General features: G+C 57.7%; 52 protein-coding genes, 1 other RNA gene and 2 pseudogenes (2 of these 55 only partly in view). 30 read left to right on the forward strand and 25 right to left on the reverse strand.

Going from position 1 to position 57335, the window contains the following annotated elements; translation table 11 throughout:
* The 6 genes from lepB to rpoE form a co-directional block, all read right to left on the reverse strand.
* Window positions 1–121, reverse strand: the 5' end (the start) of a protein-coding gene (gene lepB / locus BS626_RS06310; RefSeq protein ID WP_075181534.1) for a signal peptidase I. The gene continues 854 nt to the left of window position 1, outside the view; only the first 121 of its 975 coding nucleotides appear in the window; the start codon lies at window positions 119–121; its stop codon lies off the left edge, out of view.
* A gap of 14 nt (window positions 122–135) precedes the next feature.
* Window positions 136–1935, reverse strand: coding sequence for a translation elongation factor 4 (gene lepA, locus BS626_RS06315; RefSeq protein ID WP_075181535.1), 1800 nt, complete (start codon window positions 1933–1935; stop codon window positions 136–138).
* A gap of 205 nt (window positions 1936–2140) precedes the next feature.
* Complete coding sequence (gene rseC / locus BS626_RS06320) at window positions 2141–2602, reverse strand: SoxR-reducing system protein RseC (protein WP_075181536.1); 462 nt, start codon at window positions 2600–2602, stop codon at window positions 2141–2143.
* Window positions 2599–3552 carry a sigma-E factor regulatory protein RseB gene (gene rseB, locus BS626_RS06325; RefSeq protein WP_075181537.1) on the reverse strand — a complete coding sequence of 318 codons (954 nt, stop codon included), beginning with the start codon at window positions 3550–3552 and terminating at the stop codon, window positions 2599–2601. The genes rseC and rseB overlap by 4 nt, the downstream gene beginning before the upstream one ends.
* Window positions 3552–4202: an anti-sigma-E factor RseA gene (gene rseA, locus BS626_RS06330; RefSeq protein ID WP_075181538.1), complete on the reverse strand. Its 651-nt coding sequence runs from the start codon at window positions 4200–4202 to the stop codon at window positions 3552–3554. Before rseA ends, rseB begins: the two co-directional genes overlap by 1 nt.
* A gap of 30 nt (window positions 4203–4232) precedes the next feature.
* Window positions 4233–4808, reverse strand: coding sequence for an RNA polymerase sigma factor RpoE (gene rpoE, locus BS626_RS06335; RefSeq protein WP_075181539.1), 576 nt, complete (start codon window positions 4806–4808; stop codon window positions 4233–4235).
* A 459-nt stretch (window positions 4809–5267) separates the two neighbouring features.
* Between rpoE and nadB the strand changes: the two genes are divergently transcribed.
* Window positions 5268–6890, forward strand: coding sequence for an L-aspartate oxidase (nadB, locus tag BS626_RS06340; protein WP_075181540.1), 1623 nt, complete (start codon window positions 5268–5270; stop codon window positions 6888–6890).
* Here nadB and BS626_RS06345 read toward each other — a convergent pair.
* Window positions 6883–7623, reverse strand: coding sequence for a methyltransferase (locus BS626_RS06345; RefSeq protein WP_139308777.1), 741 nt, complete (start codon window positions 7621–7623; stop codon window positions 6883–6885). The genes nadB and BS626_RS06345 overlap by 8 nt on opposite strands.
* A 231-nt stretch (window positions 7624–7854) precedes the next feature.
* Here BS626_RS06345 and srmB point away from each other — a divergent pair, with 231 nt between their 5' ends.
* The gene (gene srmB / locus BS626_RS06350) at window positions 7855–9186 is read left to right on the forward strand and encodes an ATP-dependent RNA helicase SrmB (protein ID WP_075181542.1); all 1332 of its coding nucleotides are present in this window, start codon (window positions 7855–7857) and stop codon (window positions 9184–9186) included.
* A 221-nt stretch (window positions 9187–9407) separates the two neighbouring features.
* Here srmB and grcA read toward each other — a convergent pair whose 3' ends face one another.
* Complete coding sequence (grcA, locus tag BS626_RS06355) at window positions 9408–9791, reverse strand: autonomous glycyl radical cofactor GrcA (RefSeq protein WP_075181543.1); 384 nt, start codon at window positions 9789–9791, stop codon at window positions 9408–9410.
* A 172-nt stretch (window positions 9792–9963) separates the two neighbouring features.
* On the opposite strand from grcA, the gene ung reads away from it, so the two are divergent.
* Complete coding sequence (gene ung, locus BS626_RS06360) at window positions 9964–10644, forward strand: uracil-DNA glycosylase (protein ID WP_075181544.1); 681 nt, start codon at window positions 9964–9966, stop codon at window positions 10642–10644.
* A 47-nt stretch (window positions 10645–10691) separates the two neighbouring features.
* On the opposite strand, the gene grpE is transcribed toward ung, so the two are convergent.
* Window positions 10692–11276 carry a nucleotide exchange factor GrpE gene (gene grpE / locus BS626_RS06365; RefSeq protein ID WP_075181545.1) on the reverse strand — a complete coding sequence of 195 codons (585 nt, stop codon included), beginning with the start codon at window positions 11274–11276 and terminating at the stop codon, window positions 10692–10694.
* Window positions 11277–11397: 121 nt separating this feature from the next.
* Between grpE and nadK the strand changes: the two genes are divergently transcribed.
* The 3 genes from nadK to bamE all read left to right on the forward strand — a co-directional run bounded on the left by nadK (window position 11398) and on the right by bamE (window position 14617).
* Window positions 11398–12276, forward strand: coding sequence for an NAD(+) kinase (nadK, locus tag BS626_RS06370; RefSeq protein ID WP_075181546.1), 879 nt, complete (start codon window positions 11398–11400; stop codon window positions 12274–12276).
* Between the two features lie 85 nt (window positions 12277–12361).
* The gene (recN, locus tag BS626_RS06375; RefSeq protein ID WP_075181547.1) at window positions 12362–14023 is read left to right on the forward strand and encodes a DNA repair protein RecN; all 1662 of its coding nucleotides are present in this window, start codon (window positions 12362–12364) and stop codon (window positions 14021–14023) included.
* 246 nt (window positions 14024–14269) lie between these two features.
* On the forward strand, window positions 14270–14617 hold the full coding sequence (gene bamE / locus BS626_RS06380) for an outer membrane protein assembly factor BamE (protein WP_075181548.1): 348 nt from the start codon (window positions 14270–14272) through the stop codon (window positions 14615–14617).
* 66 nt (window positions 14618–14683) lie between these two features.
* Here the strand turns inward: bamE and BS626_RS06385 are convergent, their stop codons facing one another.
* Complete coding sequence (locus tag BS626_RS06385) at window positions 14684–14971, reverse strand: RnfH family protein (RefSeq protein ID WP_075181549.1); 288 nt, start codon at window positions 14969–14971, stop codon at window positions 14684–14686.
* Window positions 14964–15398, reverse strand: a complete 435-nt coding sequence (locus BS626_RS06390; RefSeq protein WP_075181550.1) for a type II toxin-antitoxin system RatA family toxin — start codon at window positions 15396–15398, stop codon at window positions 14964–14966. The genes BS626_RS06385 and BS626_RS06390 overlap by 8 nt, the downstream gene beginning before the upstream one ends.
* Before the next feature lie 172 nt (window positions 15399–15570).
* Here BS626_RS06390 and smpB point away from each other — a divergent pair, with 172 nt between their 5' ends.
* The 3 genes from smpB to BS626_RS06405 all read left to right on the forward strand — a co-directional run bounded on the left by smpB (window position 15571) and on the right by BS626_RS06405 (window position 17910).
* Window positions 15571–16053: an SsrA-binding protein SmpB gene (gene smpB / locus BS626_RS06395; RefSeq protein ID WP_075181551.1), complete on the forward strand. Its 483-nt coding sequence runs from the start codon at window positions 15571–15573 to the stop codon at window positions 16051–16053.
* Between the two features lie 47 nt (window positions 16054–16100).
* Window positions 16101–16464, forward strand: a transfer-messenger RNA (tmRNA) gene (ssrA, locus tag BS626_RS06400).
* Window positions 16465–16668: 204 nt separating this feature from the next.
* Window positions 16669–17910, forward strand: coding sequence for an integrase (locus BS626_RS06405; protein ID WP_075181552.1), 1242 nt, complete (start codon window positions 16669–16671; stop codon window positions 17908–17910).
* A gap of 305 nt (window positions 17911–18215) precedes the next feature.
* Here BS626_RS06405 and BS626_RS06410 read toward each other — a convergent pair whose 3' ends face one another.
* Complete coding sequence (locus BS626_RS06410) at window positions 18216–20555, reverse strand: P-loop NTPase fold protein (protein ID WP_075181553.1); 2340 nt, start codon at window positions 20553–20555, stop codon at window positions 18216–18218.
* Window positions 20556–21173: 618 nt separating this feature from the next.
* Here BS626_RS06410 and BS626_RS06415 point away from each other — a divergent pair.
* From BS626_RS06415 to BS626_RS06450, 6 genes and pseudogenes are all read left to right on the forward strand, one after another.
* Window positions 21174–21413 carry a hypothetical protein gene (locus BS626_RS06415; protein ID WP_075181554.1) on the forward strand — a complete coding sequence of 80 codons (240 nt, stop codon included), beginning with the start codon at window positions 21174–21176 and terminating at the stop codon, window positions 21411–21413.
* Between the two features lie 51 nt (window positions 21414–21464).
* The gene (locus BS626_RS06420; protein WP_004104673.1) at window positions 21465–21755 is read left to right on the forward strand and encodes a helix-turn-helix domain-containing protein; all 291 of its coding nucleotides are present in this window, start codon (window positions 21465–21467) and stop codon (window positions 21753–21755) included.
* A 34-nt stretch (window positions 21756–21789) separates the two neighbouring features.
* The gene (locus BS626_RS06425; RefSeq protein ID WP_240494267.1) at window positions 21790–22707 is read left to right on the forward strand and encodes a reverse transcriptase family protein; all 918 of its coding nucleotides are present in this window, start codon (window positions 21790–21792) and stop codon (window positions 22705–22707) included.
* Between the two features lie 39 nt (window positions 22708–22746).
* Complete coding sequence (locus BS626_RS06430; RefSeq protein ID WP_075181556.1) at window positions 22747–26598, forward strand: hypothetical protein; 3852 nt, start codon at window positions 22747–22749, stop codon at window positions 26596–26598.
* 49 nt (window positions 26599–26647) lie between these two features.
* Entirely contained in the window at window positions 26648–27268 is a 621-nt protein-coding gene (locus tag BS626_RS06435) for a hypothetical protein (protein WP_240494268.1), read from the forward strand.
* A gap of 22 nt (window positions 27269–27290) precedes the next feature.
* A pseudogene (locus BS626_RS06450) lies at window positions 27291–28438 on the forward strand (IS3 family transposase).
* A gap of 196 nt (window positions 28439–28634) precedes the next feature.
* On the opposite strand, the pseudogene BS626_RS06455 reads toward BS626_RS06450, so the two are convergent.
* The 8 genes and pseudogenes from BS626_RS06455 to BS626_RS06495 all read right to left on the reverse strand — a co-directional run.
* Window positions 28635–29222 (reverse strand): annotated as a pseudogene (locus tag BS626_RS06455) (IS3 family transposase); the annotation flags it as partial.
* A 241-nt stretch (window positions 29223–29463) separates the two neighbouring features.
* Window positions 29464–30159, reverse strand: coding sequence for a fimbria/pilus periplasmic chaperone (locus BS626_RS06460; RefSeq protein ID WP_075181558.1), 696 nt, complete (start codon window positions 30157–30159; stop codon window positions 29464–29466).
* Window positions 30128–31771, reverse strand: a complete 1644-nt coding sequence (locus BS626_RS06465) for a hypothetical protein (protein ID WP_075181559.1) — start codon at window positions 31769–31771, stop codon at window positions 30128–30130. The genes BS626_RS06460 and BS626_RS06465 overlap by 32 nt, the downstream gene beginning before the upstream one ends.
* Window positions 31761–34283, reverse strand: coding sequence for a fimbrial biogenesis outer membrane usher protein (locus tag BS626_RS06470; protein WP_075181560.1), 2523 nt, complete (start codon window positions 34281–34283; stop codon window positions 31761–31763). The genes BS626_RS06465 and BS626_RS06470 overlap by 11 nt, the downstream gene beginning before the upstream one ends.
* Window positions 34284–34308: 25 nt before the next feature.
* Window positions 34309–34977, reverse strand: a complete 669-nt coding sequence (locus BS626_RS06475) for a hypothetical protein (RefSeq protein WP_075181561.1) — start codon at window positions 34975–34977, stop codon at window positions 34309–34311.
* A 60-nt stretch (window positions 34978–35037) separates the two neighbouring features.
* Window positions 35038–35625 (reverse strand): common pilus major fimbrillin subunit EcpA, encoded by a 588-nt coding sequence (locus tag BS626_RS06480; protein WP_075181562.1) that lies wholly within the window; start codon window positions 35623–35625, stop codon window positions 35038–35040.
* Between the two features lie 59 nt (window positions 35626–35684).
* Window positions 35685–36227: a LuxR C-terminal-related transcriptional regulator gene (locus BS626_RS06485; protein ID WP_075181563.1), complete on the reverse strand. Its 543-nt coding sequence runs from the start codon at window positions 36225–36227 to the stop codon at window positions 35685–35687.
* 1678 nt (window positions 36228–37905) lie between these two features.
* Window positions 37906–38196 carry a hypothetical protein gene (locus BS626_RS06495; RefSeq protein WP_075181565.1) on the reverse strand — a complete coding sequence of 97 codons (291 nt, stop codon included), beginning with the start codon at window positions 38194–38196 and terminating at the stop codon, window positions 37906–37908.
* Between the two features lie 800 nt (window positions 38197–38996).
* Between BS626_RS06495 and aphA the strand changes: the two genes are divergently transcribed.
* The gene (aphA, locus tag BS626_RS06500) at window positions 38997–39707 is read left to right on the forward strand and encodes an acid phosphatase AphA (protein WP_075181566.1); all 711 of its coding nucleotides are present in this window, start codon (window positions 38997–38999) and stop codon (window positions 39705–39707) included.
* Window positions 39708–40346: 639 nt separating this feature from the next.
* Here aphA and BS626_RS06510 read toward each other — a convergent pair.
* Window positions 40347–40529 carry a hypothetical protein gene (locus BS626_RS06510; RefSeq protein ID WP_075181568.1) on the reverse strand — a complete coding sequence of 61 codons (183 nt, stop codon included), beginning with the start codon at window positions 40527–40529 and terminating at the stop codon, window positions 40347–40349.
* 277 nt (window positions 40530–40806) lie between these two features.
* Window positions 40807–41640, reverse strand: a complete 834-nt coding sequence (locus BS626_RS06515) for an alpha/beta hydrolase (protein WP_075181569.1) — start codon at window positions 41638–41640, stop codon at window positions 40807–40809.
* A gap of 247 nt (window positions 41641–41887) precedes the next feature.
* Between BS626_RS06515 and BS626_RS06520 the strand changes: the two genes are divergently transcribed.
* From BS626_RS06520 to speG, 4 genes are all read left to right on the forward strand, one after another.
* Window positions 41888–42862, forward strand: coding sequence for a hypothetical protein (locus tag BS626_RS06520; protein ID WP_075181570.1), 975 nt, complete (start codon window positions 41888–41890; stop codon window positions 42860–42862).
* Complete coding sequence (locus BS626_RS06525; RefSeq protein ID WP_240494269.1) at window positions 42816–43961, forward strand: DUF4056 domain-containing protein; 1146 nt, start codon at window positions 42816–42818, stop codon at window positions 43959–43961. The genes BS626_RS06520 and BS626_RS06525 overlap by 47 nt, the downstream gene beginning before the upstream one ends.
* Window positions 43962–44258: 297 nt before the next feature.
* Entirely contained in the window at window positions 44259–45116 is an 858-nt protein-coding gene (locus BS626_RS06530; RefSeq protein WP_075181572.1) for a nucleoside-specific channel-forming protein Tsx, read from the forward strand.
* 117 nt (window positions 45117–45233) lie between these two features.
* The gene (gene speG / locus BS626_RS06535) at window positions 45234–45791 is read left to right on the forward strand and encodes a spermidine N1-acetyltransferase (RefSeq protein ID WP_075181573.1); all 558 of its coding nucleotides are present in this window, start codon (window positions 45234–45236) and stop codon (window positions 45789–45791) included.
* Between the two features lie 7 nt (window positions 45792–45798).
* Here speG and BS626_RS06540 read toward each other — a convergent pair whose 3' ends face one another.
* Window positions 45799–46224 (reverse strand): hypothetical protein, encoded by a 426-nt coding sequence (locus tag BS626_RS06540; RefSeq protein ID WP_075181574.1) that lies wholly within the window; start codon window positions 46222–46224, stop codon window positions 45799–45801.
* Window positions 46225–46338: 114 nt separating this feature from the next.
* A complete protein-coding gene (locus BS626_RS06545) occupies window positions 46339–46674 on the reverse strand; it encodes a DUF2002 family protein (RefSeq protein ID WP_075181575.1) in 336 nt (111 codons plus the stop codon).
* Between the two features lie 156 nt (window positions 46675–46830).
* Between BS626_RS06545 and BS626_RS06550 the strand changes: the two genes are divergently transcribed.
* From BS626_RS06550 to emrB, 7 genes are all read left to right on the forward strand, one after another.
* Window positions 46831–47052 carry a hypothetical protein gene (locus BS626_RS06550; protein ID WP_075181576.1) on the forward strand — a complete coding sequence of 74 codons (222 nt, stop codon included), beginning with the start codon at window positions 46831–46833 and terminating at the stop codon, window positions 47050–47052.
* Between the two features lie 322 nt (window positions 47053–47374).
* Window positions 47375–48574 carry a glycine betaine/L-proline ABC transporter ATP-binding protein ProV gene (proV, locus tag BS626_RS06555; protein ID WP_075181577.1) on the forward strand — a complete coding sequence of 400 codons (1200 nt, stop codon included), beginning with the start codon at window positions 47375–47377 and terminating at the stop codon, window positions 48572–48574.
* Complete coding sequence (gene proW, locus BS626_RS06560) at window positions 48571–49689, forward strand: glycine betaine/L-proline ABC transporter permease ProW (RefSeq protein ID WP_075181578.1); 1119 nt, start codon at window positions 48571–48573, stop codon at window positions 49687–49689. Before proV ends, proW begins: the two co-directional genes overlap by 4 nt.
* Before the next feature lie 59 nt (window positions 49690–49748).
* Window positions 49749–50744: a glycine betaine/L-proline ABC transporter substrate-binding protein ProX gene (gene proX, locus BS626_RS06565; RefSeq protein ID WP_075181579.1), complete on the forward strand. Its 996-nt coding sequence runs from the start codon at window positions 49749–49751 to the stop codon at window positions 50742–50744.
* Between the two features lie 598 nt (window positions 50745–51342).
* Entirely contained in the window at window positions 51343–51873 is a 531-nt protein-coding gene (gene mprA, locus BS626_RS06570) for a transcriptional repressor MprA (RefSeq protein ID WP_075181580.1), read from the forward strand.
* Between the two features lie 164 nt (window positions 51874–52037).
* Window positions 52038–53213, forward strand: coding sequence for a multidrug efflux MFS transporter periplasmic adaptor subunit EmrA (gene emrA / locus BS626_RS06575; RefSeq protein ID WP_075181581.1), 1176 nt, complete (start codon window positions 52038–52040; stop codon window positions 53211–53213).
* A gap of 14 nt (window positions 53214–53227) precedes the next feature.
* Entirely contained in the window at window positions 53228–54763 is a 1536-nt protein-coding gene (emrB, locus tag BS626_RS06580) for a multidrug efflux MFS transporter permease subunit EmrB (RefSeq protein ID WP_075181582.1), read from the forward strand.
* A 65-nt stretch (window positions 54764–54828) separates the two neighbouring features.
* Here the strand turns inward: emrB and BS626_RS06585 are convergent, their stop codons facing one another.
* Window positions 54829–55866, reverse strand: coding sequence for a tRNA/rRNA methyltransferase (locus tag BS626_RS06585; RefSeq protein WP_075181583.1), 1038 nt, complete (start codon window positions 55864–55866; stop codon window positions 54829–54831).
* Window positions 55867–56055: 189 nt separating this feature from the next.
* On the opposite strand from BS626_RS06585, the gene trxC reads away from it, so the two are divergent.
* The 3 genes in view from trxC to BS626_RS06600 are tightly spaced (at most 51 nt apart) and all read left to right on the forward strand, a layout consistent with a single transcriptional unit that may run on beyond the window.
* The gene (gene trxC, locus BS626_RS06590) at window positions 56056–56478 is read left to right on the forward strand and encodes a thioredoxin TrxC (RefSeq protein ID WP_075181584.1); all 423 of its coding nucleotides are present in this window, start codon (window positions 56056–56058) and stop codon (window positions 56476–56478) included.
* A 46-nt stretch (window positions 56479–56524) separates the two neighbouring features.
* Window positions 56525–57250: a tRNA-uridine aminocarboxypropyltransferase gene (locus BS626_RS06595; RefSeq protein ID WP_075181585.1), complete on the forward strand. Its 726-nt coding sequence runs from the start codon at window positions 56525–56527 to the stop codon at window positions 57248–57250.
* A 51-nt stretch (window positions 57251–57301) separates the two neighbouring features.
* Window positions 57302–57335, forward strand: the 5' portion of a protein-coding gene (locus tag BS626_RS06600; RefSeq protein WP_075181586.1) for a bifunctional acetate--CoA ligase family protein/GNAT family N-acetyltransferase. 2633 nt of this gene lie beyond the right edge of the window; only the first 34 of its 2667 coding nucleotides appear in the window; it begins with the start codon at window positions 57302–57304; the stop codon falls past the right edge of the window.

Here is a 57335-nt window from a genome sequence, read left to right on the forward strand (position 1 = left end):
GTGCCTTAACCTCGGCCAGTTTCGCCCGGCGCGCCGGCGCCCATTTCAACTTATCAATACACCAGATAATCCCGGTTACCAGCGTAGCCAGCGCGAGGATCAGCGCAAACGTGTTAGCCATTCTCTGTCCTTAATTTATTTGCTCTCTTTACCCACGTGCAGAATGGCCAGGAAGGCTTCCTGCGGCAGCTCTACGTTGCCAACCTGCTTCATGCGCTTCTTCCCGTCTTTCTGCTTCTGCAGCAGCTTTTTCTTACGGCTGACGTCACCGCCGTAGCACTTCGCCAGGACGTTTTTACGCAGCTGCTTCACGGTGGAACGCGCAATGATATGGTTGCCAATCGCCGCCTGAATGGCGATATCAAACTGCTGACGAGGGATCAGATCTTTCATCTTCTCCACCAGCTCACGGCCGCGGTACTGCGAATTGTCGCGGTGAGTGATCAGCGCCAGCGCATCAACGCGCTCGCTGTTGATCAGCACGTCCACGCGCACCATGTCCGACGCCTGGAAGCGTTTGAAGTTGTAATCCAGCGAGGCGTAGCCGCGCGAGGTGGACTTCAGGCGGTCGAAGAAGTCGAGCACCACTTCGGCCATTGGAATGTCATAGGTCAGCGCCACCTGGTTACCGTGGTACACCATGTTGGTCTGCACGCCGCGCTTCTCGATGCACAGGGTGATCACGTTGCCGAGAAACTCCTGCGGCAGCAGCATATGACACTCGGCAATCGGCTCACGCAGCTCTTCAATGTTATTCAGCGCCGGCAGCTTGGACGGGCTGTCAACGTAGACCACGCTGCCGTCGGTGGTTTGCACTTCATAGACCACCGTCGGCGCGGTGGTGATCAGATCGAGATCGTATTCGCGCTCCAGGCGCTCCTGAATAATCTCCATGTGCAGCAGACCGAGAAAGCCGCAGCGGAAGCCAAAGCCCAGCGCGGTAGAGCTCTCCGGCTCGTAGAACAGGGAGGCGTCGTTCAGGCTGAGTTTACCCAGCGCATCGCGGAACGCTTCATAGTCATCGGAGCTGACCGGGAACAGGCCGGCATACACCTGCGGCTTGACCTTTTTGAAGCCGGGCAGCGCCTTCTCGGCCGGCTGACGCGCCAGCGTCAGGGTATCGCCCACCGGGGCACCGAGAATATCTTTGATGGCGCACACCAGCCAGCCCACTTCGCCGCAGTGCAGCTCGGTGCGGTCCACGCGCTTCGGCGTAAAGATGCCAAGGCGATCGGCGTTGTACACCTGGCCGGTGCTCATCACCTTGACTTTATCGCCCTTGCGCAGCGTGCCGTTTTTAATTCGAATCAGTGACACCACGCCCAGGTAGTTATCGAACCAGGAGTCGATAATCAGCGCCTGCAGCGGCGCCTCGGGATCGCCCTCCGGCGGCGGGATGTCGCGCACCAGGCGCTCCAGCACATCGGGGACGCCGATGCCGGTTTTGGCCGAGCAGCGCACCGCATCGGCGGCGTCAATGCCGACAATGTCTTCAATCTCTTCGGCCACGCGATCCGGGTCGGCCGCAGGCAAATCGATCTTATTCAGCACCGGTACCACTTCCAGATCCATTTCCATCGCGGTGTAGCAGTTGGCCAGCGTTTGCGCTTCAACCCCCTGGCCGGCATCCACCACCAGCAGCGCCCCTTCGCAGGCCGCTAGCGAACGGGACACCTCGTAGGAGAAGTCCACGTGTCCCGGGGTATCGATAAAATTGAGCTGGTAAGTTTCACCGGCCGGTGAGGTGTAATCGAGCGTTACGCTCTGCGCTTTGATGGTAATACCGCGCTCGCGCTCCAAATCCATGGAGTCCAGCACCTGCGCGGCCATCTCGCGATCGGTTAATCCGCCGCAAATCTGAATCAGGCGATCCGACAGGGTCGATTTGCCGTGGTCAATGTGAGCGATGATGGAGAAGTTGCGTATGTGTTTCATTTATATGAATAATTTCGCATGTAGATTCGGGTTAATTGGCAGGGTGATCGGCATGCAGTTGAGTTGACGCCCTCCCCCCCGTTAATGAGCACGCAGTTTACACTGTTAGCGCCCGTCACGAAACAATTCGCGGGCGTTGCGGGCAACAATTTAGCGCGCCAGCAAAGCGGGCGATTGCCGCGCGCCGCGGCAGGCGACAGCGGATTTAGCGATCGGAGAGATCGACGCGCAGCGCGTCAGGCGGCAGGGTGACGCTGAGGATAACGGGCGCGAGGCGCTGACCAAAATGACCGGCGACGCCGCGGGCGAGAATAAATCCGGCCACGCCGCCGAGCAGCGCGCCCGTGGCCGCCGCCAGATCGGAATGAAACAGCGCCTGAAACAGGCCGGCCACCAGAAACAGGCCTACCAGCGGCGCCAGATAGACCAGCATCGCTGATCCCAGCAGGCTGCTCTCGCGGATCCCCAACTCAACCCGCTGGCCCGGCTGCAGCGGCTGTTCGCTGCGCAGGGTCATCACGTGGGCATTTTTGGGGCCAAGCTTATTCAGCATCGCGCTGCCGCAGCCGCCCTTTGCCGAGCAGCTGTTGCAGGAGGTTTTACTCTCGGCGTGCACGGTCGCGACGCCATTGTGCCACGCCACGACCGTCGCCCATTCTTTGATCATCGGGATGCTCCCAGATTCACCGCATCGGCAATGCGCCGGGCGGTCACCGGCGGCACTTCGCCGACCACGGTAATTTCGACATTATTGCGTACCACAGTTTGCACCGTGCGGCGTCCGGTACGCAACACCTGCGTCCGGCTGTTGCGGTCGGCAGCGCTGATGTTGATTGATACGCTAAACAGACCATCGGAAAACAGACGCGATTCCACCGGCTTATCCAGCGACGGGATCGTGCGGCGGCTTTGCGACACTTCGCTCATGCCGGCGGGTAGCCAGCCGGCTTTCCAGCTAAAGTTCACCGGCTTGCTGGCCGGCACCGACAGCGACGGCGGCAGTTTTGCCTTGCGTAATCCCTCCAGCAGGTTGCGCACCCCTTCGTCAACGGCAAAACTGACGACGCGGTACTGCTCCAGCGTCTCACCGTCGCGGTCCAGCAGGTCGACCCGCAGTGGCAGGCGCGTTTCGCTGTCGAGCCAGACGACGTAGCTGTAGCGGGTGCCGTCGCGCGCGACAATGCGAATCACTTCGCACAGCTGATCGGCAACCCGGGTGCGGCCAACCGGTACGAAGTCATAGCTGGCCGACAGGCGCTGAAAATCGGCATACACCAGCGACGGCAGCGAATCGACAATGTGACCACCGTTGAGGGTGAAGGGCTCCAGGCCCGGCTCAAAATAGCTGATGTCATCGCCGCGCTGCAGCACTTCGCGACGCGGGCCGTCCATCTGCAGCAGCTGGGCATACACGGTATTGTCGATTACCGCGTGGCGGTAGCGCAGCGATTCGATGCCGAGGCGGCTGACGTTGATATAGGCGAGTTCATAATTGAGGGACTGGCTGGCCTGTTCCATCTGCTGCAGCAGCGCCCCGGAAGCAGTTTGCGCCGGGGCGGTAGAGGCAAAAAACAGGCCGCCAGCCAGCAGGCTGACGGCATACCAGGGTGATTTCATTACGGCTGCTGCGCGCCCAGTGACTGGGTGCCCGGCACCTGAACGGCCGCCTGCTGCGCAGGGGCATTATTAAGCTGCAGCTGGTCGGCGTGCAGCCGGCGCTGCAGCTCATAGTCCTGCAGCATCGCGTTCACGCGGCGACGCTGTTCCTGAACCTGCTGAGGCGCATTATTCCAGGATTCGGCCGGTACGCCGAGGCTGACCGGTGACGCTTTGCCGTTAATCGGCAGCGTATTCAGCACCGGCATTTCGCTCTGCTGCGTCCCCGCTTCAGCACCGCTGGCATTATACTGCTGCACGCCGACGATCACCGCCAGGGAGACGCAGGCGGCAACGCCGACCTGCGTCATTTGCGCCGCCCACGGCCGCACTTTTTGCCAGAACGGCATCTGCTGCCGGCGCGACGGCGCGGGCTGCGATTCCGCCATCAGCGGCGTCACGGACGGTGTTGGCTCGCGCTCAATGGCAGCGGCGACCCGCGAAGCAATATCCACGTGTATCACCGGACCGAGATCGCCACGCAGCGTATCGCGAATGAGGTGATAACTTTCCCAACTGCGTTGCAATGTCGCGTCCTGGCTCAGATCGGCCAGCAGCGCATTGTCCAGGGATTCACCGTCCATTAAAGCGGAAAGTTGTTCTTTCTGCATGCCTCAGTACCCTTCCTGTGCCCGCTATCACTAACGTTGGATGAGCGGTTGAACTTTATTATCGATAGCCTCGCGCGCCCGAAAAATACGGGAACGCACCGTACCGACCGGGCAATCCATGATGGCGGCTATCTCTTCATAGCTTAAACCATCCAACTCCCGCAGGGTAATTGCCATACGTAAATCTTCCGGGAGCGATTCAATGGTACGAAAAACTATCTGTTTCAACTCTTCTGACAACATCAAGTTCTCAGGGTTCGAAATTTCTTTCAGTGCGCCCGCACTTTCAAAGTTTTCCGCGTCGTTAGCATCCACGTCGCTGGAGGGCGGCCGACGTCCCTGCGCCACCAGATAATTTTTAGCGGTATTCACCGCAATACGATACAGCCAGGTGTAAAACGCGCTGTCACCGCGGAACGACTCCAGTGCCCGGTAGGCCTTAATGAAGGACTCCTGCACCACGTCCGGTACGTCTCCCGAAGGGACATAGCGGGAGACCAGACTCGCCACCTTGTGCTGGTAGCGCACGACCAGCAGGTTAAAGGCTTTTTGATCGCCTTTTTGTACCCGTTCTACGAGGACCTGATCCGTTATTTGCTCGCTCATCCGAGGTAATATCTCCCCCAATCCAATTCCACATGCGGGTGTTGCACACCGTCAGACAACGGTTTAACGAGCAAGCACTGCGTTAGAGTGTGCGACACCGCGGAAGTTCCCGCCCGTGTGAAATGATGCTTTTTCAGTATTTTCATGTGCTTCTCGCCACGCGTTTTTATCAGTTTGGACGACAAGCGCCATAAAATCCCCCTTCCCTACGTCAGCAGCCAGCCCGGCGCATCAGGACGCTGGCAGAGTAACGCATGAGCAGGGCTTTTTCATCTTTAAATCCGGCCGCCAGTCATTTGTTATTCATCGTAAACCCATCGCCACCGGCGGCGTGCGTCCGCGCGCGTCGGGCGCAGCCGAAGACGGGCCCCCCTGACGCACGCCACGGCGCTAAAAGCGCTTGGCAACGGCGGGAAAACCGGTATGCTCAGGGAATAACCTGTTTAGTAAATTAAACAAATGACCACACCCTCTGAATACGTCTGTGATGTACTGATTATTGGCAGCGGCGCCGCCGGGCTCTCGCTGGCGCTGCGCCTGGCCGAACAGCAGCAGCAGGTGCTGGTGCTGAGTAAAGGGCCGGTGAGTGAAGGTGCCACCCTCTACGCCCAGGGGGGAATCGCCGCCGTCTTTGACGAAACCGACAGCATCGAGTCGCACATTGAAGACACGCTGGTCGCCGGCGCCGGACTCTGCGATCGCGACGCGGTGGCGTTTATTGCCCAAAACGCCCGCCACTGCGTGCAGTGGCTGATCGACAGCGGCGTACGCTTTGATACCGCGCCGGAGCCTCAGGATCCGGGGCGCTATCATCTGACCCGCGAAGGCGGCCACAGCCACCGGCGTATTCTGCACAGCGCCGATGCTACCGGCCGCGCGGTCGAGACCACGCTGGTCGGTCAGGCGCATCGCCATGCCAACATTCGCATTCTGGAGCGCTGCAACGCGGTGGACCTGATGCTGTCCGACAAGCTTGGCCTGCCCGGTGAGCGGCGGGTGGTGGGCGCGTGGATCTGGCACCGCGATCGGGAGCAGGTGGAGCGCTGCCGCGCGCGCAGCGTGGTGCTGGCCACCGGCGGCGCGGCCAGGGTTTATCAATACTCCACCAATCCCGACGTGGCCTCCGGCGACGGCATTGCGATGGCGTGGCGCGCCGGCTGTCGCGTCGCCAATCTTGAGTTCAATCAGTTTCACCCTACCTGCCTGTATCATCCCGACGCGCGCAATTTTTTGCTGACCGAAGCCCTGCGCGGCGAAGGGGCGCACCTGCTGCGCCCCGACGGCACGCGCTTTATGCCGGAGATTGACCCGCGCGGCGAGCTGGCACCGCGGGATATTGTCGCCCGCGCCATCGACCATGAAATGAAGCGGCTGGGGGCCGACTGCATGTGGCTCGATATCAGCCACCGGCCGGCGGCGTTTATCCGCCAGCATTTTCCCACCCTCTGCCAGAAGCTGGCGGGGTGGGGATTTGATCTCACCCGCCAGCCGATTCCAGTCGTCCCGGCGGCCCACTACACCTGCGGCGGCGTGATGGTCAATCAGCGCGGCGAAACCGATATCAGCGGGCTGTACGCCATCGGTGAGGTGAGCTATACCGGGCTGCACGGCGCCAACCGGCTGGCGTCGAATTCACTGCTTGAGTGCGTGGTGTATGGCTGGTCAGCGGCGGAATCGATCCTGCAGACCCACGCCGGACGGACGCTGGTCGACGCGGTACCGGCGTGGGACGACAGTCGGGTCGATAACGCAGACGAGCGGGTGGTTATTCAGCATAACTGGCATGAGCTGCGGCTGCTGATGTGGGATTATATGGGGATCGTGCGCACTACCCGGCGGCTGGAGCGGGCGCTGCGGCGCATCACCCTGCTGCAGCAGGAGATCGATGAGTACTACGCCCAATTTCGCCTGTCGAATCATCTGCTGGAGCTGCGCAACCTGGTGCAGGTCGCGGAGCTGATGGTGCGCTGCGCCATGGCGCGTAAAGAGAGCCGCGGCCTGCACTTTACGCTGGACTACCCGCAGACGCTGGCGGCGGCGCGTCCGACCATTCTGCGGCCGGGCGCGCTGCCCGTTACATAAACAGGTAAAAGTCGCGGGTCAGGCTGCAAAACGCCTCGGAGTAGCGCTGGTCATCGCCGCGAATCACCATTCGCCCGGACAGCGCTTCACCCGGCGTGGGCGACAGCATCAGCAGGACGCGGTGCGGCAGGCGCATCGCGTTATCGGCCACGTCCATCCGATCGCGCAGGTACCAGCCGCGCGCCTCTGCCTCGGCGATAAACTGCGTCCCCTCGCTTTCCGGCAGCACCACGCACAGCGCCCCCGCCTCGCCAATCAGCGCCTCAGCGCACGCCAGCAGAGTCGGATGGTCCAGATCACCGGTCGCGCGGGCGCTGTCGCGCGCCGCCGTGGCGCAGGCAACACCGGGGGCGAACCACGGCGGATTGCTGACGATCAGGTCATAGCGGACGGTGCTGTCGCGGGCCACCTCCTGAATGCTGGCCTGACGCACCCGCACCCGCGCCGCCCAGGGCGACGCCGCCGCGTTATCCGCCGCCTGCGCCGCGGCCGCGGCGTCGCGCTCCACGGCATCGATCTGCACGTGATCGGCCGTGCGCTGCGCCAGCATCAGCGCGAGAATGCCGCTGCCGCTGCCGATATCCAGCACGCGGGTCGCGCCGGCCACCGGCGTCCAGGCCCCGAGCAAAATGGCATCGGTGCCCACCTTCATCGCGCAGCGATCGTGGGCGATAAAAAATTGTTTAAACGTAAAACCGTTGCGTTGCAGCGCCGTACGCCGCGCATCCTTCATCATTGCCGCATCTTCCCGTCCACATGTCGCGCCAGTGTAGCCGGAATCACGGTGCGGATGAAGATGGCGCGACGGCGGCGGCGGATAAAAGAGCGCTGACCGGTGACGCGCAGTGAAAAAGCAGGGTATGATCCCCCCACCCGCCGCCGGCGCTTCACGCGCTTTCTGCGACAAACAGGTGAAGATTATCGGCAATCTGTCTATAATCGGCGCCCCAATCTGAGGTAGACCATGACTGTAACCACGTTTTCCGAACTCGAACTCGATGAGAGCCTGCTCAATGCCCTGCAGGATAAGGGCTTCTCACGCCCAACCGCCATCCAGGCTGCGGCCATTCCGCCCGCGCTGGAGGGACGTGATGTACTGGGCTCCGCCCCCACCGGCACCGGAAAAACGGCGGCTTACCTGTTGCCCGCGCTGCAGCACCTGATCGACTTCCCGCGTAAAAAATCCGGCCCGCCGCGCATTCTGATCCTGACCCCGACGCGCGAGCTGGCGATGCAGGTGGCGGATCAGGCGCGCGAGCTGGCAAAACATACGCACCTCGACGTTGCCACCATCACCGGCGGCGTTGCTTACATGAACCACGCGGAAGTGTTCAGCGACAATCAGGATATTGTCGTGGCCACCACCGGGCGGCTGCTGCAATACATTAAAGAAGAGAACTTTGACTGCCGGGCGGTCGAAACCCTGATTCTGGATGAAGCCGACCGCATGCTGGACATGGGCTTTGCGCAGGATATCGAAACTATCGCTGCCGAAACCCGCTGGCGCAAGCAGACGCTGCTCTACTCCGCCACGCTGGAGGGCGAAGCGATTAAAAACTTCGCCGAGCGTCTGCTAAACGATCCGATCGAGATTGAAGCCGATCCCAGCCGCCGCGAACGCAAAAAAATCCTGCAGTGGTACTATCGCGCCGACGATGTGAAGCACAAAACGGCGCTGCTGGTGCACCTGCTAAAGCAGCCGGAAGTGACCCGCGCGGTGGTGTTTGTACGCAAACGCGAGCGGGTGCATGAGCTGTGCGGCTGGCTGCGCGAAGCGGGCATCAGCAACAGCTACCTGGAAGGGGAGATGGTGCAGGCGAAGCGTAACGAAGCGCTGAAGCGTCTGGTTGACGGCCGCTGTAACGTACTGGTGGCCACCGACGTGGCCGCCCGCGGCATCGACATTGACGATGTCAGCCACGTCTTCAACTTTGATATGCCGCGCACCGCCGACACCTATCTGCACCGCATCGGTCGTACCGGGCGCGCCGGTAAAAAGGGCATCGCCATCTCGCTGGTTGAAGCGCACGACCATCTGCTGCTGGAAAAAGTGGGCCGCTACGTCAACGAGCCGCTGAAAGTCCGCACCGTCGACGAGCTGCGTCCGGCCACGCGCGCACCAAGCGGTAAGCTGAAGGGTAAACCGTCGAAAAAAGTGCAGGCGAAGCGTAAAGAGAAGAAAGAGAAAGACGCGGAGAAGCCGCGGGTGAAAAAACGCCATCGCGACACCAAGAATATTGGGAAGCGACGCACGCCCGCCGCGGCGGCAATCGGCAAAACCGACGCTGCTGAATAATTGCACCGCCAACCATCAAACCGCCGACCTTCGGCGGTTTTTTTTCGCCTGACAGGCCGTAATGCGGCCGTTTCACGCCGCGGCGCGCGCAGGCGTGCCAAAAATCGCGCTTAGCCGCGCGGCGCCTCTCGGTTTATACCGCTAATTTATTGAATTCATACTTAAAATAATATCAGACGGCACGGGTAACTTTTCAGCACCCGTGCAAACTGTCGCGAAGATTACAGGCTGTCGGTAAACGTGCGGGTAATGACATCGCGCTGCTGTTCCGGGGTCAGCGCATTGAAACGTACCGCATAGCCGGACACGCGAATGGTCAGCTGCGGATAGCGATCCGGGTGCGCCACCGCGTCCTCCAGCGTTTCGCGCGTCAGCACGTTAACGTTAAGGTGCTGGCCGCCCTCGACCCGCACCTGCGGGACTGATTCGACAGGAACATCGCGAAAGCGAAAGTCCCCCAGCTCGCGCAGCGGTACTATCTGATCGTCCGCATAGCCAGCGCAGGCGCACAGGCAGCGCGCCTCGCCGCGTTCGTCATCCAGGAGCCAAAACGAGTTGTTCAGCGCACGGTTGCTGGCTTGCGTAATTTGAATGCCGGTCATCATGAATATCGCCTCCCAGGCGGATGTCACCCGCAGGTGAAGAAAAAGGATCGCCTACAGGTATACGCCGACTGGCCCACGGGGGCGTTGATGTAGGTCAATAAAGCACCGCGGAGGTGATCCGCCAGCGCTTCCACGCTAAGCTAGCGGCACGGACATTCATCAGGAGGCGTTCATGGGCAGCGCAATCACCTGGCACGACGTGCTGGCAGAGGAAAAAACCCAACCCTATTTTATCGATACCCTACAGGCGGTGGCGCGCGAGCGCGAGGCGGGAAAAACCGTCTATCCGCCGGCCGCAGCGGTCTTTAACGCCTTCCGGCTGACCGAACTGGCGGATATCAAGGTGGTGATCCTCGGGCAGGATCCCTATCACGGGCCGGATCAGGCCCACGGGCTGGCGTTTTCGGTACTGCCGGGGGTCGCCACGCCGCCGTCGCTGCTGAATATGTACAAAGAGCTGGAGCAGGATATTCCCGGATTTCAGCGCCCGGCTCACGGCTGCCTGGAGAGCTGGGCACGCCAGGGCGTGATGCTGCTGAACACGGTATTAACGGTGGAGCGCGGTCAGGCGCATTCGCACGCCAGGCTGGGGTGGGAAACCTTTACCGATCGGGTGATTGCCGCCATAAATGCGCAGCGTGAAGGGGTGGTATTTTTACTCTGGGGCGCCCATGCGCAGCGTAAAGGGGCGATTATCGATCGCAAGCGGCACCACGTCCTGCAGGCGCCGCATCCGTCACCGCTGTCGGCGCACCGCGGCTTTTTTGGCTGCCGTCACTTCTCGCAGGCCAACGCGCTGCTGGTGCAGCAGGGGCTGACGCCTATCGACTGGCAGCCGGTGCTGCCGACCTGAGGCGCAGTGCCGGCGGGCCACCGTGATGGCCCGCCGGCAACGGTACGTCAGCCTTTGGCCTTCGACACCGCCACCATCGCCGGGCGCAGCAGGCGACCGTTCAGGGTATAGCCGCGCTGCATCACCATCAGCACGTGGTTAGGCGCCACCTCATCAGACTCCATCATCGACATCGCCTGGTGCAGATCCGGATTGAACGGCACGTGCGTATCGCCAACTACTTCGACACCAAACTTGCGCACGGCATCCAGCAGCGATTTCAGGGTCAGCTCGATCCCTTCCAGCATCGGCTTCAGGGTCGTGTTCTCTTTGTCAGCCACTTCCATCGCCCGCTCGAGGCTGTCGATCACCGGCAGCAATTCGTTGGCGAACTTCTCCAGCGCAAACTTGTGCGCTTTCTCGACGTCCAGTTCGCTGCGGCGACGGATGTTTTCGATTTCTGCCTGGGCACGCAGCTGCGCATCGCGCACGCCGTTATTGGCCACGCTGAGCTCGGCTTCCAGTTCGGCGATGCGCTGATCGCGCGGATCGCTCTCGCCGGCCGCCTGTTCGGTGGCCTCGGCGTCCTGCGCCTGCTGCTCCATGTCGTCGGTCACGTGCTCGTTTGGGGTCTGCTGTTCTTTACTGCTCATGAAAATCTCCGCGTTTTACACATTCATCTCGCCAGTTGGATTATTATGGGGATTGAATTCCGGGTTTCAAGGGAACCCGTCACAATGTCGCGCCAGCGATTCAGGAGTTGACATCACCACTATGAACCGCCATTTCAACTGCATAGCGATTGTGGGTCATCCGCGCCATCCCACCGCCCTCGCCACTCACGAACTGCTGTGGCGCTGGCTGGTCAGCAAAGGCTACGACGTGATCCTCGAGCAGCAGATCGCTCGTGAACTGGGACGGGACGATGTGCGCACCGCCACGCTGGCGGAAATCGGTCAACAGGCCGACCTGGCCGTGGTGGTCGGCGGCGACGGCAATATGCTCGGCGCCGCGCGGGTGCTGGCCCGCCACGATATCAACGTGATCGGCGTCAACCGCGGTAATCTCGGTTTCCTTACCGATCTCGATCCGGAAAACGCCCAGCAGCAACTGGCGGATGTGCTGGAAGGCGAATACCTGACCGAGAGCCGCTTTCTGCTGGAGGCCAGCGTCTGCCGGCACCCGCAGGACCCGCGCATCGGCACCGCCATTAACGAGGTGGTACTGCACCCGGGCAAAGTCGCGCACATGATTGAGTTTGAAGTCTACATCGATGACGTGTTTGCCTTTTCGCAGCGCTCTGACGGCCTGATCATCTCTACCCCGACCGGATCCACTGCCTATTCGCTCTCCGCCGGCGGGCCGATTCTGACGCCGTCACTGGACGCCATCGCCGTGGTGCCCATGTTCCCGCACACCCTGTCGGCGCGGCCGCTGGTGATCAACAGCAGCAGCACGCTGCGGCTGCGTTTTTCCGGCCTGCGCAGCGATCTGGAGATCAGCTGTGACAGCCAGATTGCCCTGCCGATTCAGGAAGGCGAAGAGGTCCTGGTACGGCGCAGCCCACACCGCCTGACGCTGATCCACCCAAAAAACTACAACTATTTCAATACGCTAAGTTCAAAGTTGGGCTGGTCAAAAAAATTGTTCTGATTTTACCGGCGCCACTTTACTGTTTATAAAACCAGTATATACTGTGCATAAATACACGGGTGTGTTTTTATACAGGAAACAGACTATGCTGGCGCAACTGACTATCAGTAATTTTGCTATCGTGCGTGAACTCGAGATCGATTTTCACCGCGGCATGACCGCCATCACCGGCGAGACCGGTGCCGGTAAGTCGATCGCCATTGATGCGCTGGGCCTGTGCCTGGGCGGCCGCGCCGAGGCGGACATGGTGCGCGCCGGCGCGTCGCGCGCCGATATCTGCGCCCGCTTCTCCCTGAAAGACACCCCGAGTGCCCGGCAGTGGCTGGAGGAGCAGCACCTGGACGACGGTCAGGAGTGCCTGCTGCGCCGGGTCATCAGCAGCGACGGCCGTTCGCGCGGCTACATCAACGGCACCGCCGTCCCGCTGTCGCAGCTGCGCGATGTCGGCCAGCACCTGATCCAAATCCACGGCCAGCATGCGCATCAGCTGCTGCTCAAACCCGATCACCAGAAGCACCTGCTGGACGCCTACGCCCACGAAACCGCGCTGACCGCCCGCATGCGTCAGCACTATCAGCAGTGGCACGAGAGCTGCCGCGCGCTGGCCCAGCACCAGCAGCTGGCCCAGGAGCGCGAAGCGCGCCGCGAGCTGCTGGCCTACCAGCTTAAAGAGCTGAACGACTTTGCCCCGCTGGCCGGCGAATTTGAAACCATCGATGAAGAGTACAAGCGACTGGCCAACAGCGGCCAGCTGCTGAGCACCAGCCAGCAGGCGTTGACGCTGCTGGCGGACGGCGAAGAGCAAAGCCTGCAGAGCCAGCTGTATCACGCCCGCCAGATGATTGGCGAACTGACCAGCCTTGATGCCAGCCTCGGCGGCGTGCTCAGCATGCTGGAAGAAGCGGCGATCCAACTGAGTGAGGCCAGCGATGAGCTGCGCCACTACTGCGACCGTCTCGATCTCGATCCCAACCGCCTGTATGAGCTGGAGCAGCGCATCGCCCGACAGATCCAGCTGGCGCGTAAGCACCACGTCGCCCCGGAGGCGCTGCCGGCGTTCCACCAGCAGCTGCTGGCCGAACAGGCGCAGCTGTCGCAGCAGGAGAGCGATCAGGCCGATCTGTCGGCGGCGGTGGCCCGGCATCATCAGATCGCGCTGGACACCGCCGGCCAGCTGCACGCGCGCCGCAGCCACTTTGCCGCCGAGCTGTCGCAGCGGATCACCGACAGTATGCGCAGCCTGGCGATGCCGCACGGCGAGCTCGCCATTGTGGTCACCTTTAACGGCGACCAGCTCAGCGCCGACGGCGGTGACCGCATTGAGTTTCGCGTGACCACCAACCCCGGGCAGCCGCTGCAGGGGCTGGGCAAAGTCGCCTCCGGCGGCGAGCTGTCGCGCATTGCGCTGGCCATTCAGGTGATTACCGCGCAGAAAATGGATACCCCGGCGCTGATCTTTGATGAAGTGGACGTCGGCATCAGCGGCCCCACCGCCGCGGTGGTCGGCAAGATGCTGCGCCAGCTGGGAGACTCCACGCAGGTGATGTGTGTGACTCACCTGCCGCAGGTGGCCGGCTGTGGCCATCATCACTTTGTGGTCAGCAAAGAGACCGACGGCGCCATGACCGAGACTCACATGCAGCCGCTGGACAAGCGCGCCCGCCTGCAGGAGCTGGCGCGCCTGCTCGGCGGCAGCGAAGTCACCCGCAACACCCTGGCCAACGCCCGCGAGCTGCTGGCCGCCTGAGACGGCGCGCACCGGCAGCGGTGCGCGTCGTCACTGGTGATTTTTCCCGCAACTGCCCCCTTTTCTCCGGCCCTCGGCGCACTTTTTTAGCGCCGCGCGGTCATATCGATGTTTTCCAGAGGTTTCCAACTGGCGTAAGGTTTATTATTATCGGCAGCTACGCCGAGTGATCTGCCGACTGAATGACCGGCTACGACGGCCTGAAGTAACAGGCGCTGATGCCCCTAAGAAAGGAATGTACTGAATATGCGCTGTAAAACGCTGACCGCCGCCGCCGTGGCTGCCCTGATGTTAACCGCCGGGTGTTCCACCCTGGAGCGCGTGGTGTATCGTCCGGATATCAATCAGGGTAACTACCTGGTGGCCAATGACGTGGCCAAAATTCACACCGGCATGACGCAACAGCAGGTGGCCTACACGCTGGGCACGCCGATGATGCGCGATCCGTTCGGCAGCAACGTCTGGTATTACGTTTTCCGCGAGCAGCCGGGCCATGAAAAAGTGAAACAGCAGACCCTGACCCTGACCTTTGACGGCAGCGGCGTGCTGACCAACATCGACAATAAGCCGGCGCTGAGCAGCAACGACAGCTGATGGCTTTTCGCCGCCGATAAAAAAAGCCCGTCGCTGACGGGCTTTTTTCTACGCGCGGCGCGGGCACTATTTTTTTGCCGCGCGCTCGGCGCGCAGACGGCGCAGCTCTTTTGGGTCGGCAATCAGCGGACGGTAAATCTCCACCCGGTCGCCATCATGCACGTCGTCGCCCAGCTTAACCGGTCGGCTAAAAATACCGACTTTATTCTGCGTCAGATCGATCTCCGGACGCAGCTGCAGGATCCCGGAAGCGGCAATCGCCTGCTCCACGCTGCTGCCCGCCGCCAGGGTCACCGTCTGCAAATACTGCTTTTCCGGCAGCGCATAGGCTACCTCCACGCGGATCTCAGGCACGGTAAACCTCTTTCGCCCGCTGAGTAAACGCCTGCACCATACTGCTGGCCAGCTCTTTAAACACCCGGCCAAACGCCATCTCAATCAGCTTATTGGTAAACTCAAACTCAAGGTTCAGCTCCACCTTACAGGCGTCATCACCCAGGGAGGTAAACGTCCAGCCGCCGTGCAGCGAGCGGAACGGCCCATCCACCAGCTGCATGTGGATGCTCTGGTTACTGGTGAGAGTATTGCGGGTGACGAAAGTTTTGCTGATGCCGGCTTTCGACACGTCTACCGAGGCGGTCATCTGCTGGTCGCTGGCATCCAGCACCCGGCTGCCGGTACAGCCCGGTAAAAACTCCGGATAAGCATCCACGTCATTTACTAACCGGTACATCTGCTCGGCGCTGTAGGGAACCAGTGCCGAACGGCTAATCTGAGACATAGCGTTTCCTGTTAATCACGAGACGACAAATAATAGCATTTCACCCCGCTAAACAAAAATTCCTGCCGTGCTACACTGCCTGCGCCGCGCGCCCATCCGCCCGGATCACGGCCCTCCCCGTCCGCGGTGAGGGATGCGTTTATTTTTTGCATCACGTATACTAAGCCGCACTATGACAAAGAAAAAAGCACATAAACCCGGTTCCGCGACCATTGCGCAAAACAAACGTGCCCGTCACGAATACTTCATTGAGGAAGAGTTCGAGGCCGGGCTGTCACTGCAGGGGTGGGAAGTCAAATCCATGCGCGCAGGCAAGGCCAACATCAGCGACAGCTATATCCTGCTGCGCGACGGTGAAGCTTACCTGTTTGGCGCCACCATTCAGCCACTGTTGGGGGCCTCGACCCACGTGGTCTGCGATCCCACCCGCAACCGCAAGCTGCTGCTCAAGCAGCGCGAGCTCGACTCGCTGTACGGCCGCGTTAACCGCGAAGGCTATACCGTGGTCGCGCTGTCGCTGTACTGGAAAAACGCCTGGGCCAAGCTGAAAATCGGCGTGGCGAAGGGTAAAAAAGAGCACGACAAGCGCGACGACATCAAAGATCGCGAGTGGAAGCTCGACAAAGCGCGGATCATGAAACACGCTAATCGCTAAGCCGCTGGCGTAGCGAGACGTTTTTCTGTATACTGCGAAAACTACTTGGGGCTGATTCTGGATTCGACGGGATTTGCGAAGCCCAAGGAGCATGCCGAGGGGCGGTTGGCCTCGTAAAAAGCCGCAAAAAAATAGTCGCAAACGACGAAAACTACGCTTTAGCAGCTTAATAACCTGCTTAGAGCCCTCTCTCCCTAGCCTCCGCTCTTAGGACGGGGATCAAGAGAGGTCAAACCCAAAAGAGATCGCGTGGAGGCCCTGCCTGGGGTTGAAGCGTTAAACCTAATCAGGCTAGTTTGTCAGTAGCGTGTCCGTCCGCAGCTGGCCGGCGAATGTAAAGACTGGACTAAGCATGTAGTGCCGACGGTGTAGTAATTTCGGACGCGGGTTCAACTCCCGCCAGCTCCACCAAAATTCTCCATCGGTGATTACCAGAGTCATCCGATGAAGTCCTGAGAGCCCGCACGGCACAAGCCCTGCGGGCTTTTTTGTGCCTTCAATTTGTCCCGCGAAGTCTGATGCCAACTAATTAAATCCGAACCTTTTAGGCACCTTGTTAGGCACCTCATAAAGCTTTATTGTTTTTGAGGTGCCTAAAACTATGGAAACCCGGCAATGGCAAGACAAACCAAACCTCTATCCGTTAAAGAAATCGAATCTGCTAAACCCAAGGAAGCGGACTACGTTCTCTATGATGGCGATGGCCTTGAGCTACTCATCAAATCCAGCGGGAGTAAAATCTGGCAGTTTCGCTACATTCGCCCTGTCACCAAGAAACGTGCGAAGAAGAGCATCGGCCCCTACCCGTCAGTTACCCTTGCCGATGCCAGAAACTATAGGGCAGAGTCTCGCTCTCTCCTGGCGAAACAAATCGACCCACAGGAACATCAGCAAGAACAACTTCGCAGTTCGCTTGAAGCTAATACCAATACTTTCCAACTCGTAGCTGAACGTTGGTGGAATGTGAAGAAAGCCAGTGTGACCGAGGACTATGCCGACGATATCTGGCGCTCTCTTGAAAGAGATGTCTTTTCTGCAATTGGCGACATTAGCGTTACAGATATTAAAGCACCCACACTGGTTCAGGCCGTCCAACCGGTTCAAGCCAGAGGAGCACTGGAAACCGTTCGTCGCCTGTGCCAGCGCATTAATGAGGTCATGATCTATGCCCAAAACACAGGGCTGATTGATGCTGTTCCCAGCGTTAATATCGGTAAAGCCTTTGAGAAGCCGCAGAAGAAGAACATGCCAAGCATTCGACCGGATCAGCTACCTCAATTGATGCAGACGATGCGTACGGCCAGCATTAGCCTTTCAACACGATGCCTGTTCATGTGGCAACTTCTTACCATCACCCGCCCTGCCGAAGCGGCTGAAGCTCGTTGGGAAGAGGTAGACATGGAAGCGCGAGAGTGGAAGATTCCTGAAGCACGCATGAAAATGAACCGCGACCATACTGTCCCATTGTCAGATGAGACAATCGCAGTGCTGGAGATGATGAAGCCGTTAAGTGGAAATCGAGAGTTTATATTTCCCAGCCGTATCAAGCCAAATCAGTCAATGAATAGCCAAACCGTGAACGCCTCGCTAAAACGCGCAGGTTTTGGTGGAGTGCTCGTTTCACACGGTCTGCGATCTATTGCTAGTACTGCCCTTAATGAACAGGGTTTTCCACCCGATGTTATTGAAGCAGCTCTTGCTCATGTGGATAAGAACGAGGTTCGGCGTGCCTATAATCGTAGCGATTATCTTGAGCAGCGCCGACCAATGATGCAATGGTGGGCTGACTTCATTATGGCTGCAGATAGTGGAAGTATTTTTGAAGGTGGGGTAAAGGGAATGCGTTTAGTGGGATGACGGCTATGAGCTTTGCAAAATTAGACTTGTGCTCCAAGCTGGGTAACAGCCTATTATTATTCATTTCAATATCAGCCTATTCATTCATTTTAACTATAAGTTAATATCCTAGTATCCGTTTCGTGCCATAAGACGTTATGGCACGTCAGATCAAATGTCTTAGAGCGCATGGTCTGCCTGGACGAGATACTTACACCTAATTTGCCACGCGCATCATGGCATTGGCCCATCCAATGCGCATATGTGTAATTCTCAGTTGTGTTTAATACTCAAATTGATGTTTCGACCTCAGCAGGAGTTACCTTCTAGGAATCGAAAATGTCATGTGTTCTCAATCCAAGCCATTTTTCTAGATACCTAAGCAGCGTTCGCAGGGCCTCTTCGTGCTCGGGGAACTGGGCGGGATTAATCGCATCACACTTGGCCTTCGCCACATCAATGCCAATAAAATCGTCAATTGTCTCTTTGTTGAAACTGTTGTACTGCGTGGAAACTCGATCATTATACGCATGGCTCGTGCCTATGCTCATAAGGCGTGTGACCATGGTTGCGAAGCCCAAGTCGGATTGAATTGCTTTCCTCACCCACTCTCGGGGTTCATCCATTGAATCTGTATATTTTTCCCAGCGATAGAGCAGTGATAAGAGATCCGGTTCAGCCATCAGCGCATCGCCGTCTACTGCGCGGATCCTTATTAACCGCAACCATTCAGCTTTCATTGCCCCAACGGTGTTGAGATCTAACGCTGGCTCGAAGGCTCTACTCTCACCCTCATTCCGATCGGTGGGATCGCTGAGATGGATCAGGATTGAGGCAACGGATAGCGCTTCAGTTTTACGGAGAGCTTCAAGAGCCAAACCGCCTCGAACGTCCTCAGGAATCCGCTTCAGGTACCAACTTGTCGCTCGCCATGCTGCTACATATAACGAGTCGAAAGAGCCACTGCTCGTGCCTGCGAGTTTTTCAGCAAGTCCAAACATCCCTGGGAGCAGAACAGCAGCGTTCTCGGTTGGTAATCGGTCGACGGATTCATCGAGCCTCGCAACGAGTGAATTCAGCAGCCCGTCAGCTTCGACGGCTGCGATTTCAGCAAAGAGCTCGTCCTCTGTCGCTGTTGCATCGAGAAAATCAACGAAACGGCGCTCAGATATTTCTCCGACCGTCGTCTGAAGCTCAAAGTAACGTGGGAAGTAGCGCGAAGTGCATACTCGTTTCTCCGTCAACCACCGGCGATGGAAGCCATCTGCATAGTTTGTCCCCCCATACGCCCATTCGAGTGGAGGAAATAAGTCTTTAAGCGCATCACAAATGATATTGCGGCGCTCTTCTGAGACGATCTCAAGAAGCTCCTTAGCTGCTGCTTGGTCCACCTTCCGTCGGCCATCACGGGAGAAGCGTCCTTCCTGGAGAACCAATCCTCTCTCACTGAACAGTGCATCGTGGAGGCCAGGTTCGAAGACCCGGAGTGTTTCCAGAAGAATGAAGTCTACAATGTTCACCTCGAACACGTCGCCGACCACATGCAGGGGCATATGTACAGCAATGGATGAGATGAGACGACGCGCATCGCGCATGTTGCGAAGCAGGGGCTGAATGCAGCCAATGCAAGCGTTACCCCAGCGTCTCTGAGAGAACCCGTTGGCCTCAGTCGCGTATGGGCCCGCTATTTCAGAGAGTTCTTCCTCGAACATACGATGCACGAAAGATGTCGGTACGGCTGGTAAATCAAAGTTAGCCTGCACGATCTTTTCAAGGAAGGCACGACCGTCGTTGTCTGCAACCGGATCTAGCGCTCGCTCTACGATACTGGGCTGGAACAGAAGCACAAAAACAATATTCGGTAGATTAGCATTCGCCTTTACCTGCCGAAGCAGCATCCTGATCTGCTCAGGTTCGAGCCGGTCAATATCGTCGACGAAGACAACCAGCGGCCGGTCAAGTTCGCGAAGACGAGCCTCAAGCGCTCTGCGTACCTTGTCGAGAGACTCGCCGCTATGGTCACGCCCGAGATACGATAGTACGCGTCCCAGAAGAGGTACTCCGACCGAGAGAAAGGCAAGAATAGCCGCAACCTTTGCAACTGTCGGAAGGTCATATCCAATAGCCGAAGCGATCGCTATAACCGAGGCATTTGTGAGAACTGTTGAGATTAGAAGGCTTGAACTCCCAGCCTCTTTAAGAGGCTTACTGACCCCGGTAAGGATCGCTCCGTAGCGTCGCAGTGCTTCGGCACGTTCGAGCGCAGCCTTCGAATGCTCGCCTCCCAAGCGATCTGCTATCTGGCCAAATAGCGCGCGGGCGATTGCGTCGCCGTCTCCCCATTGCCATGGGTTAAAGTCGAGCCAGTCCGCTCCACTGCTCTTGGCATCAAGCCGTTCGGTGATGAGGTTTTTCAGTGATGATTTGCCGAAGCCCCATCCCCCACGAATAGCGAACACTCGGCCTTCGCGCAAACTAAGCTCCGAAAGCACGTCGGCTATACGAGCCGCGAATCCGGACCTTCTAAGGCGATCTTCGGATGCTGTTCGAATCGGCGCTTCAGCCCCAATCCCTCCGTCCGGCTGCTCGTTCCTTACCATATTTGCATTAGGCTTCGCGCGACGGCGAGCACGCCATGCCGCCAGACGGAACAACAGCTTACTCATCGCACACCATCTCCCAAAAATGCATGTATCAATCGTCCTATTGTCAGAAGCTTCACTGGTTCACAGACAGAGCAAGTTAATGCCCGTTCGAGCCTTGTCTGCACAAGTTCAACTTACTTACGTAAGCAAACTGAAGGGGACCCGCTGCAAACGCAAGCCAGTATAGCGGTTCTGTCTACTCAACATGAAGCCGCAGATAAAAGGTGTACTGAATTGGCAATATAATTTCACTATCAGTGAAATTATATTGCCAAATATCGAAAAGAATGCTTTACTTATCACAGGTCAGGCGTTCCGCCTGAGCTGTGTTCTTTAAAATGATTGTTCTCATCGTAACAGCGAAGGTCTAGCGTAATTGCCTGTTTACCAGGCCGCTCCTTCATCCGGTGTTGGAGATTTGACGGGCAGACTAGCGTCATCGGTCAGTCTGAAGCACGTTTGTCATGATGGTGATTTGTAGCCAGTCGCGATACGCGGCTACTAGGCAACTGCACTATCGGAATTAACGGGGCTTCATCGTCGCGAAGACTGGTGTTGGGCTTGCGCATCGGGTTGGCTCCTTTCGGCCATCGCCTTGTTACGGGGCTTCGGCGTTTTGCCGATTCAAAGGAGAGCAACATGAATCACGATACTTTAAAGAACACCATCGCAACGCTTGAAAAGCTGCGCGATGCTCACTGCAGCCAACTCGATGCTGGCGCTCTGGCAGAGCTGGAAGATGTATTGCGTCAGTTGCGCATACATCGTGACAGCCCGGTAAGAAGCGGGTTCCGGTTTGACGATATCGTCTTCCGGACACTGCGTATTATTGACGTTGTGGTTCGTCTGATCACAAACATTGATGATTGGATGAAATAATGCAACAGAGCCAAGACGCAGCAGGCCCAATATTTATTTGCGGAGTTAATTATGAATATCGGACAGGCTATCAAGTTATGCCGAACCAGAAGGGGAATATCACAGACGGATTTAGCTCGGAAGGCAGAATGTTCTGTTTCTTATCTTTCCATGCTCGAAAACAATAAGCGAGATCCGACGCTTTCAACCCTTAACAGCATTGCTTCTGCTCTCAACATTCCTGTCAGCATTATTTTCTTTATTGCAGCAGAGGCCGGTGATCTTAACGGTATTGATAAAGGACTCCAGGGAGAACTTGCGCGTACTGCGTTGGAGCTGCTTAATGATTCACACTCCGTCTGACTCACCCTTCTATAGCAAACGACGCATCAGCTGTATGACAGCGTTATCAAAAGCGCTGAACATCTCTCCTATCGAACTACTTAATCTAGCCAATCGTGCAGACCATATGTACCGACTCGCCAGTACTATCACTAAGCCTGACGGAAGTATGCGCCAGACTTGGGATGCATATGCACCTCTAAAAAAAGTACAACGCAATATCAGGCGCAATATTCTTGATTACGTTGTTTATCCAACATATTTGACAGGTAGTCTGAAAGGCTGTGATTATAAAGTTAACGCATCATTGCACGTTGGCGCAACGATTGTCATTAACGAAGATATCACGCGTTTTTTTCCGTCAACTTCAACCGCAATAGTCCAAAGCATATGGCGGTATTTCTTTGGCTTCAGTCATGAAGTAGCTGAATGTTTGACCAAGCTGACGACCCGACAAGGGGAGCTACCTCAGGGTGCCATTACTAGTTCATTTCTGGCTAACCTGGCGTTTTGGAAAGATGAACCGGCACTGCAAGCCAGTTTTCGGGCAAGAGGAATAATTTATTCCCGCTACGTTGATGATATCGCCGTCTCGTCAGTAAACTTTCTTGATAAACCGGCTAAAACGAATGTGATAGCCTCGATTTATGGCATGCTTTCCAGGCACGGTTACCAGCCTAAACGAGCTAAACATGAAATCAGAACATCTGGGCAACGGATGGAAGTTACCAAGCTTTCGGTGAATTCAAAACCTGGTATCTCTTCCGCTAAGCAAAGTCAGATACGGTCGGCAGTCCATCATTTGGAGCAAGCCATTCTTAGGGGCGAAATTATCGAGTTCGATAAGGGCCCTTATGCACAAACATTGGGACTAGTTCATTTATTGGCCAGATTCCATCCTGGCAAAGCAAAAAAACTTAAACAGCGCTTGCTTGCTCTTAAGAGTGCGGGGCGCACGAATATATATACATAGTGTAAGAACCAGGCAAAAATTTTTTACTAAGGTGAAGGCGTGGCAATCTTTGACATTGAAAAGGACGAATTACTTCGGCTTTCCGATACTCAGCTAGAAGAGCTGATAGCTCGGCTAGCAGAAGCTGAAGTGGCAATACATGGTCATAGCCCTGCATGTGTAAATTGGTCTGGTTCAATTACAGCCCCTGACGGAGGAATTGACATCCATGTTCAGGTTCCAATTGATCAACTGAAAGCTGGCTTTATTGTAAGGCCTGATACGGTCTTTCAGGCAAAGAAACATAAGATGCCAAAGGCTGCAATTGATAAGGAAATTACCACCGGTAAAGCGCTTTCACCCATCATATCTGAACAAGCCAGAAAGCAAGGTAGCTACATCATTGTCAGCCTGGGTGATGATTGCTCACCGTCAGGAAAGGCGGATCGTCTCAAAGCGATGAGGGATGCAGTAAAAGATGATCCTAACAAAAGCAATCTTCATCTCGATTTCTACGACCGTTCCAAACTCATTCAATGGCTTCGCCAACATCCATCAGTCATGCTGTGGGTAAAAGGGAAACTTGGACAAGGGTATTCCGGTTGGCAACCCTATGGAGCCTGGAGCAATCCGCCCCAAGGTGTTACAGACACTTTAATCTCAGCCCCAGGTGTAACCATTACTTTACCGTCGGGAAAGGGACAAAAACTCAAAATTGATGAAGCAATTAGCCCAATGCGAGCACTGATCCGTTCGACGAATAAGGCAGTTCGTATTACAGGATTGTCCGGTGTTGGGAAGACTCGGATCGTTCAGGCACTCTTTGATGAAACTGTTGGAACAGATGCACTTGATCGTACAGTAGCTATTTATGCTGATACTGGCTCTGAGCCAGTACCGTCAGCTACAGCAATGCTTGATAAGCTGCTCGCGGAAGGCCGACGAGCAATTATGATCCTTGATAATTGCCCATCAGAACTCCATGCTTCGCTTGCCAGAAAAGTATCAGCTGCAGGAAAAGAAGTAAGACTCATCACGATTGAGTACGACATTAGGGATGACAAACCACAGACAACTGAGGTCATCCACATTGAGACAGACGGTCCGGAGGTGGCAGAGCAACTTCTTATCCGTCGCTTCCCTTCTATTGGTCAGAATAATGCCCGTCGGATTGCTAAGTTCGCAGATGGGAATGCAAGAGTTGCTTTGGCTATAGCGGAGAGAGTAGAGGAAGGTGAGAGTTTAGCCCTACTTTCAGATGCGCAGTTGTTTAATCGCTTGTTTGAACAACGTAATCATCCCGACGGTCATTTACGGGAGCAAGCTGAGATATTATCACTGGTGTATTCGTTCTCGGTATCTAGTCCAGATGCTGCTACCGATGAACTGGAAATATTGGGTGCGCTCTCTGGGTATTCCAAAATCCAGTTATTCAAAGCTATTACGAAGATGACGGAACGTCACGTTGTTCAGAAAAGATCCCACTGGAGAGCTATCCTTCCCCATGCCATTGCTAACAAGTTGGCAACATCTGCACTTAATAGTATTCCGATAGATCGACTTAGGGCGACGTTTGAAGCTCCGGGTTGTGAGCGTTTATTAATGTCTTTTTCGCACCGTCTGGGGTTGTTGCATGACCATCCTGTTGCGAAAGAAATTGTAGAAGCCTGGCTCCAGCCTGAAGGATTACTTGGGCAAATTTTAAAGTTGGACGAAGAGTCGGTGCGTATATTGGATTATATCGGTCCGGTCGCTCCTGAAGCTTTGTTAAACCTGATCGAAGCAGAACTTACCGCGCCTGACTTTAAAGGCATTGAACCGACTTATGATCCGCGGCGGCTAGCCATTCTCAATCTTTTACAATCGTTGGCATATGAATCTAACGCCTTTGACAGATGTGCCAAGCTTTTGATCCGTATGGCAGACTATGAAGACGAGAGTAATAATCACGACTCAGCTCAGGGCAAGATCTTGAGATTTTTCCAGGCGTATTTATCTGGCACTCACGCTTCTTTAAACCAGCGAATCATGCTGATGAATGAATGTTTCTCATCAGGCGTAACCGGCCGCAGAGCGCTGGGGTTCAAAATGTTATCTACTGCTTTGGAAGGCTCACACTGGACAGGCGTTGGGGTGAACGAGTTTGGTGCTCGCCCCAGAGATTATGGTTCTGAACCCTCCTATGTTGAGCTTGTGGAGTGGCGTAGTGCGTTCATTGACGTTGCTGTGCAACTGGGTACCTCCGGCGATTCTGAAATTGAAGCCTCTGCTCGTATAAACCTGTCTGACGCATTTCGAGGCCTTTGGGACCAGGATGCGATGAGGGAAAAACTCGCCGATGCAGCTCGTAAATTGCATGCTTACTCCCCTTGGGGAGATGGCTGGAAAGCCATCCGTTCAATAATTTATTTCGACTATACAAGGCCTACAGATGCCGAAGGGGTTGAGCCGATACCTGAAAGCCTTGCAGCACTGGAGAAGGAGCTGGAGCCTAGCGACTTAGTAGCGGAAATAAGGACTTACGTACTTAGCCGAGGGGGAGACTATTGGGCGCTTGATGCTGATTTGGGGCATGACGAAACCAAAAAGTTTAGCGCGGCTGAGAAGCGGCTTGAAACCAAAGCTATCCTGTTGGGACGAGATTTTACGGCATCAAATCATAAGCTTGAAGAATTGGGCCAAAATTTGTTCTCTACCGATTGGATGCCCTATCGCATTGCATTTGGAAAGGGGTTAGCTGACGGAGAATATGATCTGCAAATTGGCTGGCAGCAGCTTGTTAACCTACTTGATATGTATCCAGGGATTAACAAAGATTTTGCAGTCTTTGCCGGTTTCATCGAACAAACAGATGCTGTGGCACCGACGTTAGCTCAAGAATTTCTCGAACAATGTTCACAACACCCAGAACTTCGGCGGGTTATAGTTGATTTGCACCCTCGGCGAGAGTTTACAGAAACTGATTTAAATCGCTGTATGTCAGTTCTGGATGATCCTGAAATAAGCCCGCACATATATGGGCCAATTTTGTGGCGGGACCAATATATTAATTTGTCTGCAGGTCGTGTTATTGAACTTGCTCATCGTCTCCTAAGTAAAATAAATGGTGACGATGTAGTGTTGGATGCTTTAAGTATGAGGCTACCTCGTCAAGAGAAGGCTGAGGATACACTTGGTGCTGACCTGAGGCAGATTGGTTTAAGAGCCGCAATCATTAGAGTCCAAAGAGATCACCGTGACTCTGGTGGGTCTACAGATTATCGCATGGAACGTGTCGTTGGCGCTGCTCTGCGATTTGATGGTTATGAGTCACAAAAACAGGAGTGGCTGAACACGATTTTTTCTGTTTTAGATGAGCATTATGGATATTTTAATTCATTTGGAAGAACCATTGAAACGACTGCCGCATTGATGCCAGAAGCATTTCTCGATCATGTTTTTGAGGGTAACGAAAAACAGCGACAACGACGTTTATTTTTTATCAGTCACGGAAGCTTACGTCGGTTGCTTCTTTCTAAAATTGATGTGGACGTTTTAATTCAATGGTGCCGCGCCAGAAATGATCCCAATGTTTGGCCTGCTATTGCAACTGGTGTAACACTTTGGGTGAAGGATGATGAAAAGAGTGTAACCACCATACAGGAAGCAGCTTTAACTCTATTAGAGGCCTCACCTGAACCAATGGTTGTGCTGGAGGCCTTTGCTGAACGCATTAGCCCATCATCCTGGACTGGAAATTTGTCAAATATCATGCAACTTAGAGCTGATGCTTTCAGTATGTTGAGCAAGCATGAACGTCCAGATATTGCTAAAGCAGCCAGAATAGTGCATGAAAAAATAATTCATTGGATCGAGCGTCAAATAGAACGTGAGCAACGGGAAGATAGTGAACGGGAACAGCGGTTTGAATAAAGGCTACAAGCCCTAGCCTATACGAAAACCCTGTGCTAAGGAGAAAGTAATGGAATCTGCACGTGATAAACGTACCGGAGAAAAAGTCGAGGCAGAAGATCTCTGGCTGCTCGATGATATTGATACCAGTGGCTATGTATGCTGGGGATGTGGGATTAAGATGTATCCTTCTGCTTGGCAAAAAGGAAGTAAGAAAAGACCTTCGTTTAATAAAATGTCTGGAAAAGAGCACATTAATTGCGATGCTGATGCAGAAAGCACAGTGGTTAAACAGGGGCAGAAGAAAAGCGTCCGCCGCATGTTAGATAGCGCACCGGGTTTGATGCCTGCAGGATTAAAACTGATTGAAAATCGACCCGTTGTTGATCCTGACACTACTGGTAGCAACAACAAACCCAATCCAATACGTTCTACAACATCGGCATCCAGCGAGGGAAATGCTCCAGCGCGGCAATCCCGCCGCCCGGTTAATGCTATTCGCCAGATTTGTAGGGCATTTATTCGCTTCCCGTATGACCGTGGTATGTCATTAAATATCCCTAGTATTGATGCCGATACTTACATGACCGCGTTTAAAAAACTTAAAGATCCGGTTCAGCCTTACCCTGAGCGCCGAATTTTTTATTCACTGAATCGCCACGGGTTTAACAGACACCTCAGAGTCATTTAAAATGGCTTAAAGAGAGGTGCCCATGAGCGGTAAGCGTTATCCCGAAGAGTTTAAAATTGAAGCGGTAAAACAGGTTGTTGATCGCGGCCATTCTGTTTCCAGCGTGGCAACACGTCTGGGTATCACCCCCCACAGTCTTTATGCCTGGCTAAAGGCATATGGTCCGGATTCCTCAACCAATAAAGTTCAGTCAGACGCTCAGGCTGAGATCCGACGCCTCCAGAAGGAACTGAAGCGGGTTACGGACGAACGTGACATATTAAAAAAAGCCGCGGCGTACTTCGCAAAGCTGTCCGACTGAGGTACGCCTTTATCCGTGACAACAACCATTGCTGGCCTGTTCGCCTGCTCTGTCGAGTGCTGGATGTGCATCCGAGTGGATTTTACGCCTGGCTTCAGCAGCCGGATTCACGGCGGCATCATGCTGACCTGAAGCTGACGGGGCAGATAAAGCAGTTCTGGCTGGAGTCGGGTTGTGTTTAGGGTTATCGCAAGATCTACCTCGACCTGCGGGATACCGTACAACAGTGCGGAGTTAACCGTGTCTGGCGGCTGATAAAGCGTGCCGGGATAAAGGCTCAGGTTGGATACCGTAGTCCACGGGCACGTAAGGGCGAAGCCAGCATCGTGACGCGCAACAGACTCCAGCGGCAGTTCAACCCGGAAGCACCGGATGAACGTTGGGTAACGGACATAACCTACATCCGAACTCACGAAGGCTGGCTGTATCTGGCTGTGGTTGTTGACCTGTTCTCGCGCAAAGTTATCGGCTGGTCAATGCAGCCCCGGATGACAAAAAATATTGTCCTGAATGCACTTCTGATGGCGGTGTGGCGACGTAATCCTCAAAAACAGGTGCTGGTTCATTCTGATCAGGGTAGTCAGTACACAAGCTATGAGTGGCAGTCGTTTCTGAAATCACACGGCCTGGAGGGCAGCATGAGCCGTCGCGGTAACTGTCACGATAATGCGGTTGCAGAAAGCTTTTTCCAGCTGCTGAAACGTGAGCGGATAAAGAAAAAGATCTACAGAACACGAGAAGAAGCCCGTAGCGATATTTTTGATTACATCGAAATGTTTTATAACAGTAAGCGTCGGCATGGTTCGAGCGAGCAGATGCCACCGGTTGAATATGAAAACCTATATTATCAACGGCTCAGAAGTGTCTAGATTATCCGTGGCGATTCAGAGAGCCCGCACGGCGCAAGCCCTGCGGGCTTTTTTGTGCCCTCAGTTTGTCCCGCGAAGTCCGAAGAGAACTCATTACATCCGAACCTTTCAGGCCCATTTGTAGGCCAAACGAAAAACTCTATTGTTTTCGTTGGGCCTAATCGCATTGGACTGCCCCACAACCGTAGACATGTCCTTACAACGAGACCCGTTCGAAGGCCGCCGGACTGACGCCGCCGGGGTGACTGTGGCGCCGGGCCCGGTTGTAGAACACACTTCAATGTCATCGAAGATATCCGCCCGCCCCCGATCCCGGGTTTTGTATATTCTCTTCCTGATGCGCTCTTTTTTCAGTGAACTGAAGAACGATTCGGCCACCGCATTATCCCTGCCGTTGCCACGCCGGCTCATACCCGGGGCCAGATTACTGGCCCGGCAGAACCGTTGCCCGTCGTCGCTGCCCTACTGGCTGCCCTGATGTGTACGATGACTTCGCCGTCCGGTTTACGCCGCCGGACCGCCATCTTCAGTACGTCGAGGGCCAGCTCCCGCGACAACGTAGGTTTCAACGACCAGCCGATCACGTTACGGGCGAAGAGGTCGATAACCACCGCAGATACCGCCAGCCCTGCCAGGTGCGGATATAAGTCATATCGGTGACCCGAACCTGACTGGCCCGGACGACGGTAAGCTGCTGCTGCACGCGATTCGCGGCAAGCACTGAGGACCTGCCGGCGATACGGCGAGATGCCTTATAGCCACGCACCGCTTTGATCCGGTTCAGTGTATTCCACCAGGCCCTGTCAGGGCGACCGCTCTGCTGCGGCTCACTAAGCGCAAGAGTAGTCGCACCCATGTTTCCTCCGGCAGTACAACCGCGGCCACGGTCACGCTATCAGGAGCAGTCATTTTGCCAGTATTGCAGCGCTGGGCCGAAAAATACGTTTCATTTATTATTACGCCATCGCCCTCAGAAACCTCTTCAGAGGGGGGGGGCATCTATCCTGACGCTGCCCGCCACTTCGTCACTTCACCGTACAATCCTGACTGATATTGATGAATTTATCGTCGTAGACGAGGGTGTGATTACCGCGCTGACGCAGCGCCGGCTGGCGAACAACCTCGCCCGGGCGCACATACCAGGCGTCGCCCTCCTCTTCCGTGGTGTTGCAGCCGGGTTTGATCAGTAGCTTGAACCAGGTGTTGCCGGTATTACTGACGCTTCCCGCCGCCCGGTCAAAGGCCCAGCTGAACGCTACCCGCCGCGGACGCACCACCAGAATGGTGTCGATCACCACCACCGGCTCCATACTGACCTCTCCGCCGGCCGGCGCGCGCCTCACCAGGTTGCGGGTGGGGATCTCGCGAAACGAGACCCGATAGTAGCGTTCGCGATCGTCTTTCGGCCCGTGATAGTAGAATTTAAAATACTCCCCCTCGCCGGCCTGCAGCGTCAGCTGCCGCGGTGCAAACAGCAGTTCGCCATCCGCCGGGCGCGTGCGCACTTCCCGGCCGCCAGGCCGGTCGATGGCACTGACCGCGACCCGATACAGCCGTCCGCTTGGGTTGTTGTTCAGGACTTTTTTTGCGACGAATGCGTCACCGGCAGCCAGCGAAAAGGTCAGGTTGCCGACGGATATCGCCTGCGTCAGCGGCGCGGCCAGCAGCCACAGGCTGACCAGCCCCAGCTTAATCAATGTTGCGCCACGTCGCCTGAACATGAATTTCTCCTGATGCGCTGACTTCACCAAACCAGCCGTTGTCCGTGAGGGTGCGCAGCGAAACGGGATCGTCCATCGCAATCGAGAAGCGCACCGTGGTTTTATCCATTTGTCCGACGTCGCCGGAGATATCGTTCCACGGCGTGGTGAGCCACAGCGCGTCGGTCATATCGCGCCAGCCGCCGTCACAGCCGGCATCGTAGGTTTTTGTCGCGCCGCTGCGGGTGATAAAGGAGAGCGACGCCGGAAAGGGCACCTGTGTGCTCCCGTCCGCCGAGCTGAACAGGCAGTAGGATCGCCCGCCTATTGCCCGCGACGGCCCGGTGACGTTGATGAGTACCTCATCGGCAGCGGTTTTTCCGCTCGTGGTGACGATATAGCCGAAATCCAGCGCCGGTTCGCCGCTGCCCACGCGGCCCTCGCGCGAGGGCGCCGTGGTGTACTCATCGGAAATGATGCTGATGCTGAAATCGCGCGGTTTAATGATCAGCGTGTTGGAGGTGGAAAACTCATACCAGCCCGACTCCGGTGAGGTGGTGTTCTGAAAGCGGAAGTTAAACAGATCTTTCGTGTTGATATCGCTGATCCCCAGCGCCACCATTTGCTTAAAAAAGTTGCTCGAAAAGAAGACGTAGATGCTTTCTGAACTTTTTAACTCATTGAAGGTGTAGTAGTAAGCCGTATTACTTACCGGTTTCCAGGCGCTGCCGTTGAGGCTGAACTGCATATCATAGGCCCCGATCGCGGAGGCCAGCGACGAGTTGGAGATCGCCGGGAAGATATGAATCGAGTTATTGCTTAACCCATTGGTCTGTAAGCTGTAGTTCACCATCTTGCAGCTTAATCCCGAGCGGCCGCCGAGGATTTGCGTCTGGCAATCGGCATTGCCCTCCCCCAGCGTCGGCACGCCGTCGCTGTTGATAAACACCTCGGCCAGCGAGTGGGTATTCATTAGCCGGAGGTTGGCCGCCTTGGTGTGGGTCACATTCCGGACATACCAGTAGCCGGACGCCTGGTCCTTACAGCGCTGCCCGCTGCTGGCATCGTAGGCCACGGGGGTCTGGCAGGCATTGATGTTCAGGGTCACGCTCCCCCCCACCGGCATCTGCTGCAGATACTGATAAAACGCGTCCGACATCAGGCCGTGCATCCATTTAGCCCCTCCCGGGGTGACCGTTGCGCCGTAAAATCCGTTGGCGTCGGTGGCCTGCGGCGGGATCAGGCTGGTCGCCATATCGCACCCCGCATACCAGTTAATGCAGCGCAGACCCAACAGCGGATGCGAGATCGGTGAGTTTTCCAGCCACATATCAAATTTCCAGTTGGCGGCCAGCCCGGTGTTATAGCCATTGTCCAGATAGCCGAGGCTTTGCTGATAAATCGTGCCTGAGCCAGTATATTTCAGCCCGGTCCAGCGGTTTGCGCCGGTCATCCTGGGATCAAGCGCGCCGCCAGGGGTGACGAAAAAGTTATCGTCGGCGTTGTTTTCAACGAACACGAACTCCCGCGGGGGGGCGTCTCCCCAGGTGGTTTTCGACACCGCCGCTTCCCCGCGCGCGCTCCACAGGGCGGTGAGCACCACGGCGGATAATAGCCACCACTTAGCTTTCATTTCCTGCCTCCGTCTGCTGCACAGCGGTCCACGACGAGAGACCGCGGCAGACCACATCGCCTACCCATACCGCGCCGCGCGCCTGGCTCAGCTCCAGCGCCACTTCGCAGGTTCGATTCGCGCCGTCGCTAAAATCAATCGTGGGATACTTTTTATCGACGTCCATGACAAACTCACCTTTCTCATCGGTGCGGGTGCGCCCGATATGGTTATTGATGCGTGCATTGGCCAACAGCGTGCCGTCTTCAGCGCGGATACGCCCGGAGACGGTCACTCTCTGCTTCACTTCCGGTGCTATCACCGCCACGTTGCCCGGATACAGCGTCAGATGGCTTTTGCGCCCGCTGACGATGTCGTAGCTGTCGCGCGATTGCTGGCTGTTTTGCAACTCGATCTCATAGCGTCCGTAAGACGGCAGCGGCAGATAATTACGTTCACCGCTCAGCTGCACCAGCCGCCCGTTCACTTTGGCGCTGAGCTGGCCATCATCCTCCAGCCCGGTGTTAAAAATCACGCCGGCATTGCCGTCGCTGCGTCCGCTGGCGGCCATGTTTTTTCCCTGCCAGCCGACGCTGCCGCTGGCGGTCAGGTTGGTGTTCACGTAACCGTCTGCGCCGCTATTCACATTCAGCGTGCCGTTGGTGTAACGCGTTTCAAACTGCGTATAGGCGCCCCCGCTCAGGGTTTTGTCGTCGTGGGTATCCCCGGATACCGCGCGCGAAACGTTGGCGCCAAGGGTACGAATCGCCCCCTCGTTAAACTGTTTGCGTGCCGCCAGGTTCGCGAGGGTATAGCCATTCTGGTGGGTCATGCCGGCGCTAAACCAGTTCCCCAGCGGCAGTGAAAAATCCAGAGCAACATATTTCCCGGTGTTGGCACTGCTGTCGCCGTTGTTGTAGCGCTGGAGCCCGGCGCGCAGGCCCAGCGATCCCCAGGCCCCGCTGTAGACCGTCTGGTAGTAATCCGCCGTGTAGTAGTGGCTGTTATAGCGGCGATCATCGTTGTAGCTCACGCTCAAGGTGCCCAGCGTTGACCACAGGGCATTGAGGTTCAGCGTACCGCCGATCGCCCGATTATCCGCATCGCTACGCCGCAGCCGATCGCCGATGCGGGTTTTTTCCTGATTCACCCACAGCGAACTGAAGCCGCCGGGCAGCGCCGTGCTGACGCTGCTGATGCTGCTCCACGAGCGATCGCTGGCCAGCATCGTTTGCAGATTTACATTCACCGCATCGGTCAGCGGCAGGGTCAGGCGGGTTTCACCGACGGCGTTATTATCGTAACCGTAGCCCGTTGCCGCCCAGCTCAGCGTACTCAGCGATCCGGAAACCGCGGTCCCGAGCAGCCAGCTCTCTTTTGCCGGTAGCGTCTGTTGGCCGCCTGACCAGCGATCCAGGTGAAAGTTGCCGCCCCAGATTTGCCAGGCCAGCGGTGCGCCGGCGCCGCGTCCACCACCAAACAGCTTATTCACCCGCTCCGTGCGCTTGCTGACCACGCGCCCGTTAACAATCACCTCCACCCCCACATCGTAAATGCCGTAGGGTAAGCCCCGGGTATCGACCTCATGATTTCCCATGGTGAAGTTCTGCACGCTCAGCAAACGTCCGTCGCGGGTAAGGTGGACTTCGCCCGCCGCCGGCAAAAACGCCACCACCGGCGTAGCTGACTGACTGTGGTCAAACACCGTTGAGCTGGCCTGATTGCCCCATGAGGCGCCGTAAATTTTCCCCGCCGACAGGGCGGTCATCGGCCCAAGCGATTGTAAATTCCAGGTATCCAGCATCCCGCCGGCGAAGCGATGCCCGGCAAAATCGCGCTCGTACATGGCTTTGTACAGTTGGTTATCCTGGTGGCGAGTGCCGATACCGTACAGCGAGCCGTCCAGCACCACGTGATGCTCACGCAGCGCACTGACGCTGTTAAAAGAGAGGTAGCTGGACGTCGTGCTGCCCCCGTTGCGCATCTGGTTATTGTACGCCCCGAGGTTATACGTCAGGTGATGGCTGAGCGTCCTGACGCTGGACTCACCAATGTCTTCGCTGCGCGTCCGCAGTACGGTACCCAGCGCCTCTCGCTTAACCACCAGCTCTAGCAATAGCTGACGCAGGCTGAGCCGCAGCTGGGCGGCATCATTCAGCGGGATCTTAAGCGCATCGTTAAACGCGCGGTTGGCTATCTGGTTCAGCTGTTCCCGCGTGTCATCACTGACGCGAGCACCATCGTCTCGCTCTTCCAGGCGGATCTGCCGCACCCGCAACACGCTGCCGTCCAGCCAGATATACGCCGTGCCGATGCGCTGATCGCGTTGATTATCCTGACTGCCCTCAAGATGGATATAAAGCGGAATGCTCATACCGTCCTGTAACGCCTGGCTGAAGGCCTGTGGGATCATGATGCCGGCGAGCTGCTGCACGCGCCCGGCGATCGCCTCGCCGCTGGTCGGCGCCAGCAAGATAACGCCGCCGGCTGAAAGCAGGGCTTGCAGCCCCGGGCTTGCGCGGTGTAAAGGCATAGTATTAGTCCATCAGCACACGGGGCTATTTCACGGGCACAAACTGCTCACCCTGCCAGAGCGCGACCCGTCCTTGTTTATCCGCAGTATTGACGTGCACAAAGCGGCGAGATTTTCCTGGCATCAGGTAATAGTTTTCTTTGCACTCTTTACCGTCGGCGCGCTTCAGACAGGGGCCATAGGCAATAATGCGCAGCGTCGCGTTACCGGTATTGGTCAGGGTGTCGCCGGCGAACTGATAGCGGTATTGCGCCCGCCGGGGAGTAATAATAAGCAGGGTGCCGATGCGGGCCGATGCGGTAGCCACCGCGCTCCGCTCCGCACCCTGGCGTTGCGCATCGCTCAGTGCCTGATCAAACCAGACAATGCGGTAGTAACGCTCCCGGTCATCTGCCGGCCCCTGATAGAAAAAGCGAACGACTTCGCTGGCCCGGGCGGGCAGCAGCAGGCTGGTCGGGGTCAGCAGGATCTCATCCGGCTTCTCCATCGGCATCACCTGGCCGCCCTCCAGCGGTGACGTCAGACGCTCAAGATGAACCGTGATCAGGCGACCGCTGTCGGTCGTGTTGTGAATTTCTTTACTGAGCGTCGTGCTGTCGCTGTACATAAAAGAGGAAATGTCGCCGACGTCGAGCGCCAGCGCGGCGTTAGCCAGTCCGGAAAGCAGGCCGAGAAGCAGTAAGCGTAGTGTCATGTGCGTTCAGTCCGTGAAAAAAGCAGGGGGAGGCCCCCCCTGCCCGCTGCCAGTCCGCGATCAGCTGGTCCAGGTGGCGTCAAACTGTACGCTGACGTCGCCGCTCCAAATCCCCTCTGGCAGGGTGCTGTAATCGGTTACCGGCGTGGAGCCGTCGGTGGTACCGCTGATGATCGAGAAGTTAAAACCGTCCTGCGCCGTGGTGCGCCCGGCGGTGTTATAGCTGGCCGACAGCGCGCTGAGGTTTCCGCCCAGTACGCCGTTGGCGGTGTCGATCATCACAGTATCAGCGCTTTTCTCCACCGGAACGCCGTTATAATCCACGCCGACGCTTAGGGTCGAGCCCGACGTATCCAGCTGAGTCAGGGTGTTGGTGATAAGGCGCGAGGTCAGCTTGAACGCCGTCGCGGTGGTATCGCCTTCTACCGCCACGTCAAACAGCCCTTTCTGTGAGTTAAAACCTTTAATCCCTTCGGCGTATTGAAAGGCCAGGCTACCCAGCGGAGTGACGACCAGCTTGCTGCTGGTATCTTTTTTAGCGGTGGCGGACCAGGTCGCCACCGCCTGCGCGGAAACATCCGCCGCCTGAGCTCCCCCCATTCCGGCAAACGTCGTTACCAGAGCCATAGCAAGCACCTTTTTATTCATAGCTTTTCATCCTGAGTTAAATTAAGGACACGTCGTCCCGGTGTACCACTCCATAAAATTTAAAAAACCATCCTGGTCAACTTTGAATAAAGTTTGGCCTCAGCATTACGCCGGTGGGTATAAATGGTTTTGACGCTGCAATTTTCAATTCTGGCGATTAATTTTGGCTGCATTCCCTGAGCCGTCATTTGAATTACCGTCATCTCTCTTCGGGTAATTTTATCTTTCCTGATATCTTTTCTTAAAAAACGACCATTTATCACATAGGCCAGGGACTTTCGCAGATCGTTGACCAGATCAATATAGACCACGCCGCGCACATCACCGTGACAATACCAGTAGTTAGCCAATGCCTCAGAGTGTCTGGCCGAAAGCAAAATAATCTTCTTTCCCTTTGCTTTCAGTAACCACTCACCGTCGCGCTGGATGAAATAGTTCAGGGTGTTGGCATTTAAATTAACAAACATAAACTCACTGCAAATTTTATCCAGTGATGCGTAGATCTGTGTTTCTGCTTCCTTAATTAGCTCAGACAGCCCAATCAAAAAATAATTATCACATGCCGGCCAAATGCATTTTTCAAGGGCTTGTTGACGATCCATACCGTGCTTATCCTCTTCATCCTGAATATATCAACCTGCAATCAAACTCCTTATGGATCCAGCCGACAGCCAACGACGAATAAAAATAAACAGCACTCACGCCAATCTAATGGCAAAAAGATCTACGTCATTATTTTGTGATGATTTTAATAGAATTATTTATATTCCTTTGTGGGATTGGAATTTAGGTTTTTTCTGATTAAGTGTCAACCGGCGGGATGTAAAGTCAGGCCGGTTTTATGTAAATATCACCCCTTTTTTTGCCGTTTACACTTTATTATCAAAAAATTAAAAACACTTAATTTCAATCAGTTACTGAGGAAGATGCGCCGTTTTCGTGGTAACTCATCATCTTAATTAGGATTATTACCCTACAAGTTAAGAATATTCTTAACAAATGAGAAACGACGATCGCACTACAACCACAAAATGAACGACAATTAGATAAAGGAACTATTAAAAACAAAAATGACAGATTATATGATTGTGTTTTTGGTCAACTTCAGGGAAAGCAGCCGTAATGGCGTGGCCTTTAGCTGACAGGTAATAATGCCGCCGCCAGCATCAATAAAGGTAAAGGGGGGGAAACGTTGAGCAGGCCGAAAATTGTTTCATCTTTCTAATCCTTTTTTCTCGCGCTGATTACCGCGATGACGGCTTTCGCCTCTTTGTCGTCGCCCTTTTTGCCGCCGGTTGCCCGGCGCGGCGGAGGGCATCGCCGATCGCGATGCTGCATACTGCGGAGCGGGATCGCCCGTCAGACAGAAGAAGCCACCCGCGGCCGACGCCTGACGTCAGGTCATCCACCGACGTTGATCGCGCGCAGCGGCCTGGGGGGCAGTTCCCGGCATCTGGTCGTCAGCGCGTGCTCGGGCAGCCCGGAGCGCGGTCTGCGCCCGACAAACGTCAAAGCGCTTCCGGAGTCGTTTACTCCGCCGGGCGGGCAGATACGCATCATCGAAGAGTACGAGCCCCAGCGCAATCTCCGGACGCGACAGCGTTTACGGAAGGGCACAGCCGCACATCCAGGCGCCGGCGGCCGCAGCGCGCAGCGCCGTCAGGCCCCGGCCCATTAATCAACAGCGGAAAACGGCATTTTGCGGGGCGTCGCCCGGCGAAAAGGGGCCCCACGTGAGGCGGGGTATGCATCGCGCGATGGCGCCACCCCTTACCGCGAAAGAAGGCTAACGCTCGAAATACGCGGCGTACCTGTCCTTCAACACGCCGGGAAGCGCGCAGGGCGCTGGGGGCCAGTCGGACAGCGACGGGCGACAGCGGGACCATGCGCAAGAAAAGGGAGCGGGTGAAGGCGGACCACACGGACACGCATTGAGGAGGGAGAACTTTCGCCCATCACGCTTACGCCGGATGGGCTTTCCCACGGGCGCGCGTCAGGGCAAAAAGAAGGGGGGGTGAGACATAACGCCGCGCAGCCGGCGCTGATGCTGGACCAGCGCTCCATTCGCAGACGGCGGCACGGCCGGCCAGAATCCAGCGAGCGGAACGCTCCGTTCCGGCCAGCGTGGCGCTGACGTTCGGCTCGAGCGGTATCGTCACGGCCGGTTATCTGACCATCGCGGCCAGGCAGGAAAAGGAAACGACGGGCGTCCCTGTTCTGCCGCAGGCGGAAATCTGCCGGCGCGCCCTCGCGGCTATCGCGGCCAGTAGGCAGCGGGCCTTACGGCTCAATCACCGACACGCTCAGCGCCCTGACTTTGCTGTACAACCACAGCCCGATAAACGTCATGGTGCCAAAAATAGCGGTAAAGATGAGGGTCATGATGACACCGATCAGCAGCGACACGGGCAGCGCCGCCAGGCCTGTGATCACTTCATTGTTAAACTTGACGACGCCGGCGCCAAAAACGCCGGCGATCCCCATGATGAACGACAGCAGCATGGCTGAAATGCCAAACCCTTTCAGCATCAGCGGATAAATCACCAGACCACTCACTTTTCTTTTACTCACAGGGGTTCCTTATAGCAATCATATCTGTTTAACCCGTTCTGGTCACAACGCTCCCGGCAGCACGGCGATAGCGCAGGGATCAATCATCGCGCACAGCACAGGCCGCGTTCGCGTGAGTATAGCGAGTCAACCGGGCATCAACCATCGCCATGCTGCCGGGCGGTACCCCCCTGTTATCCGAGGGGCGTCCGGGCCGGCGCGCGGCCCCACCGGCAAACGCCCCGGTTAGCCGGCGCCCTCTGCTACAGGCAGCAATAAAGCGCGCGAGGCGAGATTCTGCGCCATGGCGTGTGGCACCGCGGTATCCGCGCGGCACTCCAGCGCCGGGCATCTTAGCCAGGGCGATCGTCGGACGGCAGGCCACTCTGGAGGCCGGCGCCTTACGCCCGTCCGTTCAGCCGGCGCCCCTCGACAGAGATACCGCAGCCTGTCCCTCAGCGCGCGCCGCGCGTCGCGCCAGTCAGGCGCCGACGATCCCGCGCGCTGGTCCGGGGAAAGCCTCTGCCATCGGCTGATGACCGACGGTTGCCCGGCTCTGCCTCAGAGCGGATTGAACCGCCGTCACGCACGGACGCGCGCGGGCCTGCACCGCGTTGGCCAGCACAGCGAGGGTGGCAGTTCCTGCTTCCCGGCAAGTCCCCCACCGCTGTTATCCCCGTCACGAAATACCACGCCCATCACCGTTTTCTATGACGCTAAGGCATTTATCACTTTTCATTGTCGGGTAGCGGGGGTACTGTCGGAGGACGTTAATACTTACCAGACTAACCAAAATAACACATTGATTGTAAGGTATATATATGCAGAAACCGATCCGCATTATCAGCGCCGCCTGTCTGTTCGCTACCCTTTGTGCTCCCCTTGCGCAGGCTGCCACGCCAACCCCGCTCAACAGCGGAACCGACGTCGCTAGGCTGGCCGAGCAGGCCCCGATCCACTGGGTATCTGTCGCGCAAATAGAACACAGCCTGCAGGGACATCCGCCGATGGCCGTTGGCTTTGATATCGATGACACGGTGCTGTTTTCCAGCCCCGGCTTCTGGCGCGGCAAACAAACATTTTCGCCTGACAGCGAGGAGTACCTGAAAAATCCGGCGTTCTGGGAAAAGATGAACAACGGCTGGGATGCCTTCAGCGTGCCAAAAGCCGTCGGCAACACCCTGATCGCGCTGCATATCCGGCGCGGTGACAGTATCTGGTTCGTTACCGGCCGCAGTCAGACGCCAACCGAATCGGTATCAAAAACCCTGCAGGACGTTTTTTCTATTCCCGCCGCCGCGATGAATCCGGTTATTTTTGCCGGCGATAAGCCGGGACAGAACAGCAAAACCCAGTGGCTCAAGTCGAAGCAGATCAAACTCTTCTACGGTGACTCGGATAACGATATGACCGCCGCCCGCGAGGTGGGTGCGCGTCCAGTCCGCGTGCTGCGCGCTGCGAATTCAACCTACCGTCCGCTGCCGCAGGCCGGCGCGCTGGGTGAAGAGGTGATAGTCAACTCGGAGTATTAACGGCCCCCGCTCCTGCAGCGATAATAATTAAACGGGTCACGGCGGCCGGAGGCTGACGCAGGACGCACCGTATGCCTGAAGCAGGGATCGCCGACGGTTAGCCACCACCCGCGTCGTCATCCACGCGGATGTTCCGCGGCGCCTCGCCGCGACCCGACGGCGGCGGGTATGGCAGTGCGTAACCGCCCCGGCGCGTTATCGCGTTACGCTGCAGCAGGCCGTCGGCCCGGGCGCGCGACGCCACCAGCCGACGGCCGGGGTCGTATGCAAACGGCCTGCGTGGCCGGCTGGAATTAATCAGGGTGGCCAGGCGTCCGCGGCGATCGCTGCGGTAGCGCTCCGCCCGCCCGGATCGATCGCTTCCATCGCCCGATACGCGCGTTGCGCTGCAGCAGGCCGGCGGCGTCGTGATAGCCGATATGCTGACCGTCGGTGCGCCTGTGGGATCACAGCCGCCCGTCCGCGCGCCAGCGGACTGCTCAACGTGGCCGGGCGCACCGCTCTGGCGGATCAGCCGGCCGCGTGCGTTCCGGTGAAACCGGTACAGGTTGCCCCGCAGCACCGCACCGGCTGAGCCGGTCGCCGCGCTTTCCGGCGAAATCGGGTGATCCGCCTTTGGGAGCCGTCAGGGCGATAACGTTACCCGCCGGGTGTCGTCGTGCTGCAGGCAGCCCCGTCCGCCAGCACTTCTGTTGTTTTGCCGCCGGCTTCACCGCGGGTGCCCGGGAGCAGCGCGATGCCGCCCGCCGGGCTCTGCTTCACGATCAAGTTCTCACGATCGCCGCCCGCCCGGATCCAGACGCCGCCGTCGGATCGGATCATGGCCAGCGGCTGCCCGCCGGACGCCGCCCGGCGAAATGGCCACTTGTCGCGCCAAGCCCATCATGATAGTGAACGCCTACTTATCCGCTGTCGTTGCTAAGCCGGGAAACGGCTCAGAAACGACAGCGCGTCAAACAGCCCAGAGTGTACCGGTCTGCAACGGAGTGGAGCAAAATCGGCGTGAGGGAGCAATGCCGTCGCCGCGCCCCTGCGGCGTGAGCGACGGGCAAACCAGGCGGATCGGCTTCGGAGTGGGCAGCACCGGCAGGCGCCGATGCTACAGCGCCTGCCCCGCCAACAGTTGACAGAGCGACTCGGTTAACAGGCCGTCCGGCTCGGCCAGCCGCTGCAGTAGCGAGAAGTGGTCGTCATCCCCCAGCGGTTGCCAGCGGACCCGGTCGCCAACGGCGCGCAGGGCGTCCGCGAGCTCGCGGCTGTGTCGGATCAGTTCGCTGAGCTCGCCGCCACCGGCGTGAATATGGGTGGGTACGCCGCCCGGCAGGACATGGCGCAGCGGGCTGAAGCGTTCGACCTCTTCGTCGCTGAGCGAGAGCTTGTCATTGAGCCAGCAGAGCCGAATCGGCTGCAAATCCACCAGGGCGCTGAGCGGCATCGCGTGCGAAATCAGCGGATGGTGACGATAGAGCGCGGTGAGGTGGCCACCGGCCGAATGCCCGGCCAGGCACACCTGACCGGTCTGCAGCGGCAGATCGCTGTGTCGCAGGTAATCCAGCAGCAGGCCAATTTCACCGACAATCCCGGTCATGCTCGCCTGCGGGGCCAGGGTGTATTCCGCAAGAATGACGTGGATACCGCGGGACAGCGGCCCGCGCGCCACGAACGCAAAATCCTCTTTGTTACAGTTTTGCCAATAGCCGCCGTGGATAAAGATCATCGTTGGCGCCGGACCGGCGGCGGCGGGAAAAAAGTCGAACCGCGTGCGGCTGGCCGTGTGGTAGGCGCGATCGACGATCGCCGGACGATCGCGGTAGAGATCGCGACTCTGCTGCTGCATGGCGCGCAGCCGCGCCGGGAAATCCGCCACCGCCTGCGTGTTGTTGTAGGCCGCATCCAGCTGCGCGCGATCCATTCCCCGATAGCGTAGCGTCATCATCTTTTCCTTTAGCGCATGAAAACGCCCACGCTAGCAAAATCCGTGGCCGCCAATTAGCCAAAAAATGGGGCTTCCTTCACCGGCGGCACGATTTCCCCAGACGGAAATCACGTTAGTAAAACCATTAAATACAGAAGGTTACGCAGATAGCACACCGGCAATAATCGCACTTTATGATTTTACTGGAAGGTCTTATCTCACCGTATAATTCGCGCATCTTCTTCTTCGCACAGGATGTCACCGCATGAAGGTTAACCGTTATTCTCTGCTGCTGCTGCTCAGCGGTTGTATCTCCGTCGCCCAGGCGGACGAGCCACTCCTCACGGATCCCCATACTTTTCACCTTGGCGGGCAAAGCGCAGATGATGACGACGACAGCCTGTTTCCGATCGGCCACCGCTGGGCGGAAGCGCACGGTTATACCCTCCCCGAGACCTGGGGGCTGAATGTCTCCTGGATGGATAACCGACAAAATGTGGTGGTGGACAGCATCCACTTTTCTAACCTGAATATTCCGGTTCCCGGGACCCCGGGGATCGACCTGCCGGATGACTTTTTTATCATTCACGCCGGCAAAACCCGTGAGGTGGCAAAAACCACCACCGCCCGCCTCGATGGCTGGCTGTTTCCATTTATGAACGTCTATGCGGTCGTCGGCCACACCCACGGCCACTCCAATTCTACCGTGGGCGTGTGCGGCAACGCCGGCTGCGATCCGCTGCTGCAAAATATCGACTTCCAGCTCGACTTTAAAGGGACTACTTGGGGCGGCGGCACCACCTTTGCCTGGGGCTATAAAAACCTGTTTGTTACCGCCGATATGAACTGGACGCGGACCCACTTTGATATTCTCGATGGCAATATTAAGGCCTACACCTTTACCCCGCGCGTTGGCTGGCGTATGACCCTGCCGGAATGGGCGACCCTCACCCCGGCGCCCTCAACGCTGGCCCTGTGGGTCGGCACCATGTATCAGGATACGCAGCAGGAGTTCCGCGGAAAGCTGAGCGACCTGAAGATGCCGGCCCAGCTCGGCGATCTGGTTAACTTTGTGAACAGCACCGACGCCGGGCACTTTGAGGTCAAGCAGCACCTGAAGTCGCCGTGGAATGTGCTGGTCGGCGCGCAGTATGCGCTGATGCCGCAGTTTAACCTGGTTGCCGAGGTGGGGTTTGCCGAACGTAACAGCCTGCTGCTATCCGGTGAATACCGCTTTTAAGCGCGGGCTGGTGGCGCTGCTGCTCCTGCTGAGCGCCAGCGTGCGCTGCCAGCCCTTTTTGCCGCTGCCGGCGGCGATCGCCCCGCCTCCGGTGCTGCGCCAGCCGGACGGTTTGCGCCCCTGCTGTGCGTTTGGCTATCGCCTGCGCGCGCGCGTGGGGCCACTGCCGGTGCCGCTGTTTGCCATCGGCAACGTGTATGATCCCTGGTCGCTGGGGCGGCACCACTACCGTTTTACGGCCTGGCAGACGCTGCTGACCCTGAGCGGGCTGAATCAGGAGGTGAACGGCATCGTCTATACCGAGCGCGGTGGCTTTATTGATACGGCCCACGTGCGGGATACGGCCGATAACACCTTCTGGCTGTGGAGCGCGATCCTGCACGCACAGGGAGCGCCGCGTACTCTTACGCTGAGCGATGAGCTGGGCCAGCGGCGCATTGTGCTCCACGCGATGCCGCCGCTGGCCACCCCGACGCAGAACGCCGAGCGGGCGCTGCGGCTGGCCGCCTGGCTGGCCTGGCAGCTGGCGGCGTGGCACGAGATCGCCCAGTGGTATGGCTTTCAGTCCGTTCCGGGCTATCCGGAGGAGATTTCGGCCTTCTCACCGGAGGATCTCTACTCTAATCTGCTGGGCGCGCGGCTGGCGCTGGCGATTATCCGCGCCGGAGAAGGCGGTTCAGTGGCCGACTTTAATCTGGCAATGACCCGGCGCCTGCCGGCGGCGCTGATGGCGCTGCGCGCGGTACCGCCGGCGCAAACCCGCTTTCACTTCGATATGCTGGATGGCCGCTGGTGGAACAGCCACTGCCGCATCCCGGATAAATTTTTGGTGCGCCGGCGTAACTACAGCGTCAGCGCCGATGCCCGTCTGCCGACGCTGGACGCGGCGCAGCCCGGCTATCCGCTGTCTCTCAGCAGCCGGTTTCACGATCGGCCACTGTCGCGCTGGGGGGCGTTGCAAATTTGGCCGGCGCGCCGCCACGCGCTGCTGCCGCTCCCTACCCCGTATTATACGTTTCGCGATTTCGCCGCCTTGGCCGCCCGCGCCCGGGCTACCGACCTGCTGTTTTTGCAGCGGCATCCCCGCGCGTGCCGTTAACCTTTCCCACGCAATACCGTACCTTAGCCTGACGATAACGTTTGCGGCACCATTCTGCGGCCCGGGCATCAAAACGTGATGTGCGTCACGTTTATTCGGAATGAAAATGCAACAAAGTTTGACAAATGTGAACAAAATCTATTTTCTGAAGCCCGGTTGCAGGCACAATGCCCGCGCATTGTCGTCAGATGTGACATGGCCGCTCAGACGGACAGCCGCACTGCAGCATCACCCCTTTTCTTCAACACGCCAGGCCCGCGCGCTCGCCGACGCGGTCGGCAAGCATGTGGTAATGTGATGAAAGTAAATACGTTGATAGCCGGTGCCGTTATGGCACTCACCTGTAGCACGTCTCTCCAGGCCGCTGATAACGGCGAATACCTTTCCGACTGGTGGCATCAAAGCGTCAATGTGGTGGGCAGCTATCACACCCGCTTTGGACCGCAGCTGAATAACGATGTCTACCTCGAGTATGAAGCGTTTGCGAAAAAGGACTGGTTTGATTTCTACGGCTACGTCGACGTACCGAAATTTTTTGGCGCCGGGAACACCAATGACAAGGGGATCTGGGATGATGGTTCTCCGCTGTTTATGGAGATTGAGCCGCGCTTCTCCCTTGATAAGCTGACCGGTACCGATCTGAGCTTTGGCCCGTTCAAAGAGTGGTATTTCGCCAATAACTATATCTTTGATATGGGGAAAAACAGCGCCAACCGCCAGAACACCTGGTATATGGGTCTGGGTACCGACATCAACACCTATACCCCGCTGAACCTCTCGCTGAACGTTTACGCGAAGTATCAGTGGGAAAACTACGGCGCGGCCAACGAGAACAGCTGGGATGGCTACCGCTTTAAGGTGAAGTACTTCCTGCCGCTGACGTCGCTGTGGGGCGGTAACCTCAGCTATATCGGCTTCACCAACTTTGACTGGGGTTCTGATCTGAAAGATTCTCCGGCACGTACCGGTAACTCGATTGCCTCGAGCCATATTCTGTCTCTGGGTTACGACCACTGGCACTACTCATTTGTGGCGCGCTACTTCCACAATGGCGGCCAGTGGGATGACGGCAGCGAGCTGAACTTTGGCAAAGGCCCGTTTGACGTGAAGTCGACCGGCTGGGGCTACTATCTGGTGGTCGGTTACAACTTCTGATCCGCAGGGCGCGTCGCCGCACGGTTGACGCGCCTGCCGCCTCCCCCCTGCCTTCCCGCCGCCCGGCAAGGTATACTGTGATCGCAGCACTGTCGCTGCTTATCACAAGGTCGTGTTATGAGTCCCGATTGCGCCGTAAAACTGCGCCCGCTGGAGCGGGAAGATTTACGTTTTGTTCACCAGCTGGATAACAACGCCAGCGTGATGCGCTACTGGTTTGAAGAGCCGTATGAGGCATTTGTCGAGCTGTCCGATCTGTATGATAAGCATATTCATGACCAGACCGAACGCCGCTTTGTCGTCGAGCACCACGGTGATAAAGCCGGGCTGGTGGAGCTGGTAGAAATTAATCACGTGCACCGCCGCGCGGAGTTTCAGATAATCATCGATCCGGCCCATCAGGGGAAAGGTCTCGCCAGTAAAGCCGCCCGGCTGGCCATGGATTACGGCTTTTCGGTGCTGAATCTGTATAAGCTGTATCTGATCGTCGATAAAGAGAATGAAAAAGCCATTCATATCTACAGCAAGCTCGGTTTTGAGGTCGAGGGCGTCTTACTGCAGGAGTTTTTTATCAACGGCGCTTACCGCGATACCATCCGCATGTGCATTTTTCAGCACCAGTATCTGGAGAGACATAAAAAGCCCAGCGCGATGGTGAGTCCCACCGCACAGTAGCGTCTGCTTATCCGCCGCGCGCGCCGACCGGGTGCAGCGGCGGGTTGATTAGCGCCGGCTTGATGGTGTACATGCCGCCGTACCAGGGATCGACCAGCAGCCAGCCCGGCAGGCCGCCGAGCGGAAGGTTGCCCAGGACGTACCACAGATTAGCACGCGCCTCCAGCGGTACGGTGAGCGGGACATAGCCGGGGATTTCAAACATCACCTGCCACGCCTTTTTGCCAAAGTAGCGGCCGGTAGATTTTTGCAGGCTGATCACCTGCGGGGTGATCCCTTCGGCCACCGCGCGTCCCTGCTCATCCTGTACCACAAAACGGGCGCCGGGCGGGGTACTCTGAACAGTGATCTGATCCTGTTCACTGCCAACCAGCGTGGCGCAGCCGCTTAATCCCGTCAGCAGCCCCGCCAGCAATATAATGCGCGTGATCATCGCTCTTCTCGCTCTGCGCCATCTCCAGATGCGATGTAGTGTAGCCCGCCGCGCCGCGCTTATCAGCCGCGATGGTCGACAGATTCTGGCGTTTTAAACCAAATTCACCGCAGCTTATCCGAACATGCCCGCCAGATAACGCTCCAGCGCGATGCGCGAACTGAAGCCGTGCGGGATGCCGTAGTGCACCTGGGCGTCGCCCGCCAGCCGCAGTGGAAAAGTGAGGTAGTCAGCACAGGTTTTGATTTCTGACGCCGGTTCGGCCAGCGCCTGGCTGCGCTCTTTAAGCCCGGGATGGATGATCAGCGCGGTGCGCCCCATGCGCGCTTCGCGGTTTACATAGACGTAATGTTCATCACGGCGGTAGCCGTAGGCCCGAGGGGTTAGCGCGTCCATCACGAAACCCTGTTTTTCCAGTACGCGAGCCACCTCATCGGGTCGTAAATACATGCCATTTCCTCTGCTCTGTTAGGTCTGCTTAAGCGCTGCCACCTTACACCAGCCGCGCGCGCGCGAGCATTCGGAAAAATCCCTAAAACGCCCCGTAACGGCGCGCGCGGCGGGTGTTTACGCTTCATGCGGGTATATCTGTCAACGGCGTCCCCCATGTTTAAACGTAAGCAATCCGACAATCTCAATCTGTCGCCGCTGACCGTTGCGCGGGATGAGCGGCTGACGTCGTGGTCGCCCACCTGCGACGAAAAGGGGGATAGCGTTCGACGCCAGGCCGCCATCCTGCGAAAAGCCTCCCGGACGTGCAGTGAGGGGCCGCGCAGCGTCACCCGTACCGCCCGCAATGCCGCCGATCATACTTACGGCGGGCGATAAGCACCTGGCACGCCCCGGATATCGCCGCCGCTGCGGGCACGGTTTCCGGCGCCCTGCTCGCTCCCGTCTGAGCCGCAGGTCCCCGAAGCCGCTTCCTCTCCCCGCCGCGCGTTTTTTTGCCGACGATGGCGCGGTGCCGGCTGCCCCGCATCCCTTTACTGGCGGGAAATACTGGGAGATACGCGTCTCATGATGGGTAAATTCCCTGTAATTAGGAGTTGTCTCAAATTCTCAGTGTGTTAGGTTGTAGACCGTTGCTATTTTTATTGAGGTTATATTTTACAGAGAATATTATTTTTTCACACAGGAAAACCACTACTACATGGCAATTAAACTTGAAGTTAAGAACCTGTATAAAATTTTCGGGGATAATCCCGATCGCGCATTTAAATACATTGAAAAGGGCTATGACAAAAACGCCCTGTTGGAGAAAACGGGCCTGTCCCTTGGGGTAAAAAATGCCAGCCTGGCCATTGAAGAAGGCGAGATATTTGTGATCATGGGGCTTTCCGGTTCCGGTAAATCCACCCTGGTTCGCCTTCTCAATCGTCTGATTAAGCCCACCCGCGGTCAGGTCATTCTGGATGGCGTCGACATTGCCAGTATTTCAGAGAAAGCGCTGCGCGACGTACGTCGAAATAAGGTCAGCATGGTATTCCAGTCTTTCGCGCTAATGCCTCATCTGACGGTACTGGATAATACTGCCTTTGGCATGGAATTAGCCGGCATACCGCTGCAGGAACGTCAGGAAAAAGCGCGGGAAGCGCTGCAGCAGGTCGGTCTGGAAAATTACGCTCATGCCTGGCCAGATGAATTATCCGGCGGTATGCGCCAGCGTGTGGGATTAGCCCGCGCACTGGCGATTAATCCAGATATATTACTGATGGATGAAGCGTTCTCCGCCCTCGACCCCCTTATACGTAGTGAGATGCAGGACGAACTTGTTAAATTACAGGCCCGTCAGCAGCGCACTATCGTTTTTATTTCGCATGATTTGGATGAAGCGATGCGCATTGGCGATCGTATTGCCATTATGCAGGGCGGCGAGGTGATTCAGGTCGGCACGCCGGAGGAGATCCTTAACCATCCGGCCAACGAATACGTGCGGACTTTTTTCCGCGGCGTGGATATCAGCCACGTGTTCAGCGCCAAAGACATTGCCCGCCGCGGCGCCAGCGCTCTGATCCGCCAGGCCCCGGGTCTCGGCCCGCGCGCCGCCATCACGCTATTGCAGGATGCCGATCGCGAGTTTGGCTACGTGCTGGACCGCAGCCAGCGGTTTGTGGGCGTGGTCTCCACCGACTCGCTCAAAAACGCGCAGGCCAGCGGCGGTGGGCTGGAGCATGCGCTGCTGGATGTCCCCGCCGCGCTGGCGGGTGAAACCCCCCTTAGCGATCTGCTGACCCCGGTGGCGCAGGCACCCTGCGCCGTTCCCATTATCGACGCACAACAGCGCTATCTGGGCATCGTTTCCAAAGGCACGCTGTTACAGGCACTGGACCGAGAGGGGGCAAACGTATGAGCCAGACAACTACGCATCCCGGGGAGATCCCGGCCACGTCCGCCACGAACGCCGCCACACCGGCAAGCGCGGATCCCTGGGGCAGCAGCAGCGCCCCGAGCGACGGCGCTGATGCCTGGGGGGATCCCAGCGGCGTCAGCGCCGATCCCGCCGCCGGGGGAGACTGGCTAAACAGTGCGCCCGCGCCAGATCACAGCGCGTTTAGCCTCAGCGATCCCTTCCAGCAGACGCTGATCCCGCTGGACCGCTGGGTCACCGAGGGGATTGACTGGCTGGTCAGCCACTTCCGCCCGCTATTCCAGGGCGTGCGCGTGCCAGTCGACTACCTGCTGAGCGCTTTTCAACAGCTGCTGCTGGGCATGCCGGCACCGCTGGCGATTGGGCTGTTTTCGCTGATCGCCTGGCAGCTGGGCAGCGCCGGTATGGGGGTGGCTACGCTGCTGTCGCTTATCGTCATCGGCGCCATCGGCGCCTGGTCTCAGGCGATGGTGACGCTGGCGCTGGTGTTAACCGCCCTGTTTTTTTGCATCCTGATTGGTCTGCCGCTGGGGATATGGCTGGCTCGCAGCGAACGGGCCGCCAGCGTGATTCGCCCGCTGCTGGATGCAATGCAGACCACACCCGCCTTTGTTTATCTGGTGCCGGTGGTGATGCTGTTTGGCATTGGTAACGTCCCCGGCGTGGTGGTGACCATCATCTTTGCCCTGCCGCCGATTGTGCGTTTGACCATTCTCGGCATTAAGCAGGTGCCGGCCGATCTGATTGAGGCCTCCACCTCGTTTGGCGCCAGCCCGCGGCAAATGCTGTTTAAGGTTCAGCTGCCGCTGGCGATGCCGACCATTATGGCCGGGATCAATCAGACCCTGATGCTGGCGCTGTCCATGGTGGTGATCGCCTCGATGATTGCCGTCGGCGGGCTGGGACAGATGGTGCTGCGCGGCATTGGCCGCCTGGATATGGGGCTGGCCAGCGTCGGCGGCGTTGGCATCGTGATCCTCGCGATTATTCTCGATCGCCTCACCCAGTCGCTGGGGCAGAACAGCCGCACCCGCGGCGGACGTCACTGGCACCAGCGCGGCCCGGTGAGCCTGCTGCTCCGCCTTTTCCGCCGCTGATCTCACGGGCGGCCCTCGCTGCCGCCCTTTGTTCATCTGTTTGTTAATAAGGACTGACTATGCGTAAACATACCGTGATGCTGGCGGCGTTGAGCGTGTTCGCCGCCTGCCCGCTGCAGGCTGCCGATTTGCCCGGTAAAGGCGTAACCGTAAAGCCGGTACAGAGCACCCTCCCGGAGGAGACCTTCCAGACCCTGCTGGTTAGCCGCGCGCTGGAACAGCTGGGTTACACCGTGGAGAAGCCCAGCGAGGTTGATTATAACGTGGCTTACACCACGCTGGCCGCCGGGGATGCGACCTTTATGGCGACTAACTGGCAGCCGCTGCACGATGATATGTATCAGGCCGCCGGCGGCGACGCGGCATTTTATCGCAAGGGCACCTGGGTGCAGGGCGCCGCGCAGGGCTATTTGATCGATAAAAAAACCGCCGATCGGTACCACATCACCAACCTGGCGCAGCTTCGCGATCCTAAACTGGCGGCACTGTTTGACAGTAACGGTGACGGCAAAGCGGATTTGACCGGCTGCACCCCGGGCTGGGGCTGCGAGGCGGTGATTAACCACCAGCTGCAGGCGTTTAAACTGAGCCCGACGGTGCAGCATAATCAGGGTAACTATTCGGCGATGATTGCCGATACCCTGACCCGCTTTAAACAGGGCAAACCTATCCTGTATTACACCTGGACGCCCTACTGGGTGAGCGATATTCTGAAGCCAGGCCGCGATGTGGTATGGCTACAGGTGCCATTCTCTTCCATGCCCGGTGCTCAGCAGGGGATCGATACCGCACTGCCCAACGGCGCTAACTATGGCTTCCCGGTCAATACAATGCATATCGTCGCCAATCAGGCGTGGGCGGAGAAGAACCCGGCAGCGGCGGCGCTGTTTGCCACCATGACGCTGCCGCTGGCCGATATCAACGCGCAAAACGCGCGGATGCATGCCGGTGAATCGAGCGAGGCGGCCATTAACCGCCACGTTGACGGCTGGATTCATGCGCATCAGGCCACTTTCGATCGCTGGGTTGAGACGGCGCGCGGCGCGGCACCGTAAGGCCTCTTTTTCCGATCGCTCCCCGCGGGGCGATCGGAATACCACTCCCCTCTCTCCAACGGCGTAAGCGCCGCTCCCCGAAGATAACGTGATGATCCTCCGTAATTAATTATTAATTAGTCTGCATATAGTCGTTTCTGCAAGATTTCATTGCGCCAGGGTGTAAAGCACAGCACAACTCTGATAAGGTCTGGTAGCGTTTATTCAGGTGGGTTATCTTTACGGCTGTAATTATTACCGTTTAGTGTAGCTAAACAGTCGCCGTCCGCGCCACCGTCACGCCGGCTAACGGCTAACGGCTAACGGCTAACGGCTAACGGCTAACGGCTAACGGCTAACGGCTAACGGCTAACGGCTAACGGCTAATCAGCAAGCGTATGACGACCCCGGCGGTGGGAACAGCAGAAGAGTCTGCATTTCGTCAGCGCGCTCGCCGCGCCGCCTTTGCCAGCGCGTAACGCCTGGGGGAACAGGGCTCCGTGCGCCTCGCAGTGCCGGAGACCAGGGTTAGGGAGTGACCAGGAAAATGTGGGTGGTGGCCGGGATCGCGTCCCGCCGCCATTACGACCAGACCCGTTGTGAAGAGTGAGGTTTTTTGATGGATAGTTCGTTCGCCCCGATAGAGCAGATGCTAAACTTTCGCGCCAACCGGCAGCAGAATTTTCCACTGCAGGAGATCATGCTGACCCGTTTGTGCATGCACATGCAGAGTAAACTGCTGGAAAATCGTAACAAGATGCTGAAGGCGCAGGGGATTAACGAAACGCTGTTTATGGCGCTGATCACGCTCGATGCGCAGGAGAATCAGAGTATTCAGCCGTCAGAGCTGAGCAGCGCACTGGGCTCATCCCGCACTAACGCCACGCGTATTGCCGATGAGCTGGAGCGTCGCGGCTGGATCGAGCGGCGCGAAAGCGATAACGATCGTCGCTGTCTGCATCTGCACCTGACCGAGAAGGGCAACGAATTTTTACGCCAGATGCTGCCCCCTCAGCATCAGAGCCTGCAGTATATGTGGTCGGTGCTCTCCGCCAGCGAGAAAGAGCAGCTGGAGGGAATTTTCCGTAAGTTATTGACAAGGCTGGATCATATCGACGAACAGGCGACCACGCCGGCGCTGTCCAGCTGAGTGTTCTGCAATAGCAATTCATGCCAAATATGTTCGCTGCGAAGCGGCTATTTTACGCGCCCTACTAATTACTGTCAGCCAGCGGCCTTGCCGCTGGCTTTTTCGGTTCGGCGTCTGGATGACAGGATGCTATCCCCCGATCCCCGTGGAAACTGGAGAGAATCATGAGTGCAAATGCGGCGAACGTCGATCCGCAACAGCCTGCCAATAAGAAGAAAAAGCGCAAAGGTGCGCTCATTTTCCTCGCAGGCCTATTTATCGTTATCGGCATTGCGTGGGCAGTCTACTGGTTTGTGGTGCTGCGCCACTTTCAGGAGACCGATGATGCCTACGTTGCTGGCAACCAGGTACAGGTAATGGCGCAGGTCTCCGGCAGCGTCAACGAGGTCGGCTTTGAGGACACCGATTTCGTAAAGCAGGGCGATGTGCTGGTATCGCTGGATAAAACCGATGCCCAGCAGGCGTTTGAAAAAGCGCAGACCGCACTGGCCACCAGCGTACGTCAGACCCGACAGCTGATCGTTAACAGCCGCCAGTATCAGGCCAATATTGCGGTGAAAAAGACCGCGCTGGCTCAGGTAGAGTCGGATCTGCGTCGCCGCGAACCGCTCGGCTCCGCGAATCTGATCGGCAAAGAGGAGCTGCAGCACGCCCGCGATGCCGTGGCCAGTGCAAAAGCTGAACTCGACGCCGCCGTACAGCAGTACAACGCCAATCAGGCGATGATTCTGGATACCACGCTGGAAAATCAGCCGGCGGTGAAACAGAGCGCCGCCGAGCTGCGCGATGCCTGGCTGGCTCTGCAGCGCACCGAGATTGTAAGTCCGATTGATGGCTATGTGTCACGCCGCAGCGTGCAGGTCGGCGCGCAGATCTCTCCCTCCACGCCGCTGATGGCGGTGGTGCCCGCCACCGGCCTGTGGGTAGATGCCAACTTTAAAGAGACCCAGCTGGCTAACGTGCGTATCGGGCAGCCGGCCACGGTGGTGAGCGATATCTACGGCGATGACGTGGTGTTTCACGGCAAAGTGGTTGGCCTGGACATGGGGACCGGCAGCGCGTTTTCTCTGCTGCCGGCGCAAAATGCCACCGGTAACTGGATTAAAGTGGTGCAGCGCCTGCCGGTGCGCATTGAGCTGGACGCGCAGGAAGTGGCGAAGCATCCGCTGCGTATCGGACTGTCGACGCTGGTCAAGATTGATACCAGCAACGTTGACGGGCCGGTACTGGCCACGCAGGTACGTCAGAACCCGGCCTACCAGAGCAATGCGCTGGCGCTGGATTTGGCGCCGGCTAACGCCCTGATCGGCGAGATTATCCGCGCCAACAGCGTTGAGTAACCCGGGAGAAGCTCATGTCTCGTAAACCGCTGGAAGGCATGCCGCTGGTATTAATGACCATCGCCCTGTCGCTGGCGACCTTTATGCAGGTGCTGGACTCCACCATTGCTAACGTGGCGATCCCGACCATTGCCGGTAACCTCGGCGCCTCGAACTCGCAGGGCACCTGGGTGATTACTTCGTTTGGGGTGGCGAACGCCATCTCTATTCCGATTACCGGCTGGCTGGCGAAGCGTATCGGTGAGGTGAAGCTGTTCCTCTGGTCGACCATCGCCTTTGTGGTGGCCTCCTGGCTGTGCGGTATGTCAGAGAGCCTCGGCATGCTGATTTTTTTCCGCGTGATTCAGGGGGTGGTGGCCGGACCGCTGATCCCGCTGTCGCAGAGCCTGCTGCTGAATAACTATCCGCCGGCGAAGCGAAGCATTGCGCTGTCGCTGTGGGCGATGACGGTGATCGTCGCGCCGATCTGCGGCCCGATCCTCGGCGGCTGGATCAGCGATAATTACCACTGGGGCTGGATTTTCTTTATCAACGTGCCGATCGGCGTGGTCGTCGTGCTGCTGACCCTGCAAACTCTGCGCAACCGGGAGACCGAGACCCGCATTCAGCCGATCGATACCGTTGGTCTGGCGCTGCTGGTGATTGGCGTTGGCAGCCTGCAGGTGATGCTGGATCGCGGTAAGGAGCTGGACTGGTTTAACTCCAGTGAAATCATCATCCTTACCGTGGTCGCGGTCGTGGCGCTGGTGGTATTGCTGGTGTGGGAGCTAACCGACGACCATCCGATTGTCGATTTGTCACTATTCAAGTCGCGCAATTTCACCATTGGCTGCCTGTCGATCAGCCTCGCCTATATGCTCTATTTTGGCTCGATCGTCCTGCTGCCGCAGCTGCTGCAGGAGGTGTACGGATATACCGCCACCTGGGCGGGCTTAGCGTCGGCGCCGGTGGGCATCATTCCGGTGATCCTGTCGCCCATCATTGGCCGCTTTGCCCATAAGATTGATATGCGCCAGCTGGTGACCTTCAGCTTTGTGATGTATGCCGTCTGCTTTTACTGGCGCGCATACACCTTTGAGCCGGGGATGGATTTTGCCGCTTCGGCCTGGCCGCAGTTTATTCAGGGCTTTGCCGTGGCCTGCTTCTTTATGCCGCTGACCACCATTACCCTGTCTGGTCTGCCGCCGGAGCGCCTGGCCGCCGCGTCGAGCCTGTCGAACTTTACCCGTACCCTCGCGGGGTCGATCGGCACGTCGATCACCACCACCCTGTGGACCAATCGCGAGTCGCTGCACCACGCGCAGCTGACGGAATCGGTGACGCCCTACAACCCGAATGCGCAGCAGATGTACCGGCAGCTGGAACAGCTCGGGATGAGCCACCAGCAGGCGTCAGGCTATATCGCGCAGCAGATCACAAATCAGGGGCTGATTATCTCCGCTAATGAGATTTTCTGGATGTCGGCCGGGGTGTTCCTGGTGCTACTGGTGCTGATTTGGTTTGCCCGACCGCCGTTCAGTGCCGGCGGCGGCGGCGGCGGCGCCCACTGAGTGGGGAGACAAAAACGGGCGCCCGCGGGCGCCCGTTTCACGTTCTGCTTCTGCCGCACGGGGCATTAATGATGCTGGCGCCACCACTCGGCCAGCAGGATCCCGGTCGCCACGGAGACGTTCAGGCTTTCTACCTTGCCGGTACCGCCAATCGACAGGCTCAAATCGCCCTGCTGGAACGCGCTGTCGGAGAGGCCATCGCGCTCCTGACCCAGCACCAGTACCATTTTCCGCGGCAGCTCGGCGCGCGCCAGCGGGACGCCCTGATGGCTGGAGGTGGTGACGATGGTGTAGCCCGCCCGGCGAAACGCATCCAGGCCGTCAACGAAGCTGTCCGCGGTGATTGCCTTGACATGCTCTGCGCCGCCCTCAGCCGTACGCACCGCCGCGCCGGACTCCAGCAGCGCCGCGTCATTGACCAGCACGCCCCTGGCCCCGAAGTGCGCACAGCTGCGCATGATGCCACCGAGGTTGTGCGGGTTACCGATATCTTCCAGCGCCAGCACGCAGTCGGTTTCGTCGGCCGCGGCGATCCACTCATGGACCAGCGTACCGTTACGCTTTTTAATCAGAAAGCAGACGCCGCCGTGGTGCTCCGTGCCGGAGGCCTTCGCCAGCTCGGCATCATCCACCACGTGATACGCCTTACGATGAGCGGCGAGGTATTTCAGCGCGTCGCGAAAACGCGGCGTGACGCTCTGCACAAACCAGGCGCGCACGATGGCTTCCGGGCGACTCAGCCACAGTGCCTGACAGGCGTGCTCGCCATAGACGCGGGTCTCCTCCAGCCGCTGACGACGCAGCTGTTCGGGATCGATGTAGCTTTTGCCACTGATACCGCCGTGATCCGGCGTGGCCTCGGCCGCATCGCGCGGACCGCGCGAGACGGTGCGCCATGGGGAGCCGCCGCGCTCATCGCGATTATCACGGCTGTCGCGCGCATCACGTCCCTTTTTCTCTCCGCGCGGCGGGCGGCGATCGCCAGCAGCTGGGCGGGCGCCTTTGCCGGTACGCGGATTTTGACCCCGGTTGTCTTTACTTTCATCACCGCGGACAAACATCACTTTGACTTTACCGCTTTTACCTTTAAATTCGTCGCTCATTTCTCTCTCCTGCTGGCGCTGCACGAAGCGCGCAGATTACCCGATGTCACGGCGGGGCGCCATCAACATTCGCACTCAGCCGGTAACTATTATACCTATTGAGTAAAACGCATTGAGCCGCCGTCGCACGGCCTGCATACTGGTGACTTAAGTCGGTTTAGCGTTAAACCACGGTTGTTAAGGGGATTTATGAAAACCATTTGTGCATCCTGCCAGGCAGCAAATCGCGTGCCAGACGAACGCATAAACGATGCGGCGAAATGCGGCCGCTGCGGCCACGCCCTGTTTGATGGCGACGTGATTAACGTCACCGCGGCCACGCTGGATAAATATTTGCAGGACGATTTGCCGGTAGTGATCGATTTCTGGGCCCCCTGGTGCGGACCGTGCCGCAGCTTTGCTCCGGTATTTGAAGACGTGGCAGAACGCCGCCGCAGAACGGTGCGCTTTCTGAAGGTGGATACCGAAGCCGAACCGGCGCTGAGCGCACGCTTTGGCATTCGCAGCATTCCCACCATCATGCTGTTTAAGGCGGGCCAGCGGGTCGATACCCTCGGCGGCGCGCTGCCCGCCGGCCCCTTTAGCCAGTGGCTGGATGAAGCACTGCAGTAACTGAGCTTATCGGGTAGAATGGCGTTTTTCGCCCGACTGATCCTGTATGACTGATAACGCCGTTCTTCGCCTGCGCGCCGCACGCCTCGCGCGCGCCACCCGTCCCTTTCTTGCCCGCGGCAACCGCACGCAGCGCTGTCAGCGCTGCCTGCTGCCACAACAGCAGTGCCTGTGCGCCACGCTGGCTCCGCAGCAGGCGCGCAGCCGCTTTCTGCTGGTGATGTTTGACACCGAGCCAATGAAACCCAGCAATACCGGCCGGCTGATTGCCGACGTATTGCCCACGACCGAAGCGTACGGCTGGTCACGCACCGAGCCGGATCCGGCCCTGCTGCGCGCCGTCCGGAATCCCGAAGTGCAGCCGCTGGTGGTGTTCCCCGCCGGCTACGCCAATCCCGGGCGGCCGGTGCTGACAACGCCGCCCACCGGTGGCAAACCGCCGCTGTTTATTCTGCTCGATGGCACCTGGTCCGAAGCGCGTAAAATGTTTCGCAAAAGTCCGTGGCTGGACGATTTTCCGCTGATGTCGCTCGCACCGGCCGCGCCGTCACAATACACCCTGCGCGAAGCCAAAGGTGAAGGTAAGCACTGCACCGCCGAAGTCGCCAGCGAGCTGCTGGCGCAGGCGGGAGATGAAGCGGCTGCCCGCGCGCTGCAGGCGCATTTCCTGCTGTTCCGCACGCGCTATCTGGCCGGAAAACCGCATCACGTTGCCGCCGATACGGCACCGGGGAGCGCTTCGTCGGATAATGGCGACGGCTTCTCAGCATAATGGCCTGAAAGGGCGTAAAATCAGGCTGTTCCTTCAGAGAGGAGAGCCCCGATGAGCCAACGTGGACTGGAAGCCCTGCTCCGTC

This window comes from Pantoea sp. 1.19 (genome assembly GCF_001922585.1).
GTDB lineage: Bacteria > Pseudomonadota > Gammaproteobacteria > Enterobacterales > Enterobacteriaceae > 1-19.

What these genes read in the sequence shown, in the direction of transcription:
- proW (WP_075181578.1), top strand. Translation starts at nt 48,571, where the DNA reads ATGAGCCAGACAACTACGCATCCCGGGGAGATCCCGGCCACGTCCGCC.
- BS626_RS06415 (WP_075181554.1), top strand. Translation starts at nt 21,174, where the DNA reads ATGAATCACGATACTTTAAAGAACACCATCGCAACGCTTGAAAAGCTG.
- speG (WP_075181573.1), top strand. Translation starts at nt 45,234, where the DNA reads ATGAGTCCCGATTGCGCCGTAAAACTGCGCCCGCTGGAGCGGGAAGAT.
- proX (WP_075181579.1), top strand. Translation starts at nt 49,749, where the DNA reads ATGCGTAAACATACCGTGATGCTGGCGGCGTTGAGCGTGTTCGCCGCC.
- BS626_RS06510 (WP_075181568.1), bottom strand. Translation starts at nt 40,529, where the DNA reads ATGATCCGATCCGACGGCGGCGTCTGGATCCGGGCGGGCGGCGATCGT.
- rpoE (WP_075181539.1), bottom strand. Translation starts at nt 4,808, where the DNA reads ATGAGCGAGCAAATAACGGATCAGGTCCTCGTAGAACGGGTACAAAAA.
- rseB (WP_075181537.1), bottom strand. Translation starts at nt 3,552, where the DNA reads ATGAAATCACCCTGGTATGCCGTCAGCCTGCTGGCTGGCGGCCTGTTT.
- emrB (WP_075181582.1), top strand. Translation starts at nt 53,228, where the DNA reads ATGTCTCGTAAACCGCTGGAAGGCATGCCGCTGGTATTAATGACCATC.
- nadK (WP_075181546.1), top strand. Translation starts at nt 11,398, where the DNA reads ATGAACCGCCATTTCAACTGCATAGCGATTGTGGGTCATCCGCGCCAT.
- BS626_RS06480 (WP_075181562.1), bottom strand. Translation starts at nt 35,625, where the DNA reads ATGAATAAAAAGGTGCTTGCTATGGCTCTGGTAACGACGTTTGCCGGA.
- BS626_RS06585 (WP_075181583.1), bottom strand. Translation starts at nt 55,866, where the DNA reads ATGAGCGACGAATTTAAAGGTAAAAGCGGTAAAGTCAAAGTGATGTTT.
- BS626_RS06550 (WP_075181576.1), top strand. Translation starts at nt 46,831, where the DNA reads ATGTTTAAACGTAAGCAATCCGACAATCTCAATCTGTCGCCGCTGACC.
- BS626_RS06470 (WP_075181560.1), bottom strand. Translation starts at nt 34,283, where the DNA reads ATGCCTTTACACCGCGCAAGCCCGGGGCTGCAAGCCCTGCTTTCAGCC.
- nadB (WP_075181540.1), top strand. Translation starts at nt 5,268, where the DNA reads ATGACCACACCCTCTGAATACGTCTGTGATGTACTGATTATTGGCAGC.
- BS626_RS06460 (WP_075181558.1), bottom strand. Translation starts at nt 30,159, where the DNA reads ATGTTCAGGCGACGTGGCGCAACATTGATTAAGCTGGGGCTGGTCAGC.
- trxC (WP_075181584.1), top strand. Translation starts at nt 56,056, where the DNA reads ATGAAAACCATTTGTGCATCCTGCCAGGCAGCAAATCGCGTGCCAGAC.
- BS626_RS06390 (WP_075181550.1), bottom strand. Translation starts at nt 15,398, where the DNA reads ATGTCTCAGATTAGCCGTTCGGCACTGGTTCCCTACAGCGCCGAGCAG.
- aphA (WP_075181566.1), top strand. Translation starts at nt 38,997, where the DNA reads ATGCAGAAACCGATCCGCATTATCAGCGCCGCCTGTCTGTTCGCTACC.
- BS626_RS06540 (WP_075181574.1), bottom strand. Translation starts at nt 46,224, where the DNA reads ATGATCACGCGCATTATATTGCTGGCGGGGCTGCTGACGGGATTAAGC.
- BS626_RS06595 (WP_075181585.1), top strand. Translation starts at nt 56,525, where the DNA reads ATGACTGATAACGCCGTTCTTCGCCTGCGCGCCGCACGCCTCGCGCGC.
- grcA (WP_075181543.1), bottom strand. Translation starts at nt 9,791, where the DNA reads ATGATGACCGGCATTCAAATTACGCAAGCCAGCAACCGTGCGCTGAAC.
- grpE (WP_075181545.1), bottom strand. Translation starts at nt 11,276, where the DNA reads ATGAGCAGTAAAGAACAGCAGACCCCAAACGAGCACGTGACCGACGAC.
- BS626_RS06545 (WP_075181575.1), bottom strand. Translation starts at nt 46,674, where the DNA reads ATGTATTTACGACCCGATGAGGTGGCTCGCGTACTGGAAAAACAGGGT.
- BS626_RS06420 (WP_004104673.1), top strand. Translation starts at nt 21,465, where the DNA reads ATGAATATCGGACAGGCTATCAAGTTATGCCGAACCAGAAGGGGAATA.
- lepA (WP_075181535.1), bottom strand. Translation starts at nt 1,935, where the DNA reads ATGAAACACATACGCAACTTCTCCATCATCGCTCACATTGACCACGGC.
- emrA (WP_075181581.1), top strand. Translation starts at nt 52,038, where the DNA reads ATGAGTGCAAATGCGGCGAACGTCGATCCGCAACAGCCTGCCAATAAG.
- BS626_RS06425 (WP_240494267.1), top strand. Translation starts at nt 21,790, where the DNA reads ATGACAGCGTTATCAAAAGCGCTGAACATCTCTCCTATCGAACTACTT.
- BS626_RS06465 (WP_075181559.1), bottom strand. Translation starts at nt 31,771, where the DNA reads ATGAAAGCTAAGTGGTGGCTATTATCCGCCGTGGTGCTCACCGCCCTG.
- smpB (WP_075181551.1), top strand. Translation starts at nt 15,571, where the DNA reads ATGACAAAGAAAAAAGCACATAAACCCGGTTCCGCGACCATTGCGCAA.
- BS626_RS06530 (WP_075181572.1), top strand. Translation starts at nt 44,259, where the DNA reads ATGAAAGTAAATACGTTGATAGCCGGTGCCGTTATGGCACTCACCTGT.
- ung (WP_075181544.1), top strand. Translation starts at nt 9,964, where the DNA reads ATGGGCAGCGCAATCACCTGGCACGACGTGCTGGCAGAGGAAAAAACC.
- BS626_RS06515 (WP_075181569.1), bottom strand. Translation starts at nt 41,640, where the DNA reads ATGACGCTACGCTATCGGGGAATGGATCGCGCGCAGCTGGATGCGGCC.
- BS626_RS06410 (WP_075181553.1), bottom strand. Translation starts at nt 20,555, where the DNA reads ATGAGTAAGCTGTTGTTCCGTCTGGCGGCATGGCGTGCTCGCCGTCGC.
- rseC (WP_075181536.1), bottom strand. Translation starts at nt 2,602, where the DNA reads ATGATCAAAGAATGGGCGACGGTCGTGGCGTGGCACAATGGCGTCGCG.
- BS626_RS06485 (WP_075181563.1), bottom strand. Translation starts at nt 36,227, where the DNA reads ATGGATCGTCAACAAGCCCTTGAAAAATGCATTTGGCCGGCATGTGAT.
- srmB (WP_075181542.1), top strand. Translation starts at nt 7,855, where the DNA reads ATGACTGTAACCACGTTTTCCGAACTCGAACTCGATGAGAGCCTGCTC.
- mprA (WP_075181580.1), top strand. Translation starts at nt 51,343, where the DNA reads ATGGATAGTTCGTTCGCCCCGATAGAGCAGATGCTAAACTTTCGCGCC.
- BS626_RS06345 (WP_139308777.1), bottom strand. Translation starts at nt 7,623, where the DNA reads ATGAAGGATGCGCGGCGTACGGCGCTGCAACGCAACGGTTTTACGTTT.
- rseA (WP_075181538.1), bottom strand. Translation starts at nt 4,202, where the DNA reads ATGCAGAAAGAACAACTTTCCGCTTTAATGGACGGTGAATCCCTGGAC.
- BS626_RS06475 (WP_075181561.1), bottom strand. Translation starts at nt 34,977, where the DNA reads ATGACACTACGCTTACTGCTTCTCGGCCTGCTTTCCGGACTGGCTAAC.
- BS626_RS06435 (WP_240494268.1), top strand. Translation starts at nt 26,648, where the DNA reads ATGGAATCTGCACGTGATAAACGTACCGGAGAAAAAGTCGAGGCAGAA.
- bamE (WP_075181548.1), top strand. Translation starts at nt 14,270, where the DNA reads ATGCGCTGTAAAACGCTGACCGCCGCCGCCGTGGCTGCCCTGATGTTA.
- proV (WP_075181577.1), top strand. Translation starts at nt 47,375, where the DNA reads ATGGCAATTAAACTTGAAGTTAAGAACCTGTATAAAATTTTCGGGGAT.
- BS626_RS06405 (WP_075181552.1), top strand. Translation starts at nt 16,669, where the DNA reads ATGGCAAGACAAACCAAACCTCTATCCGTTAAAGAAATCGAATCTGCT.
- BS626_RS06520 (WP_075181570.1), top strand. Translation starts at nt 41,888, where the DNA reads ATGAAGGTTAACCGTTATTCTCTGCTGCTGCTGCTCAGCGGTTGTATC.
- recN (WP_075181547.1), top strand. Translation starts at nt 12,362, where the DNA reads ATGCTGGCGCAACTGACTATCAGTAATTTTGCTATCGTGCGTGAACTC.